The sequence below is a fragment of the Pseudomonas sp. GW821-FHT09C09 genome (genome assembly GCF_059418105.1).
In genome coordinates this window covers 133,520-189,943 of record NZ_JBWKPF010000005.1, presented here as the reverse complement: position 1 = coordinate 189,943, position 56,424 = coordinate 133,520, and the positions used below count along the sequence as shown (strand labels likewise).

52 protein-coding genes, 1 tRNA gene and 1 pseudogene (2 of these 54 only partly in view) are annotated in these 56,424 nt (G+C 60.4%); 30 read left to right on the top strand and 24 right to left on the bottom strand.

Features of this window, described 5'->3' with window-relative positions; translation table 11 throughout:
- On the top strand, window positions 1–1,419 hold the 3' portion of the coding sequence (locus AC07NR_RS17490) for a helicase HerA-like domain-containing protein (protein ID WP_423204175.1). It extends 69 nt beyond the left edge of the window; only the last 1,419 of its 1,488 coding nucleotides appear in the window; the start codon falls outside the window, past its left edge; it ends in the stop codon at window positions 1,417–1,419.
- Window positions 1,420–1,441: 22 nt separating this feature from the next.
- Here AC07NR_RS17490 and AC07NR_RS17485 read toward each other — a convergent pair whose 3' ends face one another.
- The gene (locus AC07NR_RS17485; protein ID WP_248739199.1) at window positions 1,442–1,897 is read right to left on the bottom strand and encodes a DUF721 domain-containing protein; all 456 of its coding nucleotides are present in this window, start codon (window positions 1,895–1,897) and stop codon (window positions 1,442–1,444) included.
- Window positions 1,898–2,204: 307 nt separating this feature from the next.
- On the opposite strand from AC07NR_RS17485, the gene secA reads away from it, so the two are divergent.
- From secA to AC07NR_RS17465, 4 genes are all read left to right on the top strand, one after another.
- The gene (gene secA / locus AC07NR_RS17480) at window positions 2,205–4,943 is read left to right on the top strand and encodes a preprotein translocase subunit SecA (RefSeq protein ID WP_495079043.1); all 2,739 of its coding nucleotides are present in this window, start codon (window positions 2,205–2,207) and stop codon (window positions 4,941–4,943) included.
- Window positions 4,944–5,065: 122 nt separating this feature from the next.
- A complete protein-coding gene (gene argJ, locus AC07NR_RS17475; protein ID WP_305833456.1) occupies window positions 5,066–6,283 on the top strand; it encodes a bifunctional glutamate N-acetyltransferase/amino-acid acetyltransferase ArgJ in 1,218 nt (405 codons plus the stop codon).
- Window positions 6,284–6,345: 62 nt separating this feature from the next.
- Window positions 6,346–6,978 (top strand): glutathione S-transferase family protein, encoded by a 633-nt coding sequence (locus AC07NR_RS17470; protein WP_248739197.1) that lies wholly within the window; start codon window positions 6,346–6,348, stop codon window positions 6,976–6,978.
- Entirely contained in the window at window positions 6,975–7,919 is a 945-nt protein-coding gene (locus AC07NR_RS17465; protein WP_423204174.1) for a Nudix family hydrolase, read from the top strand. Before AC07NR_RS17470 ends, AC07NR_RS17465 begins: the two co-directional genes overlap by 4 nt.
- Window positions 7,920–7,965: 46 nt before the next feature.
- On the opposite strand, the gene AC07NR_RS17460 is transcribed toward AC07NR_RS17465, so the two are convergent.
- From AC07NR_RS17460 to AC07NR_RS17450, 3 genes are read right to left on the bottom strand one after another with little or no spacing between them, the layout of a single operon-like run.
- A complete protein-coding gene (locus AC07NR_RS17460) occupies window positions 7,966–8,547 on the bottom strand; it encodes a cob(I)yrinic acid a,c-diamide adenosyltransferase (RefSeq protein WP_134827892.1) in 582 nt (193 codons plus the stop codon).
- 3 nt (window positions 8,548–8,550) lie between these two features.
- Window positions 8,551–10,587 carry a sensor histidine kinase gene (locus AC07NR_RS17455; protein WP_248739194.1) on the bottom strand — a complete coding sequence of 679 codons (2,037 nt, stop codon included), beginning with the start codon at window positions 10,585–10,587 and terminating at the stop codon, window positions 8,551–8,553.
- Between the two features lie 45 nt (window positions 10,588–10,632).
- Complete coding sequence (locus tag AC07NR_RS17450; RefSeq protein ID WP_248739193.1) at window positions 10,633–11,550, bottom strand: putative 2-dehydropantoate 2-reductase; 918 nt, start codon at window positions 11,548–11,550, stop codon at window positions 10,633–10,635.
- A gap of 140 nt (window positions 11,551–11,690) precedes the next feature.
- Here AC07NR_RS17450 and AC07NR_RS17445 point away from each other — a divergent pair, with 140 nt between their 5' ends.
- Window positions 11,691–12,176: a YajQ family cyclic di-GMP-binding protein gene (locus AC07NR_RS17445; protein WP_007951218.1), complete on the top strand. Its 486-nt coding sequence runs from the start codon at window positions 11,691–11,693 to the stop codon at window positions 12,174–12,176.
- Window positions 12,177–12,314: 138 nt separating this feature from the next.
- On the top strand, window positions 12,315–13,154 hold the full coding sequence (locus AC07NR_RS17440; RefSeq protein WP_007951217.1) for a mechanosensitive ion channel family protein: 840 nt from the start codon (window positions 12,315–12,317) through the stop codon (window positions 13,152–13,154).
- Window positions 13,155–13,273: 119 nt separating this feature from the next.
- Here the strand turns inward: AC07NR_RS17440 and AC07NR_RS17435 are convergent, their stop codons facing one another.
- On the bottom strand, window positions 13,274–14,629 hold the full coding sequence (locus AC07NR_RS17435; RefSeq protein WP_248739192.1) for an OprD family porin: 1,356 nt from the start codon (window positions 14,627–14,629) through the stop codon (window positions 13,274–13,276).
- A gap of 878 nt (window positions 14,630–15,507) precedes the next feature.
- Between AC07NR_RS17435 and AC07NR_RS17430 the strand changes: the two genes are divergently transcribed.
- Window positions 15,508–15,933: an HIT family protein gene (locus AC07NR_RS17430; RefSeq protein ID WP_114886769.1), complete on the top strand. Its 426-nt coding sequence runs from the start codon at window positions 15,508–15,510 to the stop codon at window positions 15,931–15,933.
- 2 nt (window positions 15,934–15,935) lie between these two features.
- Window positions 15,936–16,142, top strand: a complete 207-nt coding sequence (locus AC07NR_RS17425) for a SlyX family protein (RefSeq protein ID WP_085709618.1) — start codon at window positions 15,936–15,938, stop codon at window positions 16,140–16,142.
- A 70-nt stretch (window positions 16,143–16,212) separates the two neighbouring features.
- Here the strand turns inward: AC07NR_RS17425 and AC07NR_RS17420 are convergent, their stop codons facing one another.
- Window positions 16,213–16,815 (bottom strand): cold-shock protein, encoded by a 603-nt coding sequence (locus AC07NR_RS17420; RefSeq protein WP_085709619.1) that lies wholly within the window; start codon window positions 16,813–16,815, stop codon window positions 16,213–16,215.
- Window positions 16,816–17,124: 309 nt separating this feature from the next.
- Here AC07NR_RS17420 and AC07NR_RS17415 point away from each other — a divergent pair, with 309 nt between their 5' ends.
- The 19 genes from AC07NR_RS17415 (at window position 17,125) to nadA (ending at window position 32,192) form a co-directional block, all read left to right on the top strand.
- Complete coding sequence (locus AC07NR_RS17415) at window positions 17,125–17,595, top strand: Dps family protein (protein ID WP_039766007.1); 471 nt, start codon at window positions 17,125–17,127, stop codon at window positions 17,593–17,595.
- A 241-nt stretch (window positions 17,596–17,836) separates the two neighbouring features.
- Entirely contained in the window at window positions 17,837–18,181 is a 345-nt protein-coding gene (locus AC07NR_RS17410) for a ribbon-helix-helix domain-containing protein (protein WP_085709620.1), read from the top strand.
- A gap of 113 nt (window positions 18,182–18,294) precedes the next feature.
- Entirely contained in the window at window positions 18,295–18,516 is a 222-nt protein-coding gene (locus AC07NR_RS17405; RefSeq protein WP_065258528.1) for an FmdB family zinc ribbon protein, read from the top strand.
- 108 nt (window positions 18,517–18,624) lie between these two features.
- Window positions 18,625–20,400, top strand: a complete 1,776-nt coding sequence (aspS, locus tag AC07NR_RS17400; protein ID WP_085709621.1) for an aspartate--tRNA ligase — start codon at window positions 18,625–18,627, stop codon at window positions 20,398–20,400.
- A gap of 129 nt (window positions 20,401–20,529) precedes the next feature.
- Window positions 20,530–21,276 (top strand): YebC/PmpR family DNA-binding transcriptional regulator, encoded by a 747-nt coding sequence (locus tag AC07NR_RS17395; RefSeq protein WP_085709622.1) that lies wholly within the window; start codon window positions 20,530–20,532, stop codon window positions 21,274–21,276.
- 102 nt (window positions 21,277–21,378) lie between these two features.
- Window positions 21,379–21,903: a crossover junction endodeoxyribonuclease RuvC gene (gene ruvC, locus AC07NR_RS17390; protein WP_065258525.1), complete on the top strand. Its 525-nt coding sequence runs from the start codon at window positions 21,379–21,381 to the stop codon at window positions 21,901–21,903.
- Window positions 21,904–22,017: 114 nt separating this feature from the next.
- Window positions 22,018–22,626 (top strand): Holliday junction branch migration protein RuvA, encoded by a 609-nt coding sequence (ruvA, locus tag AC07NR_RS17385; protein ID WP_007951205.1) that lies wholly within the window; start codon window positions 22,018–22,020, stop codon window positions 22,624–22,626.
- Window positions 22,627–23,688: a Holliday junction branch migration DNA helicase RuvB gene (gene ruvB / locus AC07NR_RS17380; protein WP_085709623.1), complete on the top strand. Its 1,062-nt coding sequence runs from the start codon at window positions 22,627–22,629 to the stop codon at window positions 23,686–23,688.
- 127 nt (window positions 23,689–23,815) lie between these two features.
- Window positions 23,816–24,283, top strand: coding sequence for a tol-pal system-associated acyl-CoA thioesterase (ybgC, locus tag AC07NR_RS17375; protein WP_495079042.1), 468 nt, complete (start codon window positions 23,816–23,818; stop codon window positions 24,281–24,283).
- Window positions 24,273–24,968: a protein TolQ gene (gene tolQ, locus AC07NR_RS17370; protein ID WP_007912733.1), complete on the top strand. Its 696-nt coding sequence runs from the start codon at window positions 24,273–24,275 to the stop codon at window positions 24,966–24,968. Before ybgC ends, tolQ begins: the two co-directional genes overlap by 11 nt.
- A 23-nt stretch (window positions 24,969–24,991) precedes the next feature.
- Window positions 24,992–25,444 (top strand): protein TolR, encoded by a 453-nt coding sequence (gene tolR, locus AC07NR_RS17365; protein WP_162803534.1) that lies wholly within the window; start codon window positions 24,992–24,994, stop codon window positions 25,442–25,444.
- Window positions 25,444–26,523 carry a cell envelope integrity protein TolA gene (gene tolA / locus AC07NR_RS17360; protein ID WP_085709625.1) on the top strand — a complete coding sequence of 360 codons (1,080 nt, stop codon included), beginning with the start codon at window positions 25,444–25,446 and terminating at the stop codon, window positions 26,521–26,523. Before tolR ends, tolA begins: the two co-directional genes overlap by 1 nt.
- Window positions 26,524–26,540: 17 nt before the next feature.
- Window positions 26,541–27,821: a Tol-Pal system beta propeller repeat protein TolB gene (tolB, locus tag AC07NR_RS17355; protein WP_248739404.1), complete on the top strand. Its 1,281-nt coding sequence runs from the start codon at window positions 26,541–26,543 to the stop codon at window positions 27,819–27,821.
- A gap of 52 nt (window positions 27,822–27,873) precedes the next feature.
- Entirely contained in the window at window positions 27,874–28,371 is a 498-nt protein-coding gene (gene pal, locus AC07NR_RS17350) for a peptidoglycan-associated lipoprotein Pal (protein WP_003178634.1), read from the top strand.
- A gap of 6 nt (window positions 28,372–28,377) precedes the next feature.
- A complete protein-coding gene (gene ybgF, locus AC07NR_RS17345; protein ID WP_085730266.1) occupies window positions 28,378–29,217 on the top strand; it encodes a tol-pal system protein YbgF in 840 nt (279 codons plus the stop codon).
- A 165-nt stretch (window positions 29,218–29,382) separates the two neighbouring features.
- Window positions 29,383–30,030, top strand: a complete 648-nt coding sequence (gene queE, locus AC07NR_RS17340; RefSeq protein ID WP_495079041.1) for a 7-carboxy-7-deazaguanine synthase QueE — start codon at window positions 29,383–29,385, stop codon at window positions 30,028–30,030.
- Window position 30,031: 1 nt separating this feature from the next.
- Complete coding sequence (gene queC / locus AC07NR_RS17335) at window positions 30,032–30,724, top strand: 7-cyano-7-deazaguanine synthase QueC (protein WP_495079040.1); 693 nt, start codon at window positions 30,032–30,034, stop codon at window positions 30,722–30,724.
- Between the two features lie 63 nt (window positions 30,725–30,787).
- Window positions 30,788–30,863: transfer RNA gene (locus tag AC07NR_RS17330), tRNA-Lys, on the top strand.
- Window positions 30,864–31,133: 270 nt separating this feature from the next.
- Window positions 31,134–32,192 carry a quinolinate synthase NadA gene (gene nadA, locus AC07NR_RS17325; RefSeq protein WP_039766022.1) on the top strand — a complete coding sequence of 353 codons (1,059 nt, stop codon included), beginning with the start codon at window positions 31,134–31,136 and terminating at the stop codon, window positions 32,190–32,192.
- Between the two features lie 58 nt (window positions 32,193–32,250).
- On the opposite strand, the gene AC07NR_RS17320 is transcribed toward nadA, so the two are convergent.
- The 12 genes from AC07NR_RS17320 to arcD (AC07NR_RS17265) all read right to left on the bottom strand — a co-directional run bounded on the left by AC07NR_RS17320 (window position 32,251) and on the right by arcD (AC07NR_RS17265) (window position 46,579).
- Window positions 32,251–32,739 (bottom strand): RDD family protein, encoded by a 489-nt coding sequence (locus AC07NR_RS17320; protein WP_495079039.1) that lies wholly within the window; start codon window positions 32,737–32,739, stop codon window positions 32,251–32,253.
- Between the two features lie 97 nt (window positions 32,740–32,836).
- The gene (locus tag AC07NR_RS17315) at window positions 32,837–33,049 is read right to left on the bottom strand and encodes a cold-shock protein (protein ID WP_007951194.1); all 213 of its coding nucleotides are present in this window, start codon (window positions 33,047–33,049) and stop codon (window positions 32,837–32,839) included.
- 404 nt (window positions 33,050–33,453) lie between these two features.
- On the bottom strand, window positions 33,454–34,578 hold the full coding sequence (gene gcvT / locus AC07NR_RS17310; protein WP_495079038.1) for a glycine cleavage system aminomethyltransferase GcvT: 1,125 nt from the start codon (window positions 34,576–34,578) through the stop codon (window positions 33,454–33,456).
- Window positions 34,579–34,629: 51 nt separating this feature from the next.
- Complete coding sequence (locus AC07NR_RS17305) at window positions 34,630–36,006, bottom strand: L-serine ammonia-lyase (RefSeq protein ID WP_085730271.1); 1,377 nt, start codon at window positions 36,004–36,006, stop codon at window positions 34,630–34,632.
- A 75-nt stretch (window positions 36,007–36,081) separates the two neighbouring features.
- Window positions 36,082–38,934 (bottom strand): aminomethyl-transferring glycine dehydrogenase, encoded by a 2,853-nt coding sequence (gene gcvP, locus AC07NR_RS17300; RefSeq protein WP_495079037.1) that lies wholly within the window; start codon window positions 38,932–38,934, stop codon window positions 36,082–36,084.
- Window positions 38,935–38,944: 10 nt separating this feature from the next.
- The gene (gene gcvH, locus AC07NR_RS17295; protein WP_007951190.1) at window positions 38,945–39,328 is read right to left on the bottom strand and encodes a glycine cleavage system protein GcvH; all 384 of its coding nucleotides are present in this window, start codon (window positions 39,326–39,328) and stop codon (window positions 38,945–38,947) included.
- A 304-nt stretch (window positions 39,329–39,632) separates the two neighbouring features.
- Window positions 39,633–41,141 carry a transcriptional regulator GcsR gene (gene gcsR, locus AC07NR_RS17290; protein WP_114885058.1) on the bottom strand — a complete coding sequence of 503 codons (1,509 nt, stop codon included), beginning with the start codon at window positions 41,139–41,141 and terminating at the stop codon, window positions 39,633–39,635.
- A gap of 209 nt (window positions 41,142–41,350) precedes the next feature.
- Window positions 41,351–41,713, bottom strand: a complete 363-nt coding sequence (locus AC07NR_RS17285) for a DUF5064 family protein (protein ID WP_085709636.1) — start codon at window positions 41,711–41,713, stop codon at window positions 41,351–41,353.
- A gap of 64 nt (window positions 41,714–41,777) precedes the next feature.
- Window positions 41,778–42,707, bottom strand: coding sequence for a carbamate kinase (gene arcC, locus AC07NR_RS17280; RefSeq protein WP_495079036.1), 930 nt, complete (start codon window positions 42,705–42,707; stop codon window positions 41,778–41,780).
- A gap of 73 nt (window positions 42,708–42,780) precedes the next feature.
- On the bottom strand, window positions 42,781–43,791 hold the full coding sequence (locus AC07NR_RS17275; protein ID WP_025126828.1) for an ornithine carbamoyltransferase: 1,011 nt from the start codon (window positions 43,789–43,791) through the stop codon (window positions 42,781–42,783).
- Between the two features lie 69 nt (window positions 43,792–43,860).
- Window positions 43,861–45,117, bottom strand: a complete 1,257-nt coding sequence (gene arcA / locus AC07NR_RS17270; protein ID WP_495079035.1) for an arginine deiminase — start codon at window positions 45,115–45,117, stop codon at window positions 43,861–43,863.
- Window positions 45,118–45,151: 34 nt separating this feature from the next.
- Window positions 45,152–46,579: an arginine-ornithine antiporter gene (arcD, locus tag AC07NR_RS17265; RefSeq protein ID WP_265813437.1), complete on the bottom strand. Its 1,428-nt coding sequence runs from the start codon at window positions 46,577–46,579 to the stop codon at window positions 45,152–45,154.
- A gap of 437 nt (window positions 46,580–47,016) precedes the next feature.
- Between arcD (AC07NR_RS17265) and arcD (AC07NR_RS17260) the strand changes: the two genes are divergently transcribed.
- Window positions 47,017–48,444 carry an arginine-ornithine antiporter gene (gene arcD, locus AC07NR_RS17260; protein ID WP_192552250.1) on the top strand — a complete coding sequence of 476 codons (1,428 nt, stop codon included), beginning with the start codon at window positions 47,017–47,019 and terminating at the stop codon, window positions 48,442–48,444.
- The gene (locus tag AC07NR_RS17255) at window positions 48,441–49,292 is read left to right on the top strand and encodes a DNA-3-methyladenine glycosylase family protein (protein ID WP_495079034.1); all 852 of its coding nucleotides are present in this window, start codon (window positions 48,441–48,443) and stop codon (window positions 49,290–49,292) included. The genes arcD (AC07NR_RS17260) and AC07NR_RS17255 overlap by 4 nt, the downstream gene beginning before the upstream one ends.
- A 13-nt stretch (window positions 49,293–49,305) precedes the next feature.
- On the opposite strand, the gene AC07NR_RS17250 is transcribed toward AC07NR_RS17255, so the two are convergent.
- The 6 genes and pseudogenes from AC07NR_RS17250 to AC07NR_RS17225 form a co-directional block, all read right to left on the bottom strand.
- Window positions 49,306–50,652 carry a CoA transferase gene (locus AC07NR_RS17250; protein ID WP_495079033.1) on the bottom strand — a complete coding sequence of 449 codons (1,347 nt, stop codon included), beginning with the start codon at window positions 50,650–50,652 and terminating at the stop codon, window positions 49,306–49,308.
- A 55-nt stretch (window positions 50,653–50,707) separates the two neighbouring features.
- Window positions 50,708–51,463: a methyl-accepting chemotaxis protein gene (locus AC07NR_RS17245; RefSeq protein ID WP_371320921.1), complete on the bottom strand. Its 756-nt coding sequence runs from the start codon at window positions 51,461–51,463 to the stop codon at window positions 50,708–50,710.
- Window positions 51,464–51,565: 102 nt separating this feature from the next.
- Window positions 51,566–52,573, bottom strand: a pseudogene (locus AC07NR_RS17240) (methyl-accepting chemotaxis protein); the annotation flags it as partial.
- A gap of 453 nt (window positions 52,574–53,026) precedes the next feature.
- On the bottom strand, window positions 53,027–53,422 hold the full coding sequence (locus tag AC07NR_RS17235) for a YbaN family protein (RefSeq protein WP_495079032.1): 396 nt from the start codon (window positions 53,420–53,422) through the stop codon (window positions 53,027–53,029).
- 108 nt (window positions 53,423–53,530) lie between these two features.
- Window positions 53,531–54,127 carry a biliverdin-producing heme oxygenase gene (locus tag AC07NR_RS17230; protein ID WP_085709644.1) on the bottom strand — a complete coding sequence of 199 codons (597 nt, stop codon included), beginning with the start codon at window positions 54,125–54,127 and terminating at the stop codon, window positions 53,531–53,533.
- 108 nt (window positions 54,128–54,235) lie between these two features.
- Window positions 54,236–56,424, bottom strand: the 3' portion of a protein-coding gene (locus AC07NR_RS17225; RefSeq protein ID WP_495079031.1) for a TonB-dependent receptor. Its footprint extends 397 nt past the window's final position; only the last 2,189 of its 2,586 coding nucleotides appear in the window; the start codon falls outside the window, past its right edge — the gene reads right to left on this strand; the stop codon is at window positions 54,236–54,238.

Below are 56,424 nucleotides of genomic sequence, written 5' to 3'. Positions count from 1 at the left end.
CTGGCCAACCGTCACGGACTGGTGGCCGGTGCGACCGGTACCGGCAAGACCGTCACTTTGCAGCGTCTGGCCGAAGCCTTCAGCGACGCCGGGGTCGCGGTGTTCGCCGCTGACATCAAGGGCGACCTGTGCGGTCTCGGCGCTGCCGGCAATCCTCAGGGCAAAGTCGCGGAGCGCATCGCCGGGATGCCGTGGCTCAACTACAAGCCTCAGGCTTATCCCGTGACCTTGTGGGACATTCACGGGGAGTCCGGTCATCCGTTGCGCACCACCCTGAGTGAAATGGGGCCGTTGTTGATCGGTGCGTTGCTGGAACTGACCGACAGCCAGCAGTCGGCGCTGTACGCTGCGTTCAAGGTCGCCGACCGTGAAGGGCTGTTGCTGCTGGACCTGAAAGACCTGAAAGCACTGCTCAATCACCTCAAGGACAACCCGCAACTGCTCGGTGACGACGCGGCGTTGTTCACTACCGGTTCCAGCCAGGCGCTGTTGCGGCGTCTGGCCATTCTTGAGCAGCAGGGCGCCGAAGCCTTGTTCGGCGAGCCGGCGCTGCAACTGGAAGACATCCTGCAGCCGGCCGCCGACGGTCGCGGGCGCATTCATTTGCTCGATGCCAGTCGTCTGGTACATGAAGCGCCGAAGGTCTACGCGACGTTTCTCCTTTGGCTGCTCGCCGAGCTGTTCGAACAGTTGCCGGAGCGGGGCGATGCCGACAAACCGTTGCTGGCGCTGTTCTTCGACGAAGCGCACTTGCTGTTCGGCGATACGCCCAAGGCCTTGCAGGAGCGCCTGGAACAAGTGGTGCGGCTGATCCGTTCCAAGGGCGTCGGGGTGTATTTCGTCACTCAATCGCCGGGCGACCTGCCGGACAACGTGCTGGCACAACTCGGGTTGCGCGTGCAGCACGGTCTGCGGGCGTTCACCGCCAAGGAGCAGAAATCCCTGCGGGCGGTGGCGGACGGTTTCCGGCCGAATCCGGCGTTCGATACGTTGTCGGTGTTGACCGAACTCGGGATCGGTGAGGCGCTGGTCGGCACCTTGCAGGAAAAGGGCACGCCGGAAATGGTCCAGCGCGTGCTGGTGGCGCCGCCGCAATCGCGGATCGGGCCGTTGACCGAAACCGAACGCACGGTGCTGATTGCCGGGTCGCCGTTCAAGGGCCGTTATGACAAGCCGATCGATCGCGAGTCGGCTTATGAAATCCTCACCGGGCGCAAGAACCTGGGGCCTGAAGCCGAGACGATACCTGGCAAACCGGCGCCTGAAGAGCCAAGCCTGGCGGACAAGGCCGGAGAATTCCTCGGGACAGCGGCGGGGCAGGCTTTGAAGTCGGCGATGCGTCAGGCGGCGAACCAGTTGGGCCGGCAGTTGGTGCGGGGATTGATGGGGTCGTTGCTCGGTGGCAGCAAGCGCCGCTAGGACCTGGGCAGGTGTGCCAGGGTCAGGATTTGGCCTTGGCGTGCGCTGCCAGACGCTCCAGCGCCGCCCGCAGGCTCGGATCGCTGATCCCGTCGGCGGTGGATTGAATGGTCGCTGCCGCATCCGTCGACAGATCCATCGTGTGCCCGGCTGCTCTGGGCGGGGTGACGGGAGGCCGCACCGAGAACTTGATCCGCGTCAGACCGGTGAACTCGTCGAACATCTGCAATTGCCGCAGCAGGCGTTTTTGCTGATAGCGCAGGCGCGTGGCCCAATGACCGTCGGTGACCACCAGCGACAGTTCGCCTTCGCGCCACTTGGCCACATGGCAGTGCTCGCGGGCGGCGGGTTGCAGCTGGCTGTCGAGCAGGCGCTGCAGATGGGCCAGGCGTTGAGCATGGCCGAGGATGGCTTTCAACGGCCTGGCTTCGCGTAGCAGAACGGCGGGCGCTCTGGCTGTAAGAGGGCGAAATGCCATGATCCAACACCTGAAGTTGCAAAGGCGCCATGGTAGCAGATGGGCCCCATTTCACTCGCCCATTGCTTTTGTCCCTGCTTTGCCCATTAAATCAACGACTAACTTCTGCCTCCAACGGCTTGAAGTTGAGCAAAACGCCCCTATTTTAAGTGAGCCCCGTCAAAGCGCAGTGCCAGCATCGTGGAATATCGCCACTTTCCTCACCACCGTTTCCGGGTAGAATGCTCGTTCGCATGCGGCCATGAGGGCTGCACGGGCGACTCACGGGGCCGCCCTCCATCCCTTTAGTGTGGAAGATCCTGCCGATATGTTTGCGCCTTTGTTAAAGAAACTTTTTGGAAGCAAGAACGAGCGTGAAGTCAAACGCATGCTCAAGACGGTGCAGCTCGTCAATGCCTTCGAAGAGAAGATGGTCGCCCTCTCGGACGATCAACTGCGCGCCAAGACCGCAGAGTTCAAGGACCGCATTGCCAAGGGGGAGACCCTCGACAAGCTGTTGCCGGAAGCCTTTGCGGTCGCCCGCGAAGCCGGCAAGCGTGTCATGGGCATGCGCCACTTCGACGTCCAGCTGATCGGCGGCATGACGCTGCATGAAGGCCGGATCGCCGAAATGCGTACCGGTGAAGGCAAGACCCTGGTGGGTACCCTGGGCGTTTACCTCAACGCACTGTCCGGCAAGGGCGTGCACGTTGTGACCGTGAACGACTACCTGGCCCGCCGTGACGCCAACTGGATGCGTCCGCTGTATGAATTCCTCGGCCTGACCGTCGGCATCGTGACGCCGTTCCAGCCGCCGGAAGAGAAGCGTGCCGCCTACGCCGCCGACATCACTTACGGCACCAACAACGAATTCGGCTTCGACTACCTGCGCGACAACATGGCGTTCAGCATGGAAGAGAAATTCCAGCGCGAACTCAACTTTGCCGTGATCGACGAAGTCGACTCCATCCTCATCGACGAAGCACGTACTCCGCTGATCATTTCCGGTCAGGCCGAGGACAGCTCCAAGCTGTACATCGAGATCAACAAGCTGATCCCGAAACTCAAGCTGCACGTTGAAGAAGTCGAAGGCGAAGTCACCCAAGAAGGTCACTTCACCGTCGACGAGAAGACCCGTCAGGTCGAACTCAACGAAGCCGGTCACCAGTTCATCGAAGACCAGCTGACCAGCATCGGTCTGCTGGCCGAGGGCGAGAGCCTGTACTCGGCGCACAACCTGAGCCTGCTGACGCACGTCTACGCCGGCCTGCGTGCGCACAAACTGTTCAACCGCAACGTCGAATACATCGTGCAGGACGGTCAGGTCGTACTGGTCGACGAACACACCGGTCGTACCATGCCGGGCCGTCGACTGTCCGAAGGCCTGCACCAGGCCATCGAAGCCAAGGAAAACCTGAACATCCAGGCCGAAAGCCAGACCCTGGCATCGACCACGTTCCAGAACTACTTCCGTCTGTACGAAAAACTGTCCGGCATGACCGGTACGGCGGACACCGAAGCGTTCGAATTCCATCAGATCTACAACCTGCCGGTCATCGTGATCCCGACCAACAAGCCGTTGGCCCGTAAGGATTACAACGACCTGGTGTTCCTGACCGCCGAAGAGAAATACGCGGCGATCGTCAACGACATCAAGGAAAGCATGGCTGCCGGCCGTCCGGTGCTGGTGGGTACTGCGACCATCGAAACTTCCGAGCACATGTCCGCATTGCTCGTGAAGGAAGGCATCGAACACAAGGTTCTGAACGCCAAGTTCCACGAAAAAGAAGCTGAAATCATTGCACAGGCCGGTCGTCCGGGCGCCCTGACCATCGCCACCAACATGGCCGGTCGTGGTACCGACATCCTGTTGGGCGGCAACTGGGAAGTTGAAGTCGCGTCGCTGGAAAACCCGACCCCTGAGCAGATCGCCCAGATCAAGGCCGACTGGCAGAAGCGTCACCAGCAAGTGCTGGAGTCCGGCGGTCTGCAGGTGATCGCGTCCGAGCGTCACGAATCCCGTCGTATCGACAACCAGCTGCGTGGCCGTGCCGGCCGTCAGGGTGACGCCGGTTCCAGCCGCTTCTACTTGTCGCTGGAAGACAGCCTGATGCGCATCTTCGCCTCCGACCGGGTGAAGAACTTCATGAAGGCCCTGGGCATGCAGCCTGGCGAAGCGATCGAGCACCGCATGGTGACCAACGCCATCGAAAAGGCCCAGCGCAAGGTTGAAGGTCGCAACTTCGACATCCGTAAACAACTGCTGGAGTTCGACGACGTCAACAACGAGCAGCGTAAAGTGATCTATCACATGCGCAACACGTTGCTGGCCGCGGACAACATCGGCGAAACCATCGCCGACTTCCGTCAGGACGTCCTGAACGCCACCGTCAGTGCGCACATTCCGCCACAATCGCTGCCTGAGCAGTGGGACGTGGCCGGTCTGGAAGCGGCGATTGCCAGCGACTTCGGCGTGAAGCTGCCGATCCAGCAATGGCTCGACGAAGACGATCACCTGTACGAAGAAACCCTGCGCGAGAAGCTGATGAACGAGCTGATCGCCGCGTACAACGAGAAAGAAGACCAGGCCGGTGCCGACGCACTGCGCTCCTTCGAGAAGCAGATCGTACTGCGCGTGCTGGACGACCTGTGGAAAGACCACCTGTCGACCATGGATCACCTGCGTCACGGCATCCACCTGCGTGGTTATGCGCAGAAGAACCCGAAGCAGGAATACAAGCGCGAGTCCTTCACGCTGTTCTCCGAGCTGCTGGATTCGATCAAGCGCGACTCGATCCGTGTGCTGTCGCACGTTCAGGTTCGCCGCGAAGATCCGGCCGAGGAAGAGGCGCGTCTGCGTCAGGAAGCCGAGGCACTGGCCGCTCGCATGCAGTTCGAACACGCCGAAGCCCCGAGTCTGGAGCAGCCGGAAGCACTGGTCGGTGAAGAGGTCGATGTGGCCCTGGCCACCGCACCGGTTCGCAACGAGCAGAAGCTGGGCCGTAACGAACTGTGCTACTGCGGTTCGGGCAAGAAATTCAAGCATTGCCACGGGCAGATCCAGTAAAACCCGTTTCAATCGCTGAAATACCCGCGCCGCGACCGGCACCAGCCGTCGCGGCGTTTTGCCATTTACACCACCGCCACTACGCTTGGCGGTGCTGACATCATTGAGTAAGGAGCGCATTCATGGCTGTTGGTCTTGGTCCTTTGCCAACGTTGCACCCGGTTGCCGGTTTTGAACTCGGTATCGCTTCGGCCGGCATCAAGCGCCCTGGGCGCAAGGATGTCGTCGTGATGCGTTGCGCCGAAGGTTCGACCGTGGCGGGCGTGTTCACGTTGAACGCTTTCTGTGCAGCGCCGGTGATCCTGGCCAAGAAGCGCGTGCAGAATGCTGTGCGCTACCTGCTGACCAACACCGGCAATGCCAACGCCGGCACCGGCGAGCCGGGCCTGGCCGCTGCCGAGCGCACCACCGCGAAGCTGGCAGAACTGACCGGCGTGGACGCCAGCCAGATCCTGCCGTACTCCACCGGTGTGATCGGCGAGCCGCTGCCGGTCGAGAAGATCGAAGGCGCCTTGCAGGCCGCGCTGGACGATCTGTCGGAAAACAACTGGGAAGCTGCCGCCACCGGCATCATGACCACCGACACCTTGCCAAAGGGTGCCAGCCGCCAGTTCCAGCATGACGGCGTGACCATCACCGTCACCGGCATCAGCAAGGGCGCGGGCATGATCCGTCCGAACATGGCGACCATGCTCGGCTACATCGCCACCGACGCCAAAGTCTCCCGCGACGTGCTGCACAACCTGATGCTTGATGGCGCCAACAAGTCGTTCAACCGCATCACCATCGACGGCGACACCTCGACCAACGACTGCTGCATGCTGATCGCCACCGGCAAGGCTGCGCTGCCGGAAATCACCCGTGCCGAAGGCGAGCTGTTCGCCAAGCTGAAACAGGCCGTGTTCGAAGTGTGCATGGACGTGGCCCAGGCCATCGTGCGTGACGGCGAAGGCGCGACCAAGTTCGTGACTGTTGAAGTCAATGGCGGCGGCAATCACCAGGAATGCCTGGACGTCGGTTACACCGTGGCCCACTCGCCGCTGATCAAGACTGCGCTGTTCGCCTCCGACCCGAACTGGGGCCGCATCCTCGCCGCTGTCGGTCGTGCCGGTGTGCCGGATCTGGACGTGAGCAAGATCGACGTGTTCCTTGGCGAAGTGTGCATCGCCAGCCGTGGCGCCCGCGCCGCGAGCTACACCGAAGCCCAGGGTTCGGCGGTGATGCAGCAGGAAGAAATCACCATCCGTATCGAGCTGGGTCGCGGCGATTGCAGCGAAACCATCTGGACCACCGACCTGTCCCACGAGTACGTGAAGATCAACGCCGAATACCGCACCTGATCCCTGCCGAAGAGGGAGGTCTGCGGACCTCCTTTTCTTCTGTCCCATGAAAGGACCCGAACATGAGCCTTCACCTGATCATCGGCGACAAACTGCTTTCCTCCTGGTCCCTGCGCGCGGCGCTGGCGCTTGAACTGACCGGCGCACCCTACACCGAAGAACTGATCAAGCTCGGCAAGCCCGACACCCGCGAGCGGCTGCTCAAGCATTCGCCCACCGGCAAGGTGCCGCTGCTGACCACCGCACGGGGTACCATCGCCGACTCTCTGGCGATTGCCGAATACCTGGCCGAACAGTTTCCATCCGAGCAGCTCTGGCCGACCGATATCGCTGCTCGTGCTCAGGCGCGCTCTGCCTGCGCGCAGATGCACAGCGGCTTTTTCGCCATGCGCAATCACATGCCGTTCAACCTGAGCCACGACGCACCGCTCAATCCGGTGCCGCCAGAGGTGAAGGTCGATGTCGAACGCATGCTGGCGCTGTGGGCCGAATGCCGTGCGGCGGCGACGGAGGCCGGGCCGTTCCTGTTTGGTCGCGTGTCACTGGCCGATGCGTTCTTCGCACCGATTGCCGTGCGCCTGCGCACCTATCAGGTGAAGCTGCCGACCGAAGATGAAGCCTATGTTGAAACCGTCTACCAATGGCCGGCCTTCAAGGCTTGGCAAGAGGCTGGACTGGAGGAATTGCAGTCGTGAAACGTGTACATGTCGCTGCTGCCGTCATTCGTGACGACAGCGGCAAAATCCTGATCGCCCGCCGGGCTGACACTCAGCATCAGGGCGGCCTCTGGGAATTTCCCGGTGGCAAGGTCGAAGCCGACGAGTCGGTGCAGACCGCGCTGGCCCGTGAGCTGCACGAAGAACTGGGCATTGTCGTCGGCGCCGCCCGCCCGCTGATCAAGGTGCGCCACGATTACCCGGACAAGCAGGTGTTGCTGGATGTCTGGGAAGTCTCGAGCTTCACCGGCGAACCTCACGGCGCCGAAGGCCAACCGTTGGCCTGGGTGTCGGCGAAGGAGCTGGCGAATTACGAGTTCCCGGCGGCCAACCAGCCGATCGTGGCGGCGGCGCGACTGCCTGCTGAATACCTGATCACCCCGGAAGACCTGGAAGCCCCGGCCCTGTTGCGCGGCATCCAGAAGGCAATTGCCGGGGGCATCAAGCTGATCCAGCTGCGTGCGCCCAACGGTTATGACCCGAAATACCGCGATCTGGCGGTGGACGCGGTCGGACTGTGTGCCGGCAAGGCGCAGTTGATGATCAAGGGCCCGTTCGAGTGGCTGGGGGATTTCCCGTCCGCCGGTTGGCACATCACCTCGGCGCAACTGCGCAAGTACGCGGCAGCGGGGCGTCCGCTACCGGCGGAGCGTTGGCTGGCGGCGTCCTGCCACAATGCTGAAGAGCTGGCGCTGGCCGAGCAGATGGGCGTGGATTTCGTCACCCTGTCGCCGGTGCAGCCGACCCTGACTCACCCGGATGCGCAGCCGTTGGGCTGGGAGCAGGCTTCGACACTGATCGAAGGCTTCAGCAAGCCGGTGTTCCTGCTGGGCGGAGTCGGCCCGGCCGAGCGCGAGAAAGCGTGGAATGCCGGGGCCCAGGGTGTGGCGGGGATTCGGGCGTTCTGGCCTGAGGCCTGAGGCCTGAATGGGTATCCGATCACTCCCGCGCCTGGCGTGGGAGTGATCAGTTTTCGGGTTTTGCCGCCGGTTGCCACAGGATTTCGGCAATGCCCTGGCGCCGGGCAATCAGCCTCGCTGCCACAAACAAAAGATCCGACAAGCGATTGATATACGCCAGGCCAACCCCGGCCAACGGTTCGATCGCATTCAAATGCTGACAACGCCGCTCGGCACTGCGCGCCAGACTGCGGCAGACATGGGCCTGGGCAATCAGCATCGAACCACCGGGCAGAATAAAGTTCTCCAGCGGCCCCAATTCCTCGTTCCACACATCGATGGCGGCTTCCAGCCGTTCGATTTCTGCCGTGTTCAACGCCTGATATTCCGGCATCGCCAGTTCGCCACCGAGATCGAACAAGCGGTGCTGACAGGGCGCCAACACGTCGATCAATTCATTGAGTCCGGGGCAGTTTTCGCGTTCGGCGATCAACCCGGCCAGCAGCACGCCGACCTGACTGTTCAATGTGTCGACCTCGCCAATGGCCTCGATGCGCGGATGGTCCTTGGGGACGCGGCGGCCATCGCCGAGGCCGGTTTCGCCTTTGTCGCCGGTGCGGGTGTAAATCTTCGACAAGCGAAAGCCCATGGGTTACCTCGGTAGTTGATTGGTTTCGGCGGCAATGGGTGCCGGTTGCGCCAGCGGCAGGCGCAGGGTGAAGCAGGTGCCTTGCCCCGGTGCCGACTGCACTTCCATCTGCCCTTTGTGATTGTTGGTGATGATGAAGTACGACACCGAGAGCCCGAGCCCCGTGCCCTGGCCGATTTCCTTGGTGGTGAAGAACGGCTCGAAGGTGCGTTTGCGCACGTTCTCGCTCATCCCGATGCCGTTGTCTTCGACCTGAATCTCGGCCCATGGCGGATTGAGTCTGGTGCGCAGGATGATTCGTCCCGGCTCGCTGTCGTCTTCGCGCAGGTGGATCGCCTGCGCAGCGTTTTTCAGCAGGTTGAGCAGCACCTGTTCCAGCTCGTTGGCGGTGCCAGGAACCGGTCCCAGCGCCGGGTCGAACTGACGGATGATCGCCTGACCCTTGAAGTCGAAGCCGATGGCCAGGTCGAAGTCGTTGCCGGCGATATCCACCGCTTGATCGATCAGCGCCGGCAGGTCGCACGGCGCCATCTGGCGTGTGCTGCGACGGCTGAAACTGAGCATGTGGGTGACGATTTTTGCCGCCCGGGCCCCGGCCTGCTGAATGCCGTCAAGGAGTTGCGGGACTTCCCGGCCTTGCAGGTAGCGGTTCACGGTTTCCAGTTCGATGCCCAGTTGTTCGGCCTGTTCGAGGTTCTTCGGCAGGTCGGGCGACAGGCGCCGGCGAATGTTCTGTACGTTGTGCAGGATCGCGCCCAGCGGGTTGTTGATCTCGTGGGCCATGCCGGCCGCGAGGCCGCCGACCGAGAGCATTTTTTCCGACTGCACCATCATGTCTTCCAGTGACAGGCGCTGGGTGATGTCGTCGATCCGGATCACTACGCCGCGTCCGGCACCGCCCATCAGCGGGTAGAAGGTCAGGGCGTAATGCTTGGGCTCGTCGTCCTTGAACCAGGTCACCCGTTCGATTTTCGCCACCGTGTGTTGTTCGACGGTCTGCTTGAGCTGCGGCAGGAACGGCTTGAGCGGTTCGAACGCGAGGAAGATCGGCTGATTCAGTGCTTCGTCCAGCCGGGTGCCGGAGAGGGCGCTGGCTTCCTGGTTCCATTGCGTGACGTAGAGCTGCTCGTCGAGGGCGATCAGCGCCGAGGGCATGGAGTCGATGATACTGTTGAGGTAGTTCTGGAAGCCTGTGAGTTTCTTCTCGATCTTGCTGCGCACCTGGACTTCCAGCTCCAGCTTGCGGTTGGTGTGGCGGGTTTCTTCGGCCAGCCCCTGGGCCTGATCGTAGGCGGCTTGCGAGTCATCGCGGGCGCGCTTGAGTTGCTGCTCCCGGGCTTCGATGCGTGAAAGCATGGTGTTGAAGGCCTCGGCCAGACTGCCGATTTCGTCGTGGTTGCCGCGCGAGGCGCGCAGGGCGTAGTTCTCCTCGCGGGTGACCTGGCGGGACAGTTCTTCGAGCTCGTGGATCGGCCGGGTGATCAGGCGCTTGATCTGACGGGCGATCACCAGCCACAACAGCACGCTGAAAATCAGGATTCCCAGACTCGCCGTCAGGGTGCCGGTGTAGAACGCCATCGGCAGTTCGCTGCTGGCCACCAGCAGCAGATGACCCGGCGCCGTGCCGGGGCGGGGCAGGGTGATCAATTGATTGCTGCGAAACTCGGTGAGCTGCCAGGCTTCGATATGCCGGTAGCGTTCCGGCAGATTGAGTTTGTCGCCGCGCTGTACCTGCGCAATACGGTCGCCCTTGCCGTCATACAGGGCGGCCGCCCGCAGCGGCGAGTAGCTGTCGAGCTCCTTGAGCAGGCGTTCGGCGCTCTGCGGTGATTGCAGCGCTTCGGCGATCAGGCTCGGGTTCGCCACCAGACGGCCAATGGTCTGCAGCGCCTGGGGCGCCATGCTTTCCTGGGAAATGTAATAGGCCGCGCTGATGAAGGTCAGGTTGGCGACCAGTAACACGGTGGTCAACAGCACCAGCAGGGCGGCCAGCAGTTTCTGGCCGACCGGCAGGTTTTCGAGGCGCTGGCGCAATGGCATCGGGCTTTTCGCAACAAAGGAACAAGTGGGCAGCGTAGCCGCTGCTCAGTCGACGGGCAATCCGAGACTGTGCAGATGGGCTGTCAGCCGTTGCTGCAATTGTTGCAGATGCGGCAGGTTGAGCTGGTGCCGCTGAGCAACCTTGCAGGCATGGCCCAACAGATAGCTGATTTCGGTGCGGCGCTTGCTGGCCACGTCCTGATACATGGAGGAGAAATTGGCGGCGGTGGCCGAAATCACCCGTTCGACTTCCTGTTGCAGGTTGTCTGCCGCTGCAGGCTGGCCGCAACGCTCCAGCAACTCGGTCAATTCGGCGCACAGGGTGGCGACTTCACAATGATGGTCCTGCAAACCGCCGTTACGGCAGTCGTGCAACACCGTCAGGGGATTGATCGCACAGTTGAGCGCCAGTTTTCGCCACAGTCGTGTGAGGATGTCCGCGCTCCATTCATGAGGAATCTTTGCCGCTTCAAGATCATCCAGCCAGAACGGTGCCACGGGAAGACCGGCATCGCCGAGCCAAGTGTAACCGTGGCCGGCAAAGACCACGCGCCAGTCGCCGTCGCGAAACGCCCCTTCGGTGCTGGAGGCGCTGATGCAGCGGGCCTGCGGGACTTGCGCAGCAACCGCTTCCTGACTGCCGAGGCCGTTCTGCAGAAGAATCAGTTCTGCGTCCGGTGCCAGACGATGAGCGACGCCGGCCACGGCGCTTTCGGCATCGTAGGCCTTGCACGCCACCAGCAGGCGCCGGATCGGTCCGGGACTGTCCGGCGTTTCGCCGGGGATGGCATAGCTGCTGGCCACGCCTTGTTCCACCAGGGTCAGGCCGCCCGCCGTCGCATAGTCATGCAAGCGGTCGATGTCGCGCAGGATCAACCGGACCGGCAATCCGGCCCGGGCCAGACGCGTGGCCCAGAGGGTGCCGAGACTTCCGGCGCCGAGGATGTGCCAGGGGGTGGACATCAGTTTTTCACTCGGTAAGGTACAGGCATGCAAGGCTCGCCGTGTCGGTGGGAAAAGACCCGTTATAATGAGCCCGATTTTAACCGCAAGCCAAGCGCGCCGCGTCCTGAACGAGCGCGCCTTTTTATTGGAGAGATTACATGCCGTCGTTCGACGTGGTATCCGAACTGGACAAACACGAACTCACCAACGCGGTCGAGAACGCCGTGAAGGAACTCGATCGTCGTTATGACCTGAAAGGCAAGGGCAGCTTCGAATTCAAGGAAAAGGACCTGACCGTCCACCTGACCGCTGAAGCCGATTTCCAGCTGGAAGCGATGATCGAGATCCTCAAGCTGGCCCTGGTCAAGCGCAAGATCGACGTGCAGTGCCTCGAGGTCAAAGACTCCTTCGCCTCGGGCAAGCTGATGAAGCAGGACGCCGTTCTGAAGGAAGGCATCGACAAGGAGCTGGCGAAGAAGATCGTCGGCCACATCAAGGAAGCCAAACTCAAGGTGCAGGCTGCCATTCAGGGCGAGCAGGTACGTGTCACCGGCAAGAAGCGTGACGATCTGCAGGAAGCCATCGCTGCCCTGCGTGCCAAGGAATTCGGCATGCCACTGCAATTCAACAACTTCCGCGACTGAGCCATCCGAGTCGGGAACCTCTCGGCGTTTTCAGCGTCCGAGGGCCAAGCAGCGGCAGAAACGATTGAGCCCCCGCAGGCCCGGTCGTTCTGCCGCTGATTTTTTCAGCCCGGGAAGCCGGCAATCAGGAGATAAAAGATGGATTTGAATGCTGAGGTAGACAACCTGGTCAAGGCGTCCCAGGCGTGGATTCCGATGATCATGGAATACGGCAGCCGTGTGCTGCTGGCGGTGATTACCCTGGCGATCGGCTGGTGGCTGATCAACAAGGTCACGCAAAAACTGGGCGGTCTTCTGGCTCTGCGCAATGCCGACCTGGCGCTGCAGGGTTTTATCAGCAGCCTGGCCAACATCATTCTCAAGGTGCTGTTGATCGTCAGCGTGGCGTCGATGATCGGCGTCGAGACCACTTCGTTCGTCGCGGCGATCGGTGCGGCCGGCCTGGCCATCGGCCTGGCGTTGCAGGGCAGCCTGGCGAACTTCGCCGGCGGCGTGCTGATTTTGCTGTTCCGTCCGTTCCGCATCGGTGACTGGATCGAAGCGCAGGGCGTGGCAGGTACTGTCGACAGCATCCAGATTTTCCACACCGTACTGCGTACCGGCGACAACAAGACCATCATCGTGCCGAACGGCAACCTGTCGAATGGCATCATTACTAACACCAACCGTCAGCCAACCCGCAAGGTTGTGTTCGATGTAGGTGTCGATTACGAAGCTGATCTGCAAAAGGCTCGTCAAGTGCTGCTGGACCTGGCCAAGGATGATCGCGTTCTGCAGGATCCGGCGCCTCAGGCTGTCATTTCCACCTTGGGCGATAGTTCGATTACTGTTTCCCTGCGGGTCTGGGTTAAAACTGCAGACTATTGGGATGTGATGTTTATGTTTAACGAACAATCCCGTGATCGTTTAAAGACTGCCGGCATTGATATTCCGTTTCCACAACGAGTGATTCGTGTGGTTCAGGAATCGGCAGTGTAATGATAGGTTGCTAATTAATTGCCTGACTTGTTGGTCAGGCATTTATTACAAGTGACAGATAACAAAAAGGCCCATCCGAAGATGGGCCTTTTTTATGCTACCAAACTAACCACTGACGATTACAAAATGTTCAGTGGGTACTCGGTGATCAGACGGAACTCTTTAACGTCGCCTTCGCCTTCATCAGCGTTAGCAACGTGCCACGCTTGACGAATACGGAAGGACAGGTCTTTTGCCGGACCGCTTTGAACCACGTATTTGGCTTCAAAGTTGGTTTCGTGGTGTTTGCCGTCTTCACCGTAAGCACCGGTGTAAGAGCTGCCCGCTGGAGTGTGGGTACCGTCGATGTCCCAACCTTTGACGTAACGAACCATGAAGCTCAGGCCAGGAACGCCATACTCGGCCATTTTCAGGTCGTAACGGGCTTGCAGGGATTTCTCGCCTGGACCGTTGAAGTCAGAGTACTGGATGGAGTTGGCGAGGAAGATCGAGTCGCCACCGCGGTTCGAAGGACCGTGGCCGCCGACACCGATGTAGTCGAACGGAGTGTCGCCATTGACCTTCTGGAAGGCCAGGGTGAAGGTGTGTGCCTTCAGGAACGACAAGGCGGTTGCCAGGGAGAACGCAGTGTTGCTGATCTCGCCAGCTTTGGCGCTGCCGGTGTCGGTGGTGCGGTAAATGTTGAAGTCAGTGTTCAGCGAAGTGTCACCACCGAATGGGGTAGTGAGGTTCACGTTGGCGTAGTACTGGTTCCAGATGTCTTCCAGCTTGGCGCCGTACAGGGAAGCCGACAGGTTGTCGGTGATGCCGTATTTGCCGCCGAAGTAGTCGATCGAGTCAGCCTTGACGTTGGCGTAGGTTGCCCACAGCTCGCCGTCACGGGCGTTCTTGTCCTGGCTGGTAGCCGAGTAGAAGTGACCGGCTTCGAGGTCAAGGTCTTTGACTTCGCTGCTCTGCAGCTGGAAGCCGCTGGCAGTTTGAGGAAGGATACGGGAACCGCCGACAGCGAACACTGGAGCAGTGCTTGGCTGCTGGTCACCGATTTTCAGCTCGGTCTTGGAAACGCGGAACTTGATTGCAGCGCCGGCTTTGCCCTGGCTGTTGTTGACGTCACGGGAACCGTCCGGGTTGACGGTATCGCTACGGCTCATGTTGCCGGAACCGGAAGTACCGTCACCGCCGTCCAGTTTGATGGCCAGGTAACCGAATGCATCAACACCTACACCGACAGTACCCTGGGTGTAACCGGAGCTGAAGTTGCCGAGGAAGCCCTGGGTCCAGTCTTTCTGGTCGCGGCCGCCGTTCTTGTTGTCACGGTTGAAGTAGTAGTTCTTCAACGTTTCGGTCAGTTTGGCGTCTTCAACAAAGCCTTTGGCTTCTGCCTGGTCACTAACAAACGGTGCGGCCGTAGCCACTTGAGTACTGGCTGCTGCTGCAACTGCCAGTGCGATCATGCTCCACTTCATCACGCGCATCGTGATTTGCTCCTTTGGTTTTAGAAGAGTACTGCCGTCCCACCTGTTTTATTATCTGGGCGGCTCTTTCTTTTTGTGTCGGCGCAAACTTATATCACGCCGACAATGTTGGCGATACTTGCACATACAACCTTTCATGTTCTTTACGACGCTGTCGCAAATGACTTGGTCGATGTCGCAAATTCACAGTACCCATGCAGTCGGGCTGACAACTTTATCGCTGTTTCTGGGCCTTTCTGCATCGGTAAAAAAGAGTCCCTGGCAAAACACTTGAATCTCCATCGGGCAACCCTGCCACTGTTTTTTTCGGGGTTTGAACCACCACTTCCCGTGGCGGGCTCATAGCCCATATGAGTACGAATGCAACAAGCGTGCACAAACCGCAAAATTGATGCGGTTATTTTTCCCTGGCCCCGCTTGTGGCTGTAAAAACCTTGTAAATGCGGGCTCGCGCGCTCCATTTTGATCAGGGTTGACGCGCTTCCTCGCTTGGTGTTGCCAGGCCCGATTTTGCGCATGACAACCAAAAACGTTACCGGTTCACCCTGTCAGTGAGTATTTGGCGGATGCCCGAGCCATTGAGCGTAGACCCACTGTACGGTTTTGGTGCAAATAATTTTCCCGGCTGTACTGAATTCAAACACTTGAGCCCTGTCATGACCCTGAACGCGGTAGTGAGTCACGGTCATTTCGGCGTGCTGTCTGGCACGGCGGGTTTCGTGCTGGTGCGCGATCGCCAGAAATGTTCCATGACGGGGCGCCGCTTCATCGTGAAGGGCAGGGCATTCGAAGGTATGCTGCCGTCCTGTCGTTTAGTGCGCCTTCCACCGGGCAGGTCCACTAAGCTGAATATTGTCGATCAGCCGGGAGTGCACCCAGTGTTTGCTTTAGATTCACGACTTCAACAGGACACGCTGACCATCGGCGACTTCCCGCTTTGCCGGTTGCTGCTGTCCAACGACGCCAACTACCCGTGGTTCATCCTGGTGCCTCGTCGCGACGATATCAGCGAGTTGTTTCAATTGGATGTCGCGGATCAGCAGCGTCTGTGGCAGGAAACCACCGCTCTGGCGGAGGTGCTCAAGGACTCGTTCGATGCCGACAAGATGAACGTTGCCACACTGGGTAACGTCGTCAGCCAGCTGCACATGCATGTGATCGTGCGCAAGCGTGATGACGCCGCGTGGCCGGCGCCGGTCTGGGGCAAGCACCCAGCCAAGCCTTACAGCGCCGAACAGGTGGCCGCGATCCGCGAGCGCCTGCGCCTGGTGCTGGACGAAGATTTCAAGTTTCTGGAGGGCTGATCATGAGCCTGGAACAACGCGTTACCGATCTGGAAAGCCGTCTGGCATTTCAGGACGACACCATTCAGGCGTTGAATGATGTGCTGGTGGAGCAGCAGCGAGTCGTGGAGCGTCTGCAATTGCAGATGGCCGCGCTGCTCAAGCGCCAGGAGGAAATGGTCGGCCAGTTCGGGTCCTTTGAGGAAGACGCACCGCCGCCGCACTACTGAGTTTGCGTATTTCGTAGGGGCAATAAAAAACCGCGAGCAGCCAGGCTGTTCGCGGTTTTTTCGTTCTGGATCAGCGACGCGGCAGGGCGGCGATCACGTCTTCGGCTTGCAGGCCTTTGTCACGGTTCATGACCGAGAACTCCACGCGCTGGCCTTCGACCAGGACGCGGTGGCCTTCGCCACGGATGGCGCGAAAGTGCACGAAAATATCATCGCCGGAGTCCCGGGAGATAAAGCCGAAGCCCTTGGAGGTGTTGAACCACTTGACGGTGCCGGTATCGCGGTTGCTCATGTCGTAGCTTTGCGCGGCGGCGGCCGGTGAGGATTTGTAGAAGCTGACGGCCAGGTGCAGGATCACGGCGACCAGAGCGATCACCAGGCTGAACAGCACGGCTGGCTGGCCGGCGATGACAGGCATCGGCGCGATCAGGGTCAGGGTTTGCAGGACGACGGTCAGCACCAGCAGTGCGCTGACCAGATTTTGCAGATGCTGGCGCGGGCCTTTGTTCCAGTAAGGGATCACCGGGGCAATGACCAGGTTCAGCAGGCCGAAAAAGGCCAGGTAAAGTGCATCGGGTTGTTGCAGGTAAGGAACGGCTTCGGATTTCAAGCTGGGTATGAACGACAGCAGCAACGCCGCTGCGCCCATTAGCAGGTGGACGATTTTCAACATTTTTATTGACTCACGTTATGACGGCTCACAAGGAAGAGCTGAAGGCGCACGGTTCGCTTCGAAACAATAAGAGGCGTTGGACACGTGCCCGGCATCAGCCTATGCGCAACGCCCGGAAAACAGGGCGTAGCGACACACTGCCTATTTAACAGCAAAGCCCACAGCTACTCAAATCACGCCGGCCAGCGGCAACGCGTGGGGCGATTTGTCGCCTCTATCGGGTCGATACGGGGGCTGCCATGGAAGGGAGGCCTTGCTACAGTGAACCGACACCTGCTGGATGAATTCAATCGCCGTTAGGGGGTAAGCATGGCAATCGATATCGGTATCAGTGAAGAAGACCGCAAATCCATCGTCGAAGGGCTGTCGCGTCTGCTGTCGGACACCTACGTGCTCTATTTGAAGACCCACAACTTCCACTGGAACGTCACCGGACCGATGTTCCGGACCCTGCACCTGATGTTCGAGGAGCAGTACAACGAGCTGGCACTGGCCGTGGATTCGATCGCCGAACGCATCCGCGCCCTGGGTTTCCCTGCGCCGGGCGCCTATGCGACTTACGCGCGTCTTTCCTCTATTAAGGAAGAGGTGGGCGTACCGAGTGCCGAAGACATGATCAAGCAACTGGTCGAAGGCCAGGAGGCGGTCACTCGCACGGCGCGGGGGATTTTCCCGCTGCTGGATAAGGTCAGTGACGAGCCGACGGCTGATCTTCTGACTCAGCGCATGCAAGTCCACGAGAAAACCGCGTGGATGCTCAGGGCGCTGCTCGAAGCCTGAACGCCCGTGGCGCACGGACACGAATTGTCGGCCGTGCGCCCGTCTTGGCGAGGAAAAAGCACTCGCGTTTGTAGGATGCGAGGAAAGCACTTCTCTGGTCCATGATCCTCCCTTTTCTGTTGGCTTATCCTACGAGGACGGTCAAAAAGTCGTCTGGCCATGCCTTTGTCCCTGCGCTTTTAATGAGGTCACAGGATGTTGCCTTGGCAACAAGCAGAGATGGCAAAGGAGTGTCAACGATATGGAAGTTGGAGACAGGCGAAGTGGGATCGTCATCGGCTCGCGGCAGGACAGGGCCGTGGCGCCGTTTCTTGAAGAGTTCGACATGGCATTGATCCGGCCCTTGGCCCGGTCGGTGCGTTTGAACGGGTTTGCGACCTGCATGCGGCTGGAGCAGGTCTACTGGAATATTCTGGGCCGTATGGCCGAGGATAATTGCTGTTCGGTCGGCACCTTGCTGTCCCGTGTCGATCGCGAGGTGCACTTGCGTCACGGTGGCGTGAAGAACTTCAGCGGTCTGGTGCGGGTGGTGTGTGTCGTGCACGGCCTGCGGGATGCCCCGGTAACCATCGGGGGTTGCCAGTGACCGGGCGGCCCGTGCAGTCTTCCGGCTGCACAGGCCGCATTTAATGGATATAATCCCGCTCTTTCGCCACACCGCCCTGCGGGAGCTGGCAATCTGATCGCCGAGACAACTCCATGCCGATGTACGATTACCAATGTGCTTCCTGTGGTCATCAGTTGGAAGCCATTCAAAAGATCAGTGATGCACCGCTGGTCGATTGCCCTGCCTGTCAGGCACCAGAGCTCAGGAAACAGCTGTCCATGCCAGGCTTTCGCCTCAGCGGCAGCGGTTGGTACGAAACCGATTTCAAGACCGGCGCGAAGAAGAATCTGGCCGGTGGCGACAAATCTGACTAGGGTTCAGTCCCGGGTCTTACGACACGCGCGAGCATCCACCGGTCGCACAGAGCTTGAGTGCGGCGGATCTCCACCGAATTTCGAATTACGAGAAGCGAAACCACTACCATGATGCGCAGCCATTATTGCGGCCAACTGAACGAAAGCCTGGAAGGCCAGGAAATTACCCTTTGCGGATGGGTTCACCGTCGCCGCGACCACGGCGGGGTGATTTTCCTCGATATCCGTGATCGTGACGGTCTGGCCCAGGTGGTCTTCGATCCGGATCGCGCCGAGAGCTTCGCCGCCGCCGATCGCGTGCGCAGCGAATACGTCGTGAAGATCACCGGCAAGGTGCGTCTGCGTCCGGCCGGTGCCACCAACGCCAACATGGCGTCGGGCATGATCGAAGTCCTGGGCTACGAACTGGAAGTGCTGAACGAGTCGGAAACCCCGCCGTTCCCGCTGAACGAGTTCTCCGACGTCGGTGAAGAAACCCGTCTGCGCTATCGTTTCCTCGACCTGCGTCGTCCGGAAATGGCCGAGAAGCTGCGCCTGCGTTCGCGCATGACCACCAGCATCCGTCGCTACCTCGACGAGAACGGCTTCCTCGACGTGGAAACGCCGATCCTGACCCGCGCTACTCCGGAAGGCGCGCGTGACTACCTCGTGCCGAGCCGTACCCACGCCGGTTCGTTCTTCGCACTGCCGCAATCGCCTCAGCTGTTCAAGCAACTGCTGATGGTCGCCGGCTTCGACCGTTACTACCAGATCGCCAAGTGCTTCCGCGACGAAGACCTGCGTGCCGACCGTCAGCCTGAGTTCACTCAGATCGACATCGAGACCAGCTTCCTCGACGAAAAAGACATCATGGGCCTGACCGAAGGCATGATCCGCAACCTGTTCAAGGAAGTGCTGGATCTGGAATTCGGCGAATTCCCGCACATGACGTTCGAAGAAGCCATGCGCCGTTACGGTTCCGACAAGCCGGACCTGCGTAACCCGCTGGAGCTGGTGGACGTTGCCGATCAACTGAAAGAAGTTGATTTCAAGGTGTTCAGCGGCCCGGCCAACGATCCGAAGTGCCGTATCGCCGCACTGCGCGTTCCAGGCGGGGCGAGCATGCCGCGCAAGCAGATCGACGACTACACCAAGTTCGTCGGCATCTACGGTGCCAAGGGCCTGGCCTACATCAAGGTCAACGAGCGTGCTGCCGGTGTTGAAGGTCTGCAGTCGCCGATCGTGAAAAACATCCCGGAAGCCAACCTGAACGTGATCCTCGATCGCGTCGGTGCTGTCGACGGCGATATCGTGTTCTTCGGCGCCGACAAGGCCAAGATCGTCAGCGAAGCCCTGGGCGCGCTGCGTATCAAGCTCGGTCACGACCTGAAGCTGCTGACCTGCGAGTGGGCACCGATGTGGGTCGTCGACTTCCCGATGTTCGAAGAGAACGACGACGGCAGCTTCTCCGCCTTGCACCACCCGTTCACCGCGCCGAAGTGCACTCCGGAAGAGCTCGAAGCCAACCCGGCTGGCGCGCTGTCCCGTGCCTACGACATGGTTCTTAACGGCACCGAGCTGGGTGGCGGTTCGATCCGTATCCACCGCAAGGAGATGCAGCAAGCGGTATTCCGTCTGCTGGGCATCAACGAAGCGGAACAGGAAGAGAAGTTCGGCTTCCTGCTCGACGCGCTGAAGTACGGTGCACCGCCGCACGGTGGTCTGGCTTTCGGTCTGGACCGTCTGGTGATGCTGATGACCGGCGCCCAGTCGATCCGTGAAGTGATCGCCTTCCCGAAAACCCAGAGTGCTGCCGACGTGATGACGCAGGCGCCGGGTGTCGTGGATGCCAAGGCGCTGCGCGAACTGCACATTCGTTTGCGCGAAACACCAAAGGCTGAGTAAGACGGGCCTGAAGGCGCATCTTCGGATGCGCCTTTTTTCTTTCTATAGAGAGCAGGTCGAGATTTTTTTGTTTGCTGGCTGTGCGATGTGCGCGGCGGGCAACGTTTCAAAGAGAATTCGGAGCGAGATATGGCAGGTCATTCCAAGTGGGCGAACATCAAGCACCGCAAAGAACGTCAGGATGCCAAACGAGGCAAGATCTTCACCAAGTGGATCCGTGAACTGACCGTTGCGGCCCGTCAGGGCGGTGGCGATCCGGGTTCCAACCCGCGTCTGCGTCTGGCCCTGGACAAGGCGCTGGGCGCCAACATGAGCCGCGACATCATCGATCGTGCGGTGGCCCGTGGCGCCGGCGCGACCGAAGCGGACAACGTTGAAGAACTGACCTACGAAGGTTACGGCCCGGGTGGCGTGGCGGTGATGGTCGAGTGCATGACCGACAACCGTAACCGTACAGCCGCAGCCGTGCGCCACGCGTTCAGCAAGTGTGGCGGCAACCTCGGTACCGACGGTTCGGTGGCCTACCTGTTCGAACGCAAGGGCCAGATCAGTTTTGCGCCGGGTGTCGACGAAGACGCACTGACGGAAGCGGCGCTGGAAGCCGATGCCGATGACGTGGTCACTCATGAAGACGGCTCGATTGACGTGTTCACTTCGTTCACCAGCTTCTACGCCGTGCGAAACGCGCTGGAAGCAGCCGGTTTCAAAGGTGACGACGCGGAAATCGTCATGCAGCCGACCACCAGCGCCGAACTGGATCTGGAAGGTGCGGAGAAGGTGCTCAAGCTGATCGACATGCTCGAGGATCTGGATGACGTGCAGAACGTTTACTCCAATGCGGACATTCCGGAAGACGTGGCGGCTCAGCTCGGCTGATAACGGCTAGGCTTCAATGTGGGAGATTTCATGTTTGAGGGTTCCTCTCGAACATGGAATCTCCCACATTTGTTTTTGTGTTTTTTCGAAACCAGCAGGCTTATGACTTTAATTCTTGGTATCGACCCCGGTTCGCGCATCACCGGATATGGCGTGGTACGCGATACCGGGCGTGGTTGTGTCTACGTGGCTTCCGGCTGCATTCGTACCGGCGCCGGCGAGTTGCATGAGCGTCTGCAGATCGTCTATCGCGGCGTGCGGGAAATCATCCAGACCTACGGTCCGGTGACCATGGGCATCGAAAAGGTGTTCATGGCGAAAAACGCCGATTCGGCGCTGAAGCTCGGGCAAGCCCGTGGGGCCGCGATCGTTGCGGGTGCCGAAGAGAGCCTGGAAATCGCCGAGTACACGGCAACCCAGGTCAAGCAGGCCGTGGTCGGCACCGGCGCCGCGAATAAGGAGCAGGTGCAGATGATGGTCATGCACATGCTCAAACTGACCAGCAAGCCACAAATCGATGCCTCTGACGCCTTGGCCATTGCCATTTGCCATGCGCACACCCGATCCAGTCTGTTGCCTCACGGTCTGGGAACCGCACGCAGTCGTGGCGGGCGCCTGCGTCTCTGATAGCATCAGCAATCAATTTTCCGGTATACGGATTTTGTGCCTGGGTCGTCGGCCCGAATCCGTATTCCGTTTTGTCGCCAGCCCACGGCTGGCCAACGCTCAAGGATCTGAAACGTGATTGGACGCTTGCGCGGCACCCTCGCTGAAAAACAGCCGCCGCACCTGATTCTGGATGTAAACGGCCTCGGGTATGAGCTGGAAGTGCCCATGACCACCCTGTATCGCCTGCCGTCGGTCGGTGAACCGCTGACCTTGCACACCCATTTGGTCGTACGCGAAGACGCGCAGTTACTCTATGGCTTCGCTGGCAAGCGTGAGCGAGACTTTTTTCGCGAGTTGATCCGTCTCAATGGTGTGGGCCCGAAACTGGCCCTGGCCTTGATGTCGAGTCTGGAAGTCGATGAGCTGATCCGTTGCGTGCAGTCCCAGGACACTTCGGCGCTGACCAAAGTGCCGGGTGTGGGCAAGAAAACCGCCGAGCGTCTGCTGGTCGAACTCAAGGACCGCTTCAAGGCCTGGGAAACCTCGCCGGCCATGTTTGCACTGGTACCGAACCAGCCGGACGGCCCGGCACCGGTCAATACCGCCGAGAACGACGCGGTCAGCGCGCTGATTTCCCTGGGCTACAAGCCACAGGAAGCGAGCAAGGCGATTTCCGCGATCAAGGAGAAAGGCTTGAGCAGTGAAGACATGATCCGACGCGCCCTGAAGGGAATGATTTAAGTGATTGAAGCTGATCGTCTGATCGCCGCCACGCACAGTCCGCGTGAGCGCGAAGAAGTCCAGGATCGGGCGATACGTCCCGTCAGTCTGGCCGAATACATTGGCCAGCCGACCGTTCGCGAGCAGATGGAACTGTTTATCCAGGCCGCCCGCGGCCGTAGCGAATCCCTCGACCACACCCTGATCTTCGGCCCGCCGGGGCTGGGCAAGACCACCCTGGCCAACATCATTGCCCAGGAAATGGGCGTGTCGATCAAGAGCACGTCAGGCCCGGTGCTCGAGCGGCCGGGAGACCTGGCTGCGCTGTTGACCAACCTTGAACCCCACGATGTGTTGTTCATCGATGAAATCCATCGTCTGTCGCCAATCGTCGAAGAAGTGCTGTACCCGGCGATGGAAGATTTCCAGCTCGACATCATGATTGGTGAAGGGCCGGCGGCGCGTTCGATCAAACTCGATCTGCCGCCGTTCACCCTCGTTGGGGCGACGACGCGGGCGGGGATGCTGACCAATCCGTTGCGCGACCGTTTCGGTATTGTCCAGCGTCTCGAGTTCTACAGCACCGCAGACCTGGCGACGATTGTCAGCCGTTCGGCGAACATCCTCGGTCTGCCGCTGGACCCGGAAGGCTCTTTCGAGATTGCCCGTCGTGCCCGTGGCACGCCGCGGATCGCCAATCGGCTGCTGCGCCGGGTGCGGGATTTTGCCGAAGTCCGGGCCAAGGGGCATATCACTAAATCCGTTGCCGACCTGGCACTGAATCTGCTGGATGTCGATGAGCACGGCTTCGATCATCAGGACCGGCGATTGCTGCTGACCATGATCGAGAAGTTCGATGGCGGTCCCGTTGGCATCGACAGTCTGGCGGCTGCGATCAGTGAAGAGCGCCACACCATCGAAGATGTGCTGGAGCCGTATCTGATTCAGCAGGGCTACATCATGCGTACGCCGCGGGGCAGGGTGGTGACCCGTCACGCGTATCTGCATTTTGGTTTAAACATTCCGTCACGAATGGGCGAAATGCCCGTGGCAGACGAGTTTCTCGATGCCGTGGACGATTGATACACATTTATTGGCGATTTATTCAGCGTTTGTACTGTCTCAGGACGGTACTTTTGCGGTAAAGCCTTCGAACTATGAAAAACAGTTGCCTGGCCGGATTGGCAACCCGAGGAGTAAGCACTAGAGTATGCGCGCGCAAAACGGGCTTGAGCCGTTCGCACATCGTTGTCGCGTTTATTACGAGGACACCGATGCGGGCGGCATCGTGTATTACGTTAATTACCTCAAGTTTATGGAACGGGCTCGAACCGAGCGGCTCCGGGAGCTGGGCTTTGCCCAGTCGGCGCTGGCAGGGGAGGACCTGTTGTTCGTCGTGCACTCCAGCGAAGCGCGATATCACGCGCCGGCGCGACTGGACGACGAACTGCTGGTAAGCGCTGATGTAATCGAATTGAACCGTGCCAGCCTGCGCTTTCGACAGCAGGTCAGGCGGGCAACGGATAATGTGCTGCTCTGTGAGGGGCAGTTTCTGGTGGCCTGTGTGCGCACTAACAGTTTGAAACCCCGGGCCCTTCCCGAAGACTTGCGTGCGGCTTTCGCCGACGCGGTCGGCTCGGGTACACACTTGAAGCAGGAGATAAAGCGTGGAAGCTAACGTCGTCGACCATTCCTCCATGTGGAGCCTGGTCAGCAATGCCAGCATCGTGGTGCAGTTGGTAATGTTGACCCTGGTAGCCGCATCGGTGACCTCATGGATCATGATCTTTCAGCGCAGCAATCTGCTGCGCGCCGGTCGACGTGCCCTGGAGAGCTTCGAGGAGCGCTTCTGGTCGGGTATCGACCTGTCCAAACTGTACCGCCAGGCCGGCAGCAACCCGGATCCGGACTCGGGCGTCGAGCAGATCTTCCGTGCCGGCTTCAAGGAATTCTCGCGTCTGCGCCAGCAGCCGGGCGTCGACCCTGAAGCGGTCATGGAAGGTGTGGCCCGTGCCATGCGCGTAGCCATCTCCCGCGAGGAAGAGAAACTCGAGCAAAGCCTGCCGTTCCTTGCCACCGTCGGTTCGGTCAGCCCGTACATCGGTCTGTTCGGTACCGTGTGGGGGATCATGAACTCCTTCCGTGGTCTGGCCAGCGCACAACAGGCCACCCTGGCCACTGTGGCACCCGGCATCGCCGAAGCCCTGATCGCCACCGCGATCGGCCTGTTCGCCGCGATCCCGGCCGTTATCGCTTACAACCGTTTCTCTGCCCGCAGTGAAACCTTGCTGAGCCGCTACTACACCTTCGCCGATGAATTCCAGGCGATCCTGCACCGCAAAGTGCACACCAGCGAAGAATAAGCAGGTATTTACCGATGGCTTTAATCACTCGAGCCCGACACAAGCGCAAGCCGGTCGCCGAGATGAACGTAGTGCCTTACATCGACGTGATGCTGGTGCTGCTGGTCATCTTCATGGTGACTGCGCCGATGCTCAATCAGGGCGTGAAAGTGGATCTGCCCAAGGTTTCCAGCGAAGCCTTGCCGCAGGACAACAACACCCAGGTGCTGACCATTTCGATCAAGGCTGACAAGACCTACTACTGGAACCTTGGCAGCGAAGTCGACACCGAGAAGCAACAGGACCGGGCCATGACCCTGCCACAGATGACCGACGCGGTGACCAAGATCATCCGCGCCGGCACTGAAGGCGGCAAGCGTACTCAGGTCTTCATCCGTGGCGACAAGTCCGTCGATTATGGCTCCGTCATGGGCGCCATGGGCGGGTTGCAGAAAGCCGGGGTCGGTAATGTTGGCTTGATCACCGAGGCCCCCTGATGCAGCAACAGCGAGAGCCGTCCGCCTCGGAAAGCTACTTCTGGCCCAGTGTCTGGGCGATTGGCTTGCACGTGCTGGTGTTCGGCATGCTGTTCGTCAGTTTCGCCATGACACCGGAGCTGCCGCCGGCCAAGCCGATTGTCCAGGCGACCCTTTACCAGCTGAAATCGAAAAGTCAGGCAACCACCCAGACCAATCAGAAGATTGCGGGTGAGGCGAAGAAATCCGCCGCGCGCCAGACCGAAGTCGAGCAGATGGAGCAGAAAAAGGTCGAGCAGGAAGCGGTGAAGGCTGCGGAACAAAAGAAAGAAGAAGCGGCTCAAAAGGCCGAGGAAGCCAAGAAGGCCGATGAGGCGAAGAAAGCGGAACAGGCGAAGAAGGCTGACGAAGCCAAGAAAGCCGAAGACGCGAAGAAAGCCGCCGAAGCCAAGAAGGCAGAAGAGAAACAATTGGCTGATATAGCCAAGAAGAAAGCTGAAGAAGAAGCCAAGAAGGCTGCTGAAGAAGAGGCCAAGAAAGAGGCCGCTGAAGAAGCCAAGAAGAAAATCGTCGAAGACGCGAAGAAGAAAGCCGCCGAAGACGCCAAGAAGAAAGCCGAGGCTGAAGAGGCGAAGAAGAAAGTCGCCGATGAAGCCAAGAAGAAAGCTGCTGCCGATGCTGCGAAGAAGAAAGCGCAGGACGCGGCACGCAAATCGGTCGAGGACAAGAAGGCCCAGGCTCTGGCCGACCTGCTGTCCGACAAGACCGAGCGTCAGCAGGCTTTGGCGGATGAACGTGGTGACGAAACCGCAGGCAGCTTCGATGACTTGATTCGTGCGCGGGCAGCGGAAGGTTGGGCACGTCCTCCTTCGGCACGCAAAGGCATGACGGTTGTACTGCAGATCGGCATGTTGCCGGACGGTACGGTGACTACGGTCAGCGTGGCCAAGTCCAGTGGCGACGGTCCGTTCGATGCGTCGGCAGTGGCGGCGGTCAAGAATATTGGACGTTTGACGGAAATGCAGGGAATGAAGCCGAGCGATTTCGCTCCGTATCGTTCATTCAAGATGACATTCACACCTGAGGATCTAGCCTTGTGAGAAACCTTCTTCGAGGAATGCTGGTCGTGATCTGCTGCATGGCAGGGATCGCGATGGCGGATGAAAAGAACATTCTGGTCACCAGCGGCAGCGATCGGGCGACCCCGATCGCCGTCGTACCGTTCGGTTTCCAGGGCGGTGCCGTCCTGCCGGATGACATGGCTGAAATCATTGGCAACGATCTGCGGAACTCGGGTTATTACTCGCCAATTCCAAAACAGAACATGATCAGCCAGCCAAGCCAGCCGAGCGAAATCATCTTCCGTGACTGGAAGGCTGTAGGTGCCCAGTACATGATGGTCGGCAATATCACGCCGGCCGGTGGTCGCCTGCAGGTTCAGTGGGCGTTGTTCAACGTTGCCACCGAACAGAAAGTGGCGGACGGCAGTGTTTCCGGTACTACCGAACAACTGCGGGACATGGCGCACTTCATCTCTGACCAGTCGTTCCAGAAGCTGACCGGTATCGACGGTGCGTTCTCGACTCGCCTGCTGTACGTGACGGCTGAACGCTTCTCCGAGAAGAACACCCGTTACACCCTGCAGCGTTCGGATTATGACGGTGCCCGCGCCGTGACTCTGCTGCAATCGCGCGAGCCGATCCTGTCGCCGCGTTTTGCACCGGACGGCAAGCGTATTGCCTATGTATCGTTCGAGCAGAAGCGTCCGCGCATCTTCATGCAGAACATCGACACCGGTCGCCGTGAGCAGATCACCAACTTCGAAGGCCTGAACGGTGCTCCGGCCTGGTCGCCGGATGGCAATCGCCTGGCGTTCGTGCTGTCGAAAGACGGTAACCCGGACATCTACGTGATGAACCTCGGTTCGCGTCAGATCACCCGAGTGACCGCAGGTCCTGGCATCAACACCGAACCTTACTGGGGCAAGGATGGCTCGACCATCTACTTCACTTCCGACCGTGGCGGCAAGCCGCAGATCTACAAGACCAGCGCCAATGGCGGTGGTGCCGAGCGTGTGACGTTCGTGGGCAACTACAACGCCAACCCGAAGCTGTCGGCTGATGAAAAGACCCTGGTGATGATCCATCGTCAGGACGGTTTCACCAATTTCAAAGTGGCGGCTCAGGATTTGCAGCGCGGAAGTGTAAAAATCCTCACTGATAGCACTCTGGACGAGTCGCCTACTGTTGCGCCCAACGGCACCATGGTAATCTACGCCACCCGCCAACAGGGCCGGGGAGTCTTGATGCTCGTGTCCATTAATGGACGCGTTAGGCTCCCGCTTCCTACCGCTCAAGGCGAAGTCAGAGAACCGTCCTGGTCCCCTTACCTGAAGTGAGCGGGCGCTACACGTTTTACTTAACACACTGGGGTTCATTAGGAGTTTCACGATGGAAATGCTGAAGTTTGGTAAATTTGCTGCGCTGGCTCTGGCCATGGCTGTAGCTGTAGGTTGCTCGTCCAAAGGCGGCGACAACGCCGGTGAAGGCGCTGTTGATCCAAACGCTGGTTACGGCGCAAACACCGGTGCCGTTGACGGTTCCCTGAGCGAAGAAGCTGCTCTGCGCGCAATCACCACCTTCTACTTCGAATACGACAGCTCGGACCTGAAGCCAGAAGCCATGCGCGCTCTGGACGTTCACGCCAAAGACCTGAAAGCAAACGGCGCTCGCGTTGTTCTGGAAGGCAACACCGACGAACGTGGTACTCGTGAGTACAACATGGCACTGGGCGAGCGTCGTGCGAAAGCCGTTCAGCGCTACCTGGTACTGCAAGGTGTTTCCCCAGCTCAGCTGGAACTGGTTTCCTACGGCGAAGAGCGTCCAGTTGCTACCGGCAACGACGAGCAGTCCTGGGCTCAAAACCGTCGCGTCGAACTGCGTAAGTAATTCGATATGCGAACGTGCCGTCGTGCTGTAACTGTTCTGGCTCTCAGCCTCGCGCCGCTTGCGGCGTGGGCTGCGGTTCCTGTGGTCGATGACAACTCCGGTTATAACAATAGCGGGAGCAGTTATCCGCCTGCAGGTTACGGTACGAACGGCGCCTATGCCGGGGGAGCGGCTTCGGCCCCTGCCTCGGCACAAGGCATGCTGTTCAACCAACTGCAACAAATGCAGGATCAGATATCGCGCCAGCAGGGCGTGATCGAAGAACTGCAGAATCAGGTTGCGCGCATGAAGCAGGAATCCCTGGAGCGATACCAGGATCTTGATCGGCGCATAGGATCCGGTGCTGCACCTGCCGCGACTCCCGAGAATTCTTCTGCCGGTGGCGATGCAAGTGCTGCTGCCGGTGCCGCTGCTGGAGCCGGGGCCGCTGCTGCCGCCCAGGCACCTGCCGCGAGTGGCGAACCGGCTGATCCGGCCAAGGAAAAGCTGTATTACGATGCAGCCTTCGACCTGATCAAGGCCAAGGATTTCGACAAGGCCAGCCAGGCTTTCGCCGCTTTCCTGCGTAAATACCCGAACAGCCAATACGCGGGCAATGCCCAGTACTGGTTGGGTGAAGTGAACCTGGCCAAAGGCGATCTGCAAGGTGCAGGTCAGGCGTTTGCCAAGGTTTCGCAGCTGTATCCCAAGCATGCCAAAGTGCCGGATTCGCTGTACAAGCTGGCTGACGTAGAGCGCCGCCTCGGTCACACCGACAAGGTCAAAGGCATTCTGCAGCAAGTGGTGTCCCAGTATCCGGGTACCTCCGCTGCCCAGTTGGCCCAGCGCGATCTGCAACGCATGTAAGTGTGTTTGACCCGTTTGGAAGAAACCCGCGCTTGTCGCGGGTTTTTTCGTTAGAATTCACGCCCTTTTATGAAACACGCTTCTGGTGATCTACGCGTTGGCGGGGTTGCCTGAAGTGCCTGACGGAGGCGGACAGCCTGTTTAGCTGTTACGCCCGTGGCGACTATGCAAGACACATTGAGAATCACCGAAGTTTTCTACTCGTTGCAGGGGGAAACGCGGACTGCCGGGCTGCCCACTGTTTTTGTGCGCCTGACCGGTTGCCCGTTGCGTTGCCAATACTGCGACAGTGCCTACGCGTTCAGCGGCGGCACCATTCGTACACTCGACGACATCCTAGAGCAGGTGGCCGGGTTTCGCCCGCGCTACGTTTGTGTCACTGGCGGTGAGCCGCTGGCACAGCCCAATGCCATCCCTTTGCTCAAGCAATTGTGCGATGCCGGCTACGAAGTTTCGCTGGAAACCAGCGGCGCCCTCGACATTTCAGCGGTTGATCCGCGGGTCAGTCGGGTCGTCGATCTGAAGACGCCCGATTCGAAAGAGGCCCATCGTAACCGTTACGAGAACATCGACCTGCTGACGCCCAACGATCAGGTGAAGTTTGTCATCTGCTCGCGGGACGACTATGACTGGGCGGTATCCAAACTGATCCAGTACGGGCTTGACCGGCGTGCCGGCGAAGTCCTGTTTTCTCCAAGTCACCATGACCTGAACGCGAGGGATCTGGCGGACTGGGTGGTGGCGGATAACCTGCCAGTGCGCCTGCAACTGCAGCTGCATAAATATCTATGGAATGATGAGCCGGGGCGCTGAGATGACTGAACAACTGAACACCAACGAAAAACGTGCGGTAATCCTGCTGTCGGGTGGTCTGGACTCGGCAACGGTCGTGGCCATGGCCCGGGCAGAAGGTTACGCCTGTTACACCATGAGTTTTGATTACGGTCAGCGTTCGCACGCTGAATTGCATGCCGCTGCTCGCGTTGCCCGTGACCTGGGAGTGATCGAACACAAAGTGATCGGCCTGAACCTGAACGGCATGGGTGGATCGGCTCTGACGGATACCAGCATTGATATCCCGGAAGAGTTGGGTGAAGGCATCCCGGTGACTTACGTACCGGCGCGCAACACAGTGTTCCTGTCGCTCGCACTGGGCTGGGCTGAAGTACTCGGCGCCCGTGACATCTTTATCGGCGTCAACGCGGTGGATTACTCCGGTTACCCGGATTGCCGTCCCGAGTTCATCGAGTCGTTCGAGCGTATGGCCAATCTGGCGACCAAGGCGGGTGTGGAGGGCAATGGTTTCCGTATCCAGGCGCCGCTGCAGAACCTGAGCAAGGCACAGATCGTCCAGGCTGGCGTAAAGCTGGGTGTTGATTACGGACTGACTGTTTCCTGCTATCAGGCGGACGATAACGGCCGTGCCTGCGGCAAATGCGACAGCTGCCGACTGCGTGCGGAAGGCTTTGCAGCGGCCGGAATCAGTGACCCGACACCTTATTTTTGATTTTTTTCAAATTAGGTGTTGAATAGTCCTTAAAAATCAGTATTATACGCGCCACCACACAGCGGGTCGTTAGCTCAGTTGGTAGAGCAGTTGGCTTTTAACCAATTGGTCGTAGGTTCGAATCCCACACGACCCACCATATTTGGCGGTTTAGAAAATCCGGAAGGCCCACGAAAGTGAGGATTTCCGGGTTTTTTTTTGCCTGCAATCTGGCGTCACTCCTTTTGGCACCTGTTGAGCTGACACAGGTCAGAATCATCTTTTGCATCATCGGGATATTCTGTAGCCTTGCGCAGCTTCAACGCTGTCCGTGCCTGATAAAACTCACTCTCCCGGCGGTACCCTCAAGCGGTCCGGAGCCGGGTGTATACTCGACTTTCGCGCGAATGCGCCTGCAGGTCTTGCGAACATGACGCAGATTTCCGAACGCCTTCTGGTACAAGCCCACCTCGACGCCAAGCAGCCCAAGCCGCTGACGGCCGAGGAAGAGGCTTATTACCGTTCCGCCATCGCCGCCGAGCTCAAGGCTCAGGACGCGGTGCTGGTTGCCCACTTTTATTGCGATCCGATCATTCAGGCCCTTGCCGAAGAAACCGGTGGTTGCGTTTCCGACTCGCTGGAAATGGCCCGCTTCGGCAACGCTCATCCGGCCAAGACCGTGGTGGTTGCCGGGGTGAAATTCATGGGTGAAACCGCGAAGATTCTCAACCCGGAAAAGCGCGTACTGATGCCGACTCTGGAAGCGACTTGCTCGCTGGATCTGGGTTGCCCTGTGGATGAGTTCTCGGCGTTCTGCGATCAGCATCCGGAGCGCACCGTGGTGGTGTACGCCAACACCTCGGCCGCGGTCAAAGCCCGGGCCGACTGGGTGGTGACATCGAGTTGCGCGCTGGAGATCGTCGAAAGCCTGATGGATAACGGCGAGACCATCATCTGGGGCCCGGACAAGCACCTGGGCACCTACATTCAGCGTCAGACCGGCGCCGACATGTTGCTCTGGGACGGTGCCTGCATCGTTCACGAAGAGTTCAAGTCCAAGCAACTTGAAGATATGAAGGCGCTGTACCCGGACGCGGCCATTCTGGTGCACCCGGAGTCGCCGACGTCGGTGATCGAGCTGGCAGACGCCGTCGGTTCCACCAGCCAGTTGATCGCTGCCGCGCAATCGCTGCCGAACAAGACCCTGATCGTGGCCACTGACCGTGGCATCTTCTACAAGATGCAGCAGCTGTGCCCGGACAAGGTCTTCATCGAGGCGCCAACGGCCGGTAACGGCGCGGCGTGCCGTAGTTGCGCACATTGCCCGTGGATGGCCATGAACACCCTTGAGCGCACGCTGAAGTGCCTGAAGGAGGGCTCGAACGAGATCTTCGTCGACCCGGCGCTGATTCCCCAGGCGATCCGCCCGCTCAAGCGCATGCTCGACTTCACTCAGGCTGCGCGGATGAAGCTGGCAGGCAACGCCTGACCTTGAGCCGCAAACGAAAACGCCCCGATTTGATCGGGGCGTTTTTGCATCTGCCGGGTTATCTGGCTTTCTTCGGGATCCGCACCAACTGCGTGTCCGAGTAGATGTCATGCCAGGCACGCTTGCGCTTGTCGAACAGTGCCCAGAAGAAACCCACGCCGAGGCACAGCCACGACGCGATCGACACCATGAACCGCAGCAGCGCCTGCCACAGGCTGATCGCGGTGCCATCGGCGTTCTGTACGCGGATGCCCCAGACCTGCATGCCCAGGGTCTGGCCGGCGTGAGTCCAGAATTTGGCGAAGAAACCGAACAGCACCAGCAGCAGCACGGTGGAATACAGCGGATCGCCGTCCAGTTTGCCGGCGTCGGTCATTGCGCGCAGGCGTTCTTCGCCGATGATTGCAGCCTGGATCAGCTTATAGATGAAGCCCGTTACGATCAGCAGAGCGGTGCACAGAAGAAAATCGTAGAACATCGCTGCCAGACGACGGCCGAGACCGACGGCAGGAAAGTCGCCCTGGGGAAGGAGCAGGTGTTTCGACATGGCAGCCTCTGGACGGAAAGTGAAGCGCCATTTTACGGATTCGCGCGCACAAAAAAGCCCCTGATATCAATATCAGGGGCTTTTTCGTTACAGAAAATCAGGCTTCAGCGATGACTTCATCAGCCTGCATGCCTTTCTGGCCTTGTACGGCAACGAAAGTCACTTTCTGGCCTTCTTTCAGGCTCTTGAAGCCGTTGCCCTGAATAGCGCGGAAATGCACGAACAGATCCGGACCGCTTTCTGGAGTGATAAAACCAAAACCTTTCTCGTCGTTAAACCACTTGACGGTACCGCTCTGACGTGTGGACATTTCTTATTTCCTTTGACGCAAAAATTGATGACAGTCTCTTCCTCATGAAAGAGTACTGGGGCTGGTTGCAGGAGAGTAAGAAGACGTCGAACGGGATGTAGCTAACTTGTAGGCTACTGCCCAGGTCACGATTCCAAGCTGACCCATGCAAACACAGTGGACAAACTCTACGCCAACTACAGGAGGAAAAACAAGCCCCGTGAAGGCCCCGGTTTTCCTGTGCTTGCCGGCTGTTAGTCAGTCCACTAGTCGGGCTTATACGATTAGCTTGTTCAATTGTTTTCGAACGTTATAAGCCAAGTTCATATTCGAATCGAATGTAAGGGAAGTGCACTGTTTTATGGCGATTGCGTTACACATTAGTGCACGCATAACGCAATCGCGTTACTTATAGAAACAGTCAATCAACCACGATAGTAGCGTTGTGGAACGAATGGCATTTTGCTTACAAGCATTTGCACCTTTTTCCCACGAACGATGGCCCAGACTGGTGTGTCCAGTGCGACATAAGCGCTGTCGAGGTAACCCATCGCCAATGGCCCGCCCAGGGTCGGGCCGAAACCGCCGCTGCACACGCTGCCGATGACTTCGCCAGCTTCGTTGACGATCTCTGCACCTTCACGGACCGGCGTGCGCTCCTGCGGCAGCAGGCCGACGCGTTTGCGTGCGACACCGTTCTGCTGCTGGGCGAAAACCTGTTCTGCACCCCGGAAACCGCCGGCCCGTGCACCATCGGCACGGCGTGGCTTGGAGATTGCCCACAACAGGCTGGCTTCGATTGGTGTGGTGTCGGTGTTCATGTCGTGGCCGTACAGGCACAGGCCGGCTTCCAGACGCAGCGAATCCCGGGCACCGAGGCCGATGGCGGCGACTTCCGGTTCGGCCAGCAGGGCGCGGGCGAGTTTTTCCGCATCGGCTGCCGGTACGGAGATTTCGAAACCGTCTTCACCGGTGTAGCCCGAGCGGCTGACGAAGCAATCCACACCCAGCAGCGTCACGCGGGCGAACTGCATGAAGGTCATCTTCGCCACTTCCGGCGCCAGGCGTGCCAGTACGGTCACAGCCGCCGGACCTTGCAGGGCGAGGAGTGCGCGGGCTTCGAACAGCTCGGTAATGGTGCACTGATCGCCGATGTGTTTTTGCAGATGCGCCAGGTCCTGATCCTTGCACGCGGCGTTGACCACCAGGAACAGTTCGTCGTCGCCGAGATTGGCGACCATCAAGTCATCGAGGATGCCACCGGTTTCGTTGGTGAACATCGCGTAGCGCTGCATGCCCACCGGCAGGTCGATGATGTCCACCGGCACCAGGGTTTCCAGGGCTTTGGCGGCATTGGCGCCGGTCAGGCGAATCTGGCCCATGTGCGAGACATCGAACAGCCCGGCCTGCTCACGGGTGTGCTGGTGTTCCTTCATCACGCCCAGCGGGTATTGCACCGGCATGTCGTAGCCGGCGAACGGCACCATGCGGGCGCCGAGTTCGATGTGCAGAGCGTGCAGCGGGGTTTTCGACAGTTGTTCGGTGGACATGCGTGACTCCTTGATTCACACCAACCCTCTCCCGGCGGGAGAGGGGGCTAATTAACACTCGATAATGTTGACCGCCAGACCGCCGCGGGCGGTCTCCTTGTATTTGCTTTTCATGTCGGCGCCGGTCTGGCGCATGGTGCGGATGACCTTGTCGAGGGAGACGAAGTGCTGCCCGTCGCCGCGCATGGCCATGCGCACGGCGTTGATCGCCTTGACCGAGCCCATGGCGTTGCGCTCGATGCACGGCACCTGCACCAGCCCGCCAATCGGATCGCAGGTCAGGCCGAGGTTGTGTTCCATGCCGATTTCGGCGGCGTTTTCCACTTGTTGCACGCTGCCGCCGAGGACTTCGCACAACGCGCCGGCCGCCATCGAACAGGCCACGCCGACCTCGCCCTGACAGCCGACTTCGGCGCCGGAGATCGAGGCGTTTTCCTTGTACAGAATGCCGATGGCCGCCGCGGTCAGCAGGAAACGGACCACGCCGTCATCGTTGGCGCCGGGAATGAAGCGCATGTAGTAATGCAACACGGCCGGAATGATTCCTGCCGCGCCGTTGGTTGGCGCTGTCACTACACGCCCGCCGTTGGCGTTTTCTTCGTTGACGGCGAGGGCGTAGAGATTGACCCAGTCCAGCACCGACAACGGATCGCGCAGCGACGATTCCGGGTTCTTGCACAGTTGCCGGTGCAATGCCGCCGCCCGCCGTTTGACCTTCAGGCCACCCGGCAGAATGCCTTCATTGCGACAGCCGGCAGCCACGCAGTCCTGCATCACTTGCCAGATTTTCAGCAGGCCGGCGCGGGTTTCCGCTTCCGGGCGCCAGGCGCTTTCGTTGGTCAGCATCACCTGACTGATCGACAGCCCATAAGTGGCGCAGTGACCGAGCAAGTCCTTGGCGCTCTTGAACGGGAAGGTCAGCGGTGTGGCGTCTTCGACGATACGGTCGGCACCGGCCGCATCTTCGTCGACCACAAAACCGCCGCCGACCGAGTAGTACTCGCGGCTGCGGATCTGCAGTCCCGCCGCATCGAAGGCACGGAAGATCATGCCGTTGGGGTGATAGGCCAACGGCTTGCGGATCATTGCCAGGTGTTCTTTCTCGTTGAACGCGATGCTGTGTTCACCGAGCAGGTTCAAACGCCCGCTGCCACGAATCTGCGTGAGACGTGCGGCGACGGTTTCAGTATCCACGGTATCCGGGTGTTCGCCTTCCAGGCCCAGTAGCACAGCCTTGTCGCTGCCGTGACCCTTGCCGGTGGCGCCGAGGGATCCGTACAACTCGACCCTGACGCTGGTGGTGGCCGACAACAGGTTTTCCCGGCGCAGGCCTTCGACGAAGCGCGCGGCTGCGCGCATCGGGCCGACGGTGTGGGAACTGGAGGGGCCGATGCCAATCTTGAACAGGTCGAACACGCTTAACGACATGGTTGTTCTCCGGTTTCTTGTTATAGGCACATCAGGCACGCATGAAAGGGGCGGGCGACCCGGCCCCCTCACAGGTCAAGCGTAGCTTTCGATCGACGGGCAGGCGCAGACCAGGTTGCGGTCGCCGAACACGTTGTCGACACGACCGACCGGCGGCCAGTACTTGCCTTCGATCAACGACGCCACCGGGTACACCGCTTGTTCGCGGCTGTATGGGTGAGTCCACTCGCCAACCAGCTCTGCCGCAGTGTGCGGAGCGTTCTTCAGCGGGTTGTCGTCCTTGTCCAGGGTGCCGTTTTCCACTGCGCGGATTTCTTCGCGGATGCGGATCATGGCGTCGCAGAAGCGGTCCAGTTCTTCTTTGGATTCACTTTCGGTCGGCTCGATCATCAGCGTGCCGGCCACCGGGAACGACATGGTCGGGGCGTGGAAACCGAAGTCGATCAGACGCTTGGCAACGTCATCGACGCTGATGCCGCTGCTGTCTTTCAGCGGACGCAGATCCAGAATGCACTCGTGCGCCACCAGACCATTGCTGCCGGTGTACAGCACTGGATAGTGCTCTTCCAGGCGACGGGAAATGTAGTTGGCATTGAGGATCGCCAGCTGCGAAGCGCGCTTCAGACCTGCGCCACCCATCATGCGAATGTACATCCAGGTGATCGGCAGAATGCTCGCGCTGCCGAACGGTGCTGCGCAGACCGCGCCTTCCTTGCGCTCCATGTGGCCGTGGCCCGGCAGGAACGGAGTCAGGTGCGATTTCACGCCGATCGGGCCGACGCCCGGGCCGCCACCGCCGTGAGGGATGCAGAAAGTCTTGTGCAGGTTCAGGTGCGAGACGTCGCCGCCAAACTTGCCCGGTGCGCAGAGGCCGACCATCGCGTTCATGTTGGCGCCGTCGATGTACACCTGACCGCCGTTGTCATGAATGATGCCGCAGATTTCGCGGATGCCTTCTTCGAACACGCCGTGGGTCGACGGGTAGGTGATCATCAGCGCGGCGAGGTGTTCGCGGTGCTCGATGGCCTTGGCGCGCAGGTCTTCGATGTCAACGTTGCCACGGGCGTCGCAGGCGGTCACGACCACGCGCATGCCGGCCATATTGGCGGTGGCCGGGTTGGTGCCGTGGGCGGATGACGGGATCAGGCAGATGTCGCGACGGTCTTCGCCGCGGCTCTGGTGGTAGGCGCGGATCGCCAAGAGACCTGCGTATTCACCCTGGGAACCGGCGTTCGGTTGCAGCGAGATTGCGTCGTAACCGGTGGCGGCGCAGAGCATCGCTTCCAGTTCGTCGGTCAGTTGCTGGTAACCGGCACTTTGCTCGGCCGGGGCGAACGGGTGCAGGGCGCCGAATTCGGCCCAGGTCACCGGGATCATTTCGCTGGCGGCGTTGAGCTTCATGGTGCACGAACCCAGCGGGATCATGGTGCGATCCAGTGCCAGGTCCTTGTCCGCCAGTTTGCGCAGGTAGCGCATCAGCTCGGTTTCCGAGTGATAACGGTTGAACACCGGGTGGCTGAGGATCGGCGACTGACGCACCAGCGCGGCAGGAATAGTGCTTTGCACGGCAGCGGCGAGAGCAGCGAAATCAGGCAAAGCCTTGTCGTCGGCGAACAGGCCCCACAGGGTTTCGATGTCGGCCTGGGTGGTGGTTTCATCGACCGACAGGCCCAGACGCTGGGCGTCGATCACACGCAGGTTGATCTGTTGAGCGCGGGCCTTGTCATGCAGCGCGGCGGTTTGCGCGCCGGTGGTCAGGGTCAGGGTGTCGAAGAAGCTGGTTTGCTCGACGGTCACGCCCAGTGCGCTAAGGCCCTTGGCCAGGATCGCGGTCAGGTGATGCACGCGGTTGGCGATCCGGGTCAGGCCTTTCGGACCGTGGTACACGGCGTACATGCTGGCGATGTTGGCCAGCAGCACTTGCGCGGTGCAGATGTTCGACGTGGCCTTCTCGCGGCGGATGTGTTGCTCGCGGGTCTGCATCGCCAGACGCAGGGCCGGTTTGCCGAAACGGTCAACCGAAACACCGACCAGACGGCCCGGCATGTCGCGCTTGAACGCATCTTTGGTGGAGAAGTAAGCCGCGTGCGGGCCACCGAAGCCCAGCGGCACGCCGAAGCGTTGGGCGCTGCCGATGGCCACGTCCGCGCCGAATTCGCCCGGCGGAGTCAGCAGAGTCAGGGCCAGCAGGTCGGCGGCCACGGCCACCAGAGCGTTGGCGGCGTGGAAGCGCTCGGTCAGTTCACGGTAGTCGAACACATCACCGTTGCTCGCCGGGTATTGCAGCAGGGCGCCGAAGAACGGCGTCACGTCGGTCAGTTCACGCTCGTCGCCGACCACCACTTCAATGCCCAGTGGCTCGGCACGGGTGCGCAGCACGTCGAGGGTTTGCGGGTGGCTGTGGATCGAGGCGAAGAACTGGTGGCTGCCCTTGTTCTTGCTCAGGCGTTTGCAGAAGGTCATGGCTTCGGCAGCGGCGGTGGCTTCGTCGAGCAGGGAAGCGTTGGCGATCGGCAGGCCGGTGAGGTCGCTGATCAGGGTCTGGAAGTTCAGCAGCGCTTCGAGACGGCCCTGGGAAATTTCCGGCTGGTACGGGGTGTAAGCGGTGTACCAGGCCGGGTTTTCCAGCAGGTTGCGCAGGATCGGCGACGGCGTGTGGCAGTTGTAGTAGCCCTGGCCGATGTAGGTCTTGAACAGCTGGTTCTTGCCGGCGATGCCTTTGATCATTGCCAGGGCATCGGCTTCGCTCAGGCCGTCGTCCAGACCGAGCACGCTGGTGCCCTTGATGCTTTCCGGGATGACGCTGGCGCTCAGGGCTTCGAGCGAGTCGAAACCGAGGCTGTTGAGCATGGCCTGCTCGTCACCGGCGCGCGGGCCGATGTGACGGGCGATGAATTCGTTGGCGGTGCCGAGATTTACTTGGGTCATGTCAGGTTCCTCAGGCTTCGGCTTGGGCTTTGATCAGACGGTCGTAGGCGTCCTGATCCAGCAGCTTGGCGACGGCGGAAGCGTCGGCTGGCTTGAAGCGGAAGAACCAGCCTTCGCCCAGCGGATCTTCGTTGACCAGCTCAGGGCTGTCTTCCAGCGCCGGGTTGGTGGCCAGGACTTCACCGTCCAGTGGCATGTAAACGCCGCTGGCGGCTTTTACCGATTCCACGGTGGCGGCTTCGGCGCCTTTCTCGTAAGCCTGCAGTTCAGGCAGTTGCACGAACACCACGTCGCCCAAAGCGTTCTGCGCGAAAGCGGTGATGCCAACGGTGACAGAGCCATCGGCTTCGGCGCGCAGCCATTCGTGATCTTCAGTAAAACGCAACTCGCTCATGGAATCTCCTAAGGGCCAGACTCGTCTGGTGGACGCGGTGGATTACTTGGGCGGTAATGCCCTGATTTTATGAACGGTTACTTAGCAAGAACGCGGCCAACGTAAAAATATCGTTATAAATCAATGAGTTGATATTTTATTGATGGGCTTTGAGGGTGGGGCTTGTAGCGAAATCGCTACAGCTTGGGGCGAAGAAAAAAGCTGAAGCGGATCAAAGCCTTGCACGGCGCTGATCGGAGGAGGGTGTAGCGATATCGTTCCGCTGTAGCGCTTTCAGTACAGATGGAGGTCGCTTTTGGCGGGGTCAGGCTTTTCCCGGAATCCCGTACTTGCGCAGCCGATGGGCAATTGCCGTGTGCGAAGTCTGCAGGCGGCCGGCCAGTTGGCGGGTCGAGGGATAGCTGACGTAGAGTTTTTCCAGCAGCGATTTTTCGAAGGCTTCCACCGCTTCTTCCAGGCTGTCGACGTCGGTGTCGGTCTGGCGTGCCACGGAGGTGCCTGCGATGTCGAGGTCGCCGATGTCCACCAGGCTGCTTTCGCAGATGGCGGCGGCGCGGAAAATCACGTTCTGCAATTGCCGCACGTTGCCCGGCCAGCGGTTGCCGAGCAGTGCCGGGTAAGTGCCCGGGGCGAGTCGGCAGACCGGGCGCTGGATCTGCGCGCAGGCCTGCTGCATGAAATAGCGTGCCAGCAACAGAATGTCCTGACCGCGTTCGCGCAACGGCGGCACTTCGACGTTGAGCACGTTGAGGCGGTAGAACAGGTCTTCGCGGAACAGGCCTTCGCTGACCATTTTTTCCAGGTCGCGGTGGGTCGCGCTGAGGATCCGCACATCGACTTTGACTTCGCGATCGCCGCCCACCCGACGGAAGCTGCCGTCGTTGAGAAAACGCAGCAGCTTGGCCTGCAAGTACGGCGACATCTCGCCGATCTCGTCGAGAAACACCGTGCCCTGGTTGGCCAGCTCCATCAGCCCCGGTTTGCCGCCCCGTTGTGCGCCGGTGAAAGCGCCGGGGGCGTAGCCGAACAGTTCGCTCTCGGCGAGGTTCTCCGGCAGGGCCGCGCAGTTCAGCGCCAGAAACGGTGCGTTGTGCCGGGCGCTGATGGCGTGACAGGCGCGGGCCACCAGTTCCTTGCCGGTACCGGTTTCACCCTGGATCAGCAGCGGTGCGTCGAGTGCCGCAACACGCTGCGCCCGGGCCTTGAGCGTGCGGATCGGCGGTGACTCGCCGAGCAGCGCATCGAATCCTTCGGCGTGATCGTGGTGTAGCGCCGAGAGTTGTTCGCCGATGCGGTTGGGTTGATACAGAGTCAGCAGGGCGCCGGCGTCGGTGATCGGCGTGGCGTCCAGCAACAGGGTCTGGCCGTTGACGGTGATCTCCCGCAGCGGCAAGCGGAAGCCCTGTTCGAGCAAGGTTTCGAGCAGGCCCGGATCGTTGAACAGCTCCGAGACACTTTCGCCCGCCGGCTCGCGACCGTACAAGGCGATCAGCGCCGGGTTGGCCAGCAGCACCTTGCCGGCGCTGTCCAGCGCCAGCACCGGGTCGGTCATCGCCGCGAGCAACGCGTCGAGCTGCAAGTGCCGGCGCTGGCCGGGCAGGATGTCGACCACCACCACGGCTTCCACGCCGCGCACCCGGAACAGCGCGTCTTTCAACTCTTCGAGCACTTGCGGGCTGAGGGTCGGGGCGTCGATGTAGACGTTCGGCGGGACCATTTCCACCGCATCCAGATTGAGATTGCGTCCACCGAGAATCGCCAGGACTTCCTGGGTGATGCCGACGCGGTCGATGAAACTGACGTGGATACGCATGGGGTGGTTCTGGGTTCTGGAGTGCGGAGGGGGGCAAGTATGCCTTGGGGCGGGGAAATGGTGAAACCGGGCGCGTTCTTCCGCTGGCTACATACCCTTGTGGGAGCGGGCTTGCTCGCGAATGCGGTGTATCAGCAATCAAGATATGGACTGACAGAGCGCTTTCGCGAGCAAGCTCGCTCCCACAGGGGGTATGGGGTGAGTTCGGGTTACTCGAAATGCTCGGGATTGACCGGATCCCCGGATTTCATATTCAACTGCGTACGGATGTCTTCAAACATCAGGTCGTAATGCTTGTGCACCGAGCCGATCTGGCTGTGGCTTTTGGGGATGCCGTACTTTTCGGCAATCTGCGTCACGTTGCGCGCAAAGTTGTAGGCCTCTTCCTTGGGCAGAAAGAACGGTTCGTTGACTTCCTTGCCCTGGATGCTTCCAACCAGCCGGAACTGTATCCCTTTGCCTTTTTGCGGATCCTGCGACACCTCGTATTCGAGGCGGATGTTGTAGTTGACGTCATCTTTGGTCAACGCGTGCCGCTCGATGTGCAAATGACCGGGTTCGAACTGGGCCATGGTGTTCTCTCCTTTCAAGGCATGGGAGAAGGGCAGACCTGGAGTCTGCCCCAGCATTTCTTTTTTATCGGTAGGTGATGCCGGGTTTCGAGGTGCTCACCCGCGTACCGGCGGTGCCCTGGACGATGGCTTCGATGTCTGCCAGCGAACCGATTACCGCGACCTTGCCAGTATGGCGTGCAAATTCGCAAGCTGCCTGCACCTTCGGCCCCATGGAACCGGCGGCGAAGCCCAGGCGTTCGAGTTCGTCCGGGTGGGCCTGGGCGATGGCTTTCTCGGTGGGTTTTTTGAAGTCGATGTACGCCGCGTTGACGTCGGTGGCGATCACCAGCAAGTCCGCTTCCAGCTGTTCGGCCAGCAGCGACGAGCACAGGTCCTTGTCGATGACCGCCTCAATGCCTTTGAGAGTGCGCTTTTCGTCGTACATGGTCGGGATGCCGCCACCGCCAGCGCAGATCACGATGCTGCCCTTGTCCAGCAGCCACTTGATCGGGCGGATTTCGAAGATGCGCTTGGGTTTCGGGCTGGCCACCACGCGACGGTATTTGTTACCGTCGGCCTTGACCACCCAGCCTTTCTCTATGGCCAGGCGCTCGGCTTCTTCTTTGGCATAGACCGGGCCGATGAATTTGGTCGGGTCCTTGAAAGCCGGATCCTTGGGATCGACTTCGACCTGAGTGAGCAGGGTGGCGAACGGGACTTCGAAGTCCAGCAGGTTGCCCAGTTCCTGTTCGATGATGTAACCGATCATGCCTTCGGTTTCGGCACCGAGCACGTCCAGAGGGTAGGCTTCATCGGGTTTATAGGAGAGGCCCTGCAACGACAGCAGGCCGACTTGCGGACCATTGCCGTGGGCGATGACCAGTTGATTGCCGGGGTGGATCTTGGCGATTTGCTCGGTGGCGATGCGGATGTTGGCGCGCTGGTTGTCAGCGGTCATCGGCTCACCACGGCGGAGCAGGGCGTTACCGCCCAGAGCTACGACGATACGCATAATGCAGTCCTTTCAGAATTCGGTGAGCCTGCGGGTGCAGCCTTTGGCGGCGCCCGCAGGTCAGGGGCAACGCTTACAGATCAGCCAGGGTCGATACCAGAATCGCCTTGATGGTGTGCATGCGGTTTTCCGCTTGCTCGAAGGCGATGCAGGCCGGCGACTCGAACACGTCGTCGGTCACTTCGATGCCGTTGGCCAGGTGCGGATACTGCTCGGCGATCTGTTTGCCGACCTTGGTATCGCTGTTGTGGAACGCCGGCAGGCAGTGCATGAACTTGGTGCGCGGGTTGCCGGTGGCTTTCATCAGTTGTGCGTTGACCTGGTACGGCAGCAGTTGCTCGATGCGCTCGGCCCAGGCTTCAACCGGTTCACCCATGGATACCCAGACGTCGGTGTGGATGAAGTCCACGCCTTTCACGGCGGCTTTCGGGTCTTCGGTCAGGGTGATGCGGGCGCCGCTTTCTTCCGCGTATTTTTTGCAGCGCTGCACCAGATCATCGTGGGGCCACAGGGCTTTCGGCGCGCAGATGCGCACGTCCATGCCCAGTTTTGCGCCGACCAGCAGCAGCGAGTTGCCCATGTTGTTGCGGGCGTCGCCCAGGTAGGCGTAGCTGATTTCGTGGATCGGCTTGTCGGCGTGCTCACGCATGGTCAGCACGTCGGCGATCATCTGGGTCGGGTGATATTCATCGGTCAGGCCGTTGAACACCGGTACGCCGGCGAACTTGGCCAGCTCTTCGACGATTTCCTGCTTGAAGCCACGGTACTCGATGGCGTCGTACATGCGACCCAGCACGCGGGCTGTGTCTTTCATGCTTTCCTTGTGGCCGATCTGCGAGGAGTTCGGGTCGATGTAGGTGACGTTGGCGCCCTGGTCATAGGCGGCGACTTCGAACGCGCAACGGGTACGGGTCGAGGTTTTTTCGAAGATCAGGGCGATGTTGTTGCCCTTCAGGTGTTGTTGCTCGGTGCCGGTGTACTTGGCGCGTTTCAGGTCGCGGGACAGGTCGAGCAGGTAACGCAGCTCACGTGGGGTGTGGTGTTCCAGGCTGAGCAGGTTACGGTTGTGGATGTTGAAAGCCATGATGGATCTCCTTCGGTGTCGGTTATCCCCCTGGCCGCTCTTTGTGAGTCGCGGCCAGGGCTCAGAGTTTTAGTAGTCGATCGGGTCGCGGATGATCGGGCAGGTCATGCAGTGGCCGCCGCCACGGCCACGGCCCAGTTCGCCGGCGCTGATGGTGATGACCTCCACGCCTGCCTTGCGCAGCAGGGTGTTGGTGTAGGTGTTGCGGTCGTAGCCGATGACCACGCCCGGTTCCACGGCCACCACGTTGTTGCCGTCATCCCATTGCTCGCGTTCGGCGGCGAAGCTGTTGCCACCGGTTTCCACCACGCGCAGGTTCGGCAGGTTCAGCGAGTTGGCCACGACTTCGAGGAACGTTTTGTTCTCCCGTCGTACGTCCAGACCGTAAGGTTTGCTTTCGTCAGGACGGATGATGAACGGCACGATTTCCTTTACCACTTCCGGAAAGATCGTGACCAGGTCGCGGTCGCAGAAGCTGAACACGGTGTCCAGGTGCATCGCCGCGCGGGATTTCGGCAGGCCGGCGACCACGACTTTTTCCACGGCGCCTTTGGCGAACAGCGACTGTGCGAGTTGGCCGATAGCCTGACGCGAAGTGCGCTCGCCCATGCCGATCAACACCACGCCATTGCCGATCGGCATCACGTCGCCGCCCTCGAGGGTGGCTTTACCGTGATCCTTGTCCGGGTCGCCGTACCAGACTTCGAAGTCGGCGCCGGTGAAGTCGGGGTGGAATTTGTAGATGGCGGTGGTCAGCAGGGTTTCCTGACGACGGGCCGGCCAGTACATCGGGTTGAGGGTCACGCCGCCGTAGATCCAGCAAGTGGTGTCGCGGGTGAACTGGGTGTTGGGCAGCGGGTCGAGCAGGAAGCTGGAGTGGCCCAGGTAGTCGCGGTACATCTTGATCACGCTGGCGCCTTCGCTGTCCGGCAGATCTTCGCCGGCCACGCCGCCGATCAGGAACTCGGCGAGCTTGCGCGGCTCCAGGCTTTCGAGCCAGCTGCGCACTTCGTTGGTCAGGCCGACGCCGACGGTGTCCGGGGTGATCTTGCGATCCAGAATCCATTTCAGCGCTTCGGGGTTGCCGACGATGTCGGTCAGCAGGTTGTGCATTTCCAGCACTTCGATCCCGCGCTCGCGCATCTTGGTGACGAAGTCGAAGTGGTCGCGCTTGGCCTGGTTGACCCAGATCACATCGTCGAACAGCAGTTCGTCGCAGTTGCTCGGGGTCAGCCGCTGGTGGGCCAGACCTGGGGAACAAACCATGACTTTGCGCAGTTTGCCGGCTTCGGAATGGACGCCGTACTTAACTTTTTCCGTGGTCATTTCAGTGATCCTCCAGAGATAAAACGTTTGGCAATTACAGAGTCAGGAAGCCGTCGTAGAGACCGTAGGCCGCCACCAGGGCACCCACGACCACCGCGGCGAAAATCAGCTTCTCGACGTTGGTGAAAACCGGTTGTTTGAGTTCGAGCTTGGCCTTGGCGAACAGGATCGCGCCGGGCGCATAGAGCAGTGCCGAGAGCAGCAGGTACTTCACGCCGCCGGCGTAGAGCAGCCAGATCGCGTAGATCAGGGCGATGCCGCCGATGATCAGGTCCTTGCGCCTTTCGGCCGCGAAGCCTTCGTAGCTTTCGCCGCGCACCGCGAGCAGCAGGGCGTAGGCCGCCGACCACAGGTACGGCACCAGAATCATCGAAGTGGCGAGGTAGATCAGCGACAGGTAAGTGCTGGCCGAGAACAGGGTGATGACCAGGAACAACTGGACCATCGCGTTGGTCAGCCACAGGGCGTTGACCGGTACGTGGTTGGCGTTCTCCTTGCGCAGGAACTCCGGCATGGTGTGGTCCTTGGCGGCGGCGAACATGATCTCCGCACACAGCAGCACCCACGACAGCAGCGCTCCCAGCAGCGAGATGATCAGGCCGACGCTGATCAGCACCGCGCCCCAGTGACCGACCACGTGCTCAAGCACGGCGGCCATCGACGGGTTCTGCAGTTTGGCCAGTTCCGGTTGGGTCATGATGCCCAGCGACAGCACGTTCACCAGCACCAGGAACAGCAGCACGGTGATGAAACCGATCACGGTGGCTTTACCCACGTCCGAACGTTTTTCCGCCCGGGCCGAGAAGATGCTCGCGCCTTCGATGCCGATGAACACCCACACGGTGACCAGCATCATGTTGCGCACCTGGTTCATCACGCTGCCCAGGTCCGGGTTTTTCACGCCCCAGATGTCGGCGGTGAAGATGTCCAGTTTGAAGGCGAAAATCGCGATCAGGACGAACAGCAGCAACGGCACAACCTTGGCGACGGTGGTCACCAGGTTGATGAACGCCGCTTCCTTGATCCCGCGCAGCACCAGAAAGTGCACGGCCCACAGCAGCACCGAGGCACCAATCACGGCGGCAACGGTGTTGCCTTCACCAAAAATCGGAAAGAAATAGCCGAGGGTACTGAACAGCAGAACGAAGTAACCGACGTTGCCCAGCCAGGCACTGATCCAGTAGCCCCAGGCGGACGAGAAACCCATGTAGTCGCCGAAACCGGCCTTGGCGTAGGCGTACACACCGCCGTCCAGGTCAGGTTTGCGATTGGCGAGGGTTTGAAAGACGAAAGCGAGGGTGAGCATGCCGACGGCGGTGATGGCCCACCCGATCAGTACCGCACCGACATCGGCGCTGGCGGCCATGTTTTGTGGCAAAGAGAATATCCCGCCACCGATCATTGATCCGACTACCAGGGCAACCAGTGCACCTAGTCGTAGTTTTCCGGGAGCTTCAGACATTGCATGACTCCATTGCAGGAGAGAAGAGTTCACAGCGTAGTTCTGTTGACTGTTCAAACAGCTGACATAGATCAGTGCATGGCCACATTCCATTGTTAATGAATGACTTATGAATCCACTGCAGGCATAAGGCTACTGTCTGGAAGGCCCGTCCCAGAGGCCTTTGGTCGATTTGATTGGGAATGGATCCTATTACTTTCGAGTTATCACGCTAGTTGCTTTTCAGGTTTTGGCAAATTTTTCACATCTGTTTTCAGTACAGAATTGATTTATTAGGATCGGCGCACAAAACTGACTTAACGTGCTAGGCGTTAGCGTCATCCGCTATATATAAGTGGGCGTTTGTTGGCATTACCTGATAAACGTCTTCGGCTATTAGCCGTTTAGTTAATAGTTGTTACAAATAAAACCTCACCACATCTTTCAAGGAGATTTGTATGTCGCAACCGACGCAAAAGCTGCGCCTTGGCGCGCTGATCGCCCTGGTGGTGGGTTCGATGATTGGCGGGGGGATTTTCTCCTTGCCGCAGAACATGGCGGCTCGTGCCGACGCCGGCGCCATCCTGATCGGCTGGGGAATCACCGCCATCGGCATGCTGACCCTGGCGTTCGTGTTCCAGACCCTGGCCAACCGCAAGCCGGAGCTGGATTCCGGCGTTTACGCCTACGCCAAGGCCGGGTTTGGCGACTACATGGGGTTCTCTTCGGCGTGGGGTTACTGGATCAGTGCCTGGCTGGGCAACGTCGGGTATTTCGTGTTGCTGTTCAGCACCCTCGGCTACTTCTTTCCGGTGTTCGGCCAGGGCAACACGCCGATCGCCATCGGTTGCGCCTCGGTGCTGCTGTGGGCCGTGCACTTTCTGGTGATGCGCGGGATCAAGGAGGCGGCGTTCATCAATCAACTGACCACCGTGGCCAAGATCGTGCCGCTGATCATGTTCATCGTCATCGCTGCCGTGGCGTTCAAGGCCGATATCTTCACCCGTGACATCTGGGGCCGCAGCAATCCGAATTTCGGCGGGGTGATGGATCAGGTACGCAACATGATGCTGGTGACGGTGTTCGTGTTCATCGGTATCGAAGGCGCCAGCGTGTATTCGGCGCGGGCCGAGAAACGTTCGGATGTCGGCCGGGCCACGGTGATCGGTTTCATCGGCGTGCTCGCGCTGCTGGTGCTGGTCAACGTGCTGTCGCTGGGGATCATGAGCCAGCCGGAACTGGCGACACTGCAGAACCCTTCGCTGGCGGCTGTGCTGGAACACATCGTCGGGCCGTGGGGCGCGCTGGCGATCAGCATCGGCCTGGCGATTTCGTTGCTCGGCGCGTTGCTGTCATGGGCGCTGCTGTGCGCCGAAATCCTCTTCGCCACGGCCAAGGACAAGACCATGCCGGCGTTCCTGAAAAAGGAAAATGCCAACCATGTGCCGGTCAATGCGCTGTGGCTGACCAACGTGATGATCCAGATTTTCCTGTTGATCACGCTGTTTTCCGCCGGTACTTACACCAGCCTGATCTACCTCGCGTCGTCGATGATTCTGGTGCCGTACCTGTGGTCGGCGGCTTACGCGGTGTTGTTGAGCGGGCGCGGCGAAACCTATGAACATGCCTCGGCCGAACGCACCAAAGACCTGCTGATCGGCGGTATCGCCCTGTGCTACGCGGTGTGGTTGTTGTACGCCGGTGGGGTGAAATACCTGCTGTTGTCGGCGCTGCTGTATGCCCCGGGGGTGATCCTGTTCGCCAAGGCCAAGCATGAGCAGGGCGAGCCACTGTTCACCACCATCGAGAAGGGGATTTTCACCTGCGTGATCGCCGGGGCCGGGCTGGCGGCCTACGGGTTGTACAGCGGCTTGCTGTCACTGTGAGGCTGCGGCTCGAATACCAGGCACCCTACGACTGGCCGGCGATGCTCGGGTTTCTCGCCGCGCGGGCGGTGGTCGGGATGGAGGCGGTGATCGATGGCGTGTATTCGCGCAGCATCGGTTTGGACGGCGTTCACGGCACGGTTTCGGTCTGGCCCGGTGACGGCGATGCGCTGGAGGTGGAGCTGGATTTCCCCGATCCGTCAGCGGTTCCCGAGATCATCATGCGCTTGCGTCGGCTGTTCGATCTGGACGCGGATCTGCCGACGATGCAACAGCATTTGAAGGCGGACCCGCTGTTGGCGCGGTTGATTGCCGAACGCCCGGGGTTGCGGGTGCCGGGTGCGTGGGATGGATTGGAGCTGGCGTTTCGGGCGGTGCTGGGGCAGCAGATCACCGTGGTCGGGGCGATCCGGCTGGCGGGGAAACTGCTGGCGCAGTATGGCGAGCCTTTGCGTTCATCGGTGCCTGGTTTGACTCACGTCTTTCCTCGGGCAGCTGTTTTGGCGAACGCCGATCTGGCAACGCTGGGCATGCCGAAAAGTCGCGGGCGTACTTTGTCCGGGGTGGCGCAGGCGTTGCTGGATGATCCGTTGCTGTTTGCCTCCGGGACGGCGCGGTTGCTGGCGCTGCACGGGATCGGCGACTGGACGGCGCAGTACATTGCCCTGCGGCAGTTGCGGGATATGGACGGGTTCCCGACCGGGGATGTGGGGTTGTTGCGGGCGCTGGAGGTTTTGGAGGGAGAGCGGCTGACGGCGCGGGAGTTGTCAGCCCGCGCCGAGGCCTGGCGACCGTTTCGCGGTTATGCGGCGCAGTTGCTGTGGACATCGTCGAGTCGTGCGGATTGAAACCCGCACGCAGTCAAAACCATCGCGCTTGATGTGAACCCAACTCGGTGGCCGGCAATGTCCACTGCAATGGCGTCCCGCTGATCTTCAAAGGCGCTTGCAGCCGATGCGCCGGCCCCCAGGGCGTCTGCTCCAGTCGCAAGCTCTGATCCTTGGCATCTTCCGGACGCAGCACTTCGTTCGTGCCCGGTTCCTGCTCGATCAACAGCTTCGCCGTCCGCGCCAGCGACAGTCGAGCGGACCCACCTCGACCACTGCGTAACCTTTCAGCCAGCAACCTGATCACACTCGCCGCCATCAGATATCCCGTCCCATGATCCAGCGCCTGCACCGGCAGCGGCGTCGGTTTGTCCGCCTGCTTCCAGCGCTGCCCGGCCTCGGCAATCCCGCTGCTCATCTGCACCAGGCTGTCGAAGCCCCGACGGTTCTGCCACGGACCGCTCCAGCCGTAAGCATTGAGACAGACGTCGATCAGCCCCGGTGCCAGTTGCCGGCGACGTTCGACGCCGAAACCGAGATGCTCAAGCGCATCGGCGCGATAGCCGTGGAGCAGAATGTCAGCGTCCTTGAGCAGGCTTTCAAACACCGCGCGATCTGCCGGTTGATGCAGATCCAGCCGCGCACAGCGTTTACCGAGGGTCACTTCCGGCACTACGCCGGGTTCGTTCCAGGTCGGCGGGTCGATGCGCAGGACATTGGCGCCTAGCCCGGCGAGAAAGCGGCTGGCGGTCGGGCCGGCGAGGACGCGGGTCAGATCGAGCACCTTGAGCCCGGCCAATGGCTGCGCCACCGAGCCATTCCAGGGTAGATGACCTTCCTCTCCATCACTGAAATGCACCAACGGCTCGGCATTCACCGCCAGGCCCTGCGGGTGTTTCTGCCACTGCGCCCAGCTGCGCATTTCGGCAGCACAACCCTTGGCATCGACCACCGCTTGCTCCAGATCGGCACTGGTCCATTGCGCGACTTTCGTCGCCATGGCCGCGCGGTCGGCGCAGGCACCCAGCACGCTTTCAGCGGCGGAGCGATGATGCGGGGCGTTGGTGTGCAGGCGGATCCAGCCGTCCTTTGTTGCGTAGTCTCCGGCCACTGGGTCCCACAGCGGCGGCACTTCCCAACCTATCGGTCGCAGTGAGGTGGCGAACCAGAACGAGGCGAGGCGACGGTCAACTTCAACGCTTGGCAACTGGCCGGTCTGCTGCCGAAGCAATTCGCCGACCGCTTGCCCGGCCGCGGCAATGCTCGCGCAGGCAAGGTCGGTGACGGCAAACGCCGAGGGCAGGGCGCCCTCGCCGGTGAACGGAATCGGCGTGCAGGGCAAGCCGAGTGCGGCTTGAATGGACGTGAGCAGATCAGTCATCGAAGGCCCTCCGGGAGAGGGCCTGATCATAGATCAGATGACGATCGGGGGGAGGTCAGACGCGGAACTGATCCATCAATTTCATCTGCTGACTGGCCAGGGCATTCAACTGGCTGCTGATCGCCGCCGATTCGGTGGCCTGTTCGGTCAGGGTTTCGGTGACGGTACGGATCGCCGAGACGTTGCGGTTGACCTCTTCGGCCACGGCGCTTTGTTGTTCGGCGGCGCTGGCGATCTGCAGGTTCATGTCGCTGATGACGGTGACCGCGTCGCTGATCTTGCCGAGCGCGTCCACGGCCTGGCGGATCTGCCCGGCGTTGTTGTGGGCCTGGGTCTGGCTCGAGTGCATGGTCGCGACCACGCCACGGGTGCCGGTCTGGATGCGTTCGATCACCACGCGGATTTCTTCCACCGAATCCTGAGTGCGCTTGGCCAGGTTACGGACTTCGTCGGCGACGACCGCGAAACCACGACCGCTTTCACCAGCGCGGGCTGCTTCGATCGCGGCGTTCAGCGCCAGCAGGTTGGTCTGTTCGGCGATGCTGCGGATCACTTCCAGCACCGAACCGATCTGTTCGCTGTTGACCGCCAGTTCCTCGACTTCGGTCACCGCCTTGCTGACTTCATCGGCCAGTTGATTGATGTCACGGGTGCTGCGCTCGATGATCGACATCCCGTCCTTGGCCGACTGATCGGCACCCTTCGCCGCGTTGGCGGCGTTCGAGGCGCTATTGGCCACATCGTGGGCGGTGGCGCTCATTTCGTTGGAGGCGGTGGCCACCTGATCGATCTCGCGGAACTGCACCTGCATGCCTTCGCTGGTCTGGCGGGCGATTTCCGACGACTGATCGGCGGTGCCTCGGGCCTCGGTGATGCTCTGTTTGATCTGGGCGATGGTCGGTTGCAGCTTGTCGAGGAAGCGGTTGAACCAGTTCACCAGTTCGCCGAGTTCATCCTTTTTGGTGTAGTTCAGGCGCTGGGTCAGATCGCCTTCGCCGCTGGCGATGTTCTTCAACATCTCGGCAACACTGTTGATCGGCCGGGTCACGCCGGAGGCGGTGAGCCAGATCAGCACCAGACCGATCAGGCCGGCGATCACGGCCACCGCCAACGCGGTCATCACGCCGGTTTGCTGAGCGTCATCGAGCACCGCTTGCAGCTTGACCGAGTCGGCCAGCAGCACTTGTTTCGGCAGGTCGATGACCACGCCCCAGGCCCGGGAGTTGCCAATTGGGTCGACCGGGTACACGGCGCGGATCAGGTCGCCCTGTTCGAGAATTTTCGGTGTGCCGGCGCTCAGCAGTTGCAGGATGTCCTTGCCTTCGGCACCCAGGGTTTCGGCGATGCCTTTGCCGACCTTGGTCGCGTCGGTGCTGTAGGCGCCGAGCACGCCGCTGCCGGAGACGATCAGCATGTGCCCGGCACCGTTGAACAGTTCGCGCTGGGAGCCCACGGCCGCCGCTTGCAGGGCGTCGAGTGCGATGTCGATGCCGACCACGCCGATGGCCTTGCCGTCCACCAGCAGCGGCACGGAAATGGTGGTCATGAGCATTTCCTTGGTGCCCACGGTGTCGGCGTACGGGTCGAGCAGGCAGGTGCGCTTGTTGTCGCGAGGGCAGGTGTACCAGCTGTTGTAAGGCGTGCCGCTGACGCTGAGGGTGGTCTTGGTCATGTCTTCTTCGACCATGATCGTGTTCAGCGCAGAACCGGCGGCGCGGCTCCAGTAGGTGGCGAAGCGCCCGGCTTCGTTGGACTGGCGCGCCGCGTCGTTGACGAACTCGCTGTCCTTGCCGTCCAGGCCGTTGGGTTCGAAGGCCAGCCAGATGCCGAGCACCTTGCTGTTGCGCTCGAACGCGGTTTTCAGGCTCAGGTTCAACTCTTCACGCAAGGCCCCGGCGTCCAGCGAACGCTTGGCGGCCATGACGCGCATGTCCTTGATCTGGTCGGCCAGAGCAGTGATCACCAGCAGGCTCTCGCCGAAGGTTTTCTGCACCTGCACTGCCTGTTCGGCCGCCTTGGCCTGCAGCAGGTTCTGCACGCTGGCGGTGAGCATCTTGCTGCTCGAATCGCTGACCAGTTCGTCGTTCTGGTTGGTCTGGTAGATGTTGATGCCGACGATCAGCGCAACCACGCCGAGCAGGCAGAGCCCGGACAGCAGGACGATTTTCAGGCGAATGGACAGGGAGTCGAACATGGGGTGTTCTCGCGAATGAATGAACTGTTGGCTACGGGGCACGGAATTGCCCGGTTCGCCAAATCCATTCAGCGCCATTCAATGCTCATCGGCGCGGGGCGAGGGTGCATGAGGCGCATGCCGACGAACGGTCACGGCAAAACGTTTGCGCGGGCAAAAGCCCTGAAAAGAAGGGGAAAATCAGGAAATCTTCGGCAGCGATTCCGGGCGTGACCAGATCCACAGGTTGCCCATTGTCATGCCGGCAATCGCCAGGTAAACCGGCCAGCCGTGATCGAGCACCACCAGCATCAGGGTGGCGCACAGCAGCATGCTGACGGTGGCGCTGACCTTGGCTTTGCGGGCGATGATCTTGCCGTTGCGCCAGTTGCTCAGGATCGGCCCGAACAGCCGATGGTTTTCCAGCCAGGCACTCAGGCGCGGCGAACTGCGAGTGGCAGCCCAGGCGGCAAGCAGGATGAATTCGGTGGTCGGCAGGCCGGGCACGACGATGGCGATCAGGCCGATGCCGAGGCTGACGTAGGCGAGCAGGCCGAACAGCAGGCGGGCGAGTCGGGAGGAGGCGGGTTGGGGCATGGGCTCAGCGAGTGGCTTATGAGACAGGGCAGGAATCTTACAGACTTACGCAATTCCTTGTGGGAGCTGGCAAGCCAGCTCCCACAGGATTTTACAATGTGGCCAGAATCAGGCCGGTTCGGCTTCCGTGGCGTAAGCCTGTTCCAGCAGCACGGTGAAACGGTTGAACGCGTCGATCGCGCCTTGCTCCACTTCGGCTTCTTCTTCGGCACTGAATTGCAGCGAATCGAGGGTACGCACGAAGCTCTTCCAGCCTTCGGCGCGACCGCCTTCAGGCTCGCCCAGGTGACGGGCGCCGAAGGTTTCGCTCAGTTCCAGTGCGACGGCGCGTTTGATCAGGAACGCCGCGCCGAGCTTGGAACCCTCGGACACGAAGATCCAGCCCAGGGCGCGGGCCTTGCTCGGGTTTTTCACCGCGCCGGCAACGGGCGCAGGCACTTCGGTGTCGAGGTCGGCGAGGTCGGCCTTGGCCGCTTCTGCGCGGCAGCGGGCCGGCAGGTCAGGGACGATGGCAGTCAGTTCGGCATCGTTGTACAGCGAGACCAGTTCCGACTGGAACAGGTACTGCGCGACCACGAAGCGGGCGAAATTGGCGCGAGTCTCGAACGGCGCATGGGCTTTCACCAGTGCATCGAGCTTGCTGTGCGGCTCGTGGGTGATCTGGTTCAGGCGTTGCGAACGCAGGGCTTTTTCCGGGGTGCTCATGAGATGTCCTTGATAAAAGAGGCGCTTGATAACGAGACGAACGGGCAAGCGCCGGACAGTAAAAAAACCTCACGGCGCGACAATGCATGCGCCGTGAGGTCATCCGGATCAGATGTCCCAGACCAGGTTGATCGCGAAGTTGCGACCCGGCTGGGTCAGGCGGTCGAGGTTGGCCGGTTGTGTCACCGACGCTTCGCCGACGCTGTCGTAACCGCGCACGTCATCCCACAACCAGTACTTCTTGTCGGTCAGGTTGTAGATGCCGCCGCTGACGGTGACGTCGTCGGTGACCTTGTAGTAGCCGGCCAGATCGAGAATGCCGAAGCCCGGGGACTTGAATTGACTGCTGACACCGTCCGGCGACTTGAAGTTGCTGTCGTCGACGCGATCCTTTTTCTTCACCACGGTCCAGCTCAGCAGGCCGCCGTAGTTGTCCTGGTCATAACCCAGACCGAATACGCCGGTCAGCGGATTGACGCTGTTCAACGGCTCGCCGTTGTCGTTGTTACGTCCGTAGGCGTAGGAGATCGAACCCTGGGTGTACAGACCTTGCGGCGCACCGAAGGAATCCAGGTTCAGGCGACCTTTGACTTCGGCACCCTTGATAGTGGCGTGCTTGATGTTGCTGGACTGGAAGGTCAGCTCGCTGTAGCCCGGGGTGACGGCGTCTTCGTTGATGAAGTCGCGGTACTTGTTATAGAACACCGCCACGTCGAACGAGCCTTGCTCGAAGTTGCCGCGCAGACCGGTTTCATAGCTTTTGCTCTTTTCCGGTTCCAGGTTCGGGTTCGGCGCCACGTTGTAGCCGGTGGTGCTGTTCTCGAAGCGGCCGTACAGCGCTTTCGCGGTCGGGGTGCGGAAGCCTTCGGCGTACTGGCCGTACCAGGTGTAGTTATCGGTCAGGGCGTAGGTCAGGCCGAATTTCGGCGAGACTTTATGCCAGGTCTTGTTTTCGTCGCTCACCGTTCCTTTGCCGTCGGCAGCCACGGTGTTGAGGAATTCCTGAGTGATGTGCGGCTTGAGCTGGGTGTAGTCGTAGCGCAGGCCCGGCAGGAAGGTCCACTTGTTCCAGCTGATCTGATCCTGGGCGAACAGGCTGTAGGTGTTGATGGTCGGGTCCGGGAAGTCGCTGGACTTCTTCAGCACATCGGCCGCACTGGTGGCGCCGATGGCGGTGCAGCCGCGACCGACTGCCAGGCACTTGCCGTCGCCGCTGCGTGAACCGGTGACTTTCTGTTGCTTGATCGTGGTGCCGTAGGTCAGCACGTGATCGGTGTCACCGATGGCGAATGCCTTGTCCAGTTGCGCATCGAACACCCATTGTTTTTCCTCGTAGATCGTGTCGCGGGTACGCAGCACTTTACGGGTCATCGGGTAGTAGAACTCTTCGGTGCTCTGGTCGGTCTTGGCGACCTGGTGGTTGAGGCTCCACTTCACGTTGTCGGCCAGCAGGCTGTCGAGGGCGAAGCTGTGCTCCAGGCCGAAACGCTCGCGAGTGACGGTGTCGTTGCCGGTACGCCACTGGTACATGCCGCCGGGCAGCATGCTGTTGGGAATGGTCGGAGCGCCATTGAAGAACGGGCCGCCGTAAGCACTTTTCTGATCGGTGTCGCGATCGTCCTTGTACTTCTCATAAGTCAGGCCCAGACGCGAACCTTCGCTGTAGTTCCAGCCGATCTTGGCCAGCACGTTGGAGGCTTTCACGTCCTCCGGGTTGGCGGCAGTGCGCTCAAGACCGGTGCCGTTGTTGCTGCCGTAGGAGTCGGTTTCATGACCGTCGCGCTGGCTGTAGTGCAGCAAACCGTCGAACTGCTCGGCGCGACCGGCGACGGTGGCGGATTTCAGCCAGCTGTCGTCGGCGGAGCTGTAGCCGGTTTTCAGGCGGGCGCCGACGTCTTTGCCGGGCTTGATGATGTCGTCCGGGTCGAGGGTGTAATAACTGACCGCGCCGCCGATGGCGTTGCTGCCGTACAGCACCGAGGCTGGGCCGCGAAGGATTTCCACGCGTTTGACGATTTCCGGATCGACGTAGTTGCGCTGGGTCTTGGCGTACGGGCCGTTGAAGAAACCGTCCGGCACTTCGACACCGTCGACCTGAGTCAGGATGCGGTCACCGTCGATGCCGCGAATGTTGTAGCCGCTGATACCGCCGCGCTGACCGGCGCCGCCCACGGAGACGCCCGGCTCGTAGCGCACCAGATCCTTGATGGTATTGACGTTGTTGCGATCCAGATCCTGACGGGTCTGCACGGTGACGGTGGCCGGTACGCTGTTGACCGACTGTTCCTGACGGGTGG

What these genes read in the sequence shown, in the direction of transcription:
- AC07NR_RS17485 (WP_248739199.1), bottom strand. Translation starts at nt 1,897, where the DNA reads ATGGCATTTCGCCCTCTTACAGCCAGAGCGCCCGCCGTTCTGCTACGC.
- secA (WP_495079043.1), top strand. Translation starts at nt 2,205, where the DNA reads ATGTTTGCGCCTTTGTTAAAGAAACTTTTTGGAAGCAAGAACGAGCGT.
- argJ (WP_305833456.1), top strand. Translation starts at nt 5,066, where the DNA reads ATGGCTGTTGGTCTTGGTCCTTTGCCAACGTTGCACCCGGTTGCCGGT.
- AC07NR_RS17470 (WP_248739197.1), top strand. Translation starts at nt 6,346, where the DNA reads ATGAGCCTTCACCTGATCATCGGCGACAAACTGCTTTCCTCCTGGTCC.
- AC07NR_RS17460 (WP_134827892.1), bottom strand. Translation starts at nt 8,547, where the DNA reads ATGGGCTTTCGCTTGTCGAAGATTTACACCCGCACCGGCGACAAAGGC.
- AC07NR_RS17455 (WP_248739194.1), bottom strand. Translation starts at nt 10,587, where the DNA reads ATGCCATTGCGCCAGCGCCTCGAAAACCTGCCGGTCGGCCAGAAACTG.
- AC07NR_RS17450 (WP_248739193.1), bottom strand. Translation starts at nt 11,550, where the DNA reads ATGTCCACCCCCTGGCACATCCTCGGCGCCGGAAGTCTCGGCACCCTC.
- AC07NR_RS17445 (WP_007951218.1), top strand. Translation starts at nt 11,691, where the DNA reads ATGCCGTCGTTCGACGTGGTATCCGAACTGGACAAACACGAACTCACC.
- AC07NR_RS17440 (WP_007951217.1), top strand. Translation starts at nt 12,315, where the DNA reads ATGGATTTGAATGCTGAGGTAGACAACCTGGTCAAGGCGTCCCAGGCG.
- AC07NR_RS17435 (WP_248739192.1), bottom strand. Translation starts at nt 14,629, where the DNA reads ATGCGCGTGATGAAGTGGAGCATGATCGCACTGGCAGTTGCAGCAGCA.
- AC07NR_RS17425 (WP_085709618.1), top strand. Translation starts at nt 15,936, where the DNA reads ATGAGCCTGGAACAACGCGTTACCGATCTGGAAAGCCGTCTGGCATTT.
- AC07NR_RS17420 (WP_085709619.1), bottom strand. Translation starts at nt 16,815, where the DNA reads ATGTTGAAAATCGTCCACCTGCTAATGGGCGCAGCGGCGTTGCTGCTG.
- AC07NR_RS17415 (WP_039766007.1), top strand. Translation starts at nt 17,125, where the DNA reads ATGGCAATCGATATCGGTATCAGTGAAGAAGACCGCAAATCCATCGTC.
- AC07NR_RS17410 (WP_085709620.1), top strand. Translation starts at nt 17,837, where the DNA reads ATGGAAGTTGGAGACAGGCGAAGTGGGATCGTCATCGGCTCGCGGCAG.
- AC07NR_RS17405 (WP_065258528.1), top strand. Translation starts at nt 18,295, where the DNA reads ATGCCGATGTACGATTACCAATGTGCTTCCTGTGGTCATCAGTTGGAA.
- aspS (WP_085709621.1), top strand. Translation starts at nt 18,625, where the DNA reads ATGATGCGCAGCCATTATTGCGGCCAACTGAACGAAAGCCTGGAAGGC.
- AC07NR_RS17395 (WP_085709622.1), top strand. Translation starts at nt 20,530, where the DNA reads ATGGCAGGTCATTCCAAGTGGGCGAACATCAAGCACCGCAAAGAACGT.
- ruvC (WP_065258525.1), top strand. Translation starts at nt 21,379, where the DNA reads ATGACTTTAATTCTTGGTATCGACCCCGGTTCGCGCATCACCGGATAT.
- ybgC (WP_495079042.1), top strand. Translation starts at nt 23,816, where the DNA reads ATGCGCGCGCAAAACGGGCTTGAGCCGTTCGCACATCGTTGTCGCGTT.
- tolA (WP_085709625.1), top strand. Translation starts at nt 25,444, where the DNA reads ATGCAGCAACAGCGAGAGCCGTCCGCCTCGGAAAGCTACTTCTGGCCC.
- tolB (WP_248739404.1), top strand. Translation starts at nt 26,541, where the DNA reads ATGCTGGTCGTGATCTGCTGCATGGCAGGGATCGCGATGGCGGATGAA.
- pal (WP_003178634.1), top strand. Translation starts at nt 27,874, where the DNA reads ATGGAAATGCTGAAGTTTGGTAAATTTGCTGCGCTGGCTCTGGCCATG.
- ybgF (WP_085730266.1), top strand. Translation starts at nt 28,378, where the DNA reads ATGCGAACGTGCCGTCGTGCTGTAACTGTTCTGGCTCTCAGCCTCGCG.
- queE (WP_495079041.1), top strand. Translation starts at nt 29,383, where the DNA reads ATGCAAGACACATTGAGAATCACCGAAGTTTTCTACTCGTTGCAGGGG.
- queC (WP_495079040.1), top strand. Translation starts at nt 30,032, where the DNA reads ATGACTGAACAACTGAACACCAACGAAAAACGTGCGGTAATCCTGCTG.
- nadA (WP_039766022.1), top strand. Translation starts at nt 31,134, where the DNA reads ATGACGCAGATTTCCGAACGCCTTCTGGTACAAGCCCACCTCGACGCC.
- AC07NR_RS17320 (WP_495079039.1), bottom strand. Translation starts at nt 32,739, where the DNA reads ATGTCGAAACACCTGCTCCTTCCCCAGGGCGACTTTCCTGCCGTCGGT.
- AC07NR_RS17315 (WP_007951194.1), bottom strand. Translation starts at nt 33,049, where the DNA reads ATGTCCACACGTCAGAGCGGTACCGTCAAGTGGTTTAACGACGAGAAA.
- gcvT (WP_495079038.1), bottom strand. Translation starts at nt 34,578, where the DNA reads ATGTCCACCGAACAACTGTCGAAAACCCCGCTGCACGCTCTGCACATC.
- AC07NR_RS17305 (WP_085730271.1), bottom strand. Translation starts at nt 36,006, where the DNA reads ATGTCGTTAAGCGTGTTCGACCTGTTCAAGATTGGCATCGGCCCCTCC.
- gcvP (WP_495079037.1), bottom strand. Translation starts at nt 38,934, where the DNA reads ATGACCCAAGTAAATCTCGGCACCGCCAACGAATTCATCGCCCGTCAC.
- gcvH (WP_007951190.1), bottom strand. Translation starts at nt 39,328, where the DNA reads ATGAGCGAGTTGCGTTTTACTGAAGATCACGAATGGCTGCGCGCCGAA.
- gcsR (WP_114885058.1), bottom strand. Translation starts at nt 41,141, where the DNA reads ATGCGTATCCACGTCAGTTTCATCGACCGCGTCGGCATCACCCAGGAA.
- AC07NR_RS17285 (WP_085709636.1), bottom strand. Translation starts at nt 41,713, where the DNA reads ATGGCCCAGTTCGAACCCGGTCATTTGCACATCGAGCGGCACGCGTTG.
- arcC (WP_495079036.1), bottom strand. Translation starts at nt 42,707, where the DNA reads ATGCGTATCGTCGTAGCTCTGGGCGGTAACGCCCTGCTCCGCCGTGGT.
- AC07NR_RS17275 (WP_025126828.1), bottom strand. Translation starts at nt 43,791, where the DNA reads ATGGCTTTCAACATCCACAACCGTAACCTGCTCAGCCTGGAACACCAC.
- arcA (WP_495079035.1), bottom strand. Translation starts at nt 45,117, where the DNA reads ATGACCACGGAAAAAGTTAAGTACGGCGTCCATTCCGAAGCCGGCAAA.
- arcD (WP_265813437.1), bottom strand. Translation starts at nt 46,579, where the DNA reads ATGTCTGAAGCTCCCGGAAAACTACGACTAGGTGCACTGGTTGCCCTG.
- arcD (WP_192552250.1), top strand. Translation starts at nt 47,017, where the DNA reads ATGTCGCAACCGACGCAAAAGCTGCGCCTTGGCGCGCTGATCGCCCTG.
- AC07NR_RS17250 (WP_495079033.1), bottom strand. Translation starts at nt 50,652, where the DNA reads ATGACTGATCTGCTCACGTCCATTCAAGCCGCACTCGGCTTGCCCTGC.
- AC07NR_RS17245 (WP_371320921.1), bottom strand. Translation starts at nt 51,463, where the DNA reads ATGCAGGTGCAGTTCCGCGAGATCGATCAGGTGGCCACCGCCTCCAAC.
- AC07NR_RS17235 (WP_495079032.1), bottom strand. Translation starts at nt 53,422, where the DNA reads ATGCCCCAACCCGCCTCCTCCCGACTCGCCCGCCTGCTGTTCGGCCTG.
- AC07NR_RS17230 (WP_085709644.1), bottom strand. Translation starts at nt 54,127, where the DNA reads ATGAGCACCCCGGAAAAAGCCCTGCGTTCGCAACGCCTGAACCAGATC.